Here is a 54,183-nt window from a genome sequence, read left to right as displayed (position 1 = left end):
TGATCAGATTGATGCATAATAAAATCAATAAATGAATTTTAAACAGTCTCTAAATATAAAATTGAACCCATTGATTAAAGATGAAAAAATAAGAGTTCTGATAGTTGACGACCATGATATAGTTATCATAGGATTGAAGGCGCTTTTATCAAGAAACCACGATATTGAAATCGTTGCCGTTACCAATGATGGATATGAAACCCTTGAAAAAGTTCATGAACTGAAACCTAATGTAGTTGTTCTTGATATTGATATTCCTAAAGTTTCAGGTATTGAAGTTACCGAACATATTACCAGGAATTATCCTGAAGTTAAGGTATTGCTTCATACATCTTTTTCAGATGAAGAACATATTGTTAAAGGTTTTGAAGCGGGAGCCTCGGGTTATGTTCCCAAAACATTTAAAGCCGATCAGTTGCTTGACGCTATTCGTACTGTAGCCAGGGGTGAACGATATATCAAAGGCAATATCTCCGAAACATTTATTGCCAGCTATTTTAAAACAAAGAAAGCTGATGAAATTGCCGAGAAAACAAAACTTATTCTTACATCAAGAGAACTGGAAATACTGAAACTGATAACTGACGGATCATCGAATCAATATATCGCCGATAATTTAAATATCAGTGTAAGAACAGTTGAAGCCCACAAACATAACATTATGAAAAAGCTGGGAATTTATAATACTGCTGAGCTGGTTAAATACGCACTAAAAAATAAAATAATCACTCTGTAATTATTTTATTTTCTTTTTTCCTTAAATTATTTCTTTTTAAAATAATCTTTATATTTTTTTGCTTCCAGAATAAAACGTTCTGCAATATGCACTGATAGTGGGTTTGATGTATCGAGTTTTTCGGGATGAAACTGCACCGCCAGCATAAAAGGTTTATTCTTTGGTTTTTTCCATTCATATGCTTCAATAATACCGTCGTTGCTGCGTGCCACAACTTTAAATTTATTTGAAAGTTTATTTACAGCCTGGTGATGGTATGAATTTACAGTGTCCTTCAGGGTTTTTCCTATATCATATAATATGGTTCCGGGAATAATATTTATTTCATGATAACATGGAGAATCGTCATTGCTTCGATGCTTTACAATAGTATCATAGTCTTGCGGAATATCAACAATAAGAGAACCTCCATATGCAACATTTAAAATTTGCTCACCTCGACAAACGGCAAGTATAGGCAGTTTCATTTTCATCGCTTTTTTTATCAGGGCGAATTCAACGGAGTCGCGGTGCAAATCAATATCACAACGCGAAGTATCTTTTTCTTTTCCATAACAACCCGGGTAAACATCTAAACCGCCGGTTAATAAAAGTGCCGAACATTTTTCCAATGCTTTTTCAGCATCTTCGGGCATTTTATCAATCATGTCAACAATCACAAGTGTTGAATCAACACTTTTTAAAAGATGAACATATTTTAAATAACCTTCGTTGCCATGAGCTTTGGAAACACCTATGAATAAAGTATCGGAGACCTTACGGAAATAATTTGCATTAACTTCAAATGATGCAAATGGAATATTAATTCCTGTCTCAAAAATTACATTATATCCTTTATCTATTCCCGTATAAGCTGGATTTAGAAGAGCGTTATTAAAAAATGAAAGACATGAATAATCAGATTTTGTTTTTAAAGAATCCGTATTTGTAGCGTAAATACAGGAACTTGAGCAAATGATAAAAATTAGTATGAGTTGCTTATATAAATTCAATTTCATTTTTTTGGGTTTAATGAAATGTTAGTGAATACAAACTTAGTAAATTTAAAATTAATCTTTCACACTAATAAAGACGACAGAAAGTTGTTGGATATTGGATTTTTTTGAATAAACAATGAAAGAGCTGTTAACGCGTTTATTTTTTTCTTGACCTGAATTTTTTTTCTTTTCCCTGTCTTGATTTATAAGGATTGTATATGGGACCTTCACCGATATGTTCGGGTAGTTTTATTTTATAAATAGATTTTTCCAAAAGTTTTTCAATTGATGCAAAATGACTTTGTTCTTTTTCATCAACAAACGTTATCGCCACGCCATCGGTTTCGGCACGTGCAGTGCGACCTATGCGATGTATATAGTCTTCATAATCGTTGGGCACGTCAAAATTAATTACCAGGTCGATATCTTCAATGTCGATACCACGCGAAAGAATATCTGTCGCAACAAGCACTTGTAACTTCCTGCTTTTAAAATTCAATAATGCATTTTCTCTTCTTTGCTGGTCAAGGTCAGAGTGAATGTCTTCTACAGATATTCCTAATTTTTTTAACTCACTGCTAAGTTGTTTCGTTTTTAATTTTGTTGAACAAAATATCAGCACACTCCGAAGTTGTTTGTTAAGTAATAGCTCTTTAATAAGAGGAATTTTTTGTTTATCATAAACGATGTAAGCTGCCTGTAATATTCGTTCTGCTGGTTTTGAAACGGCAATGTTTATTTCAGCCGGATTGATCAAAACTTTTTTTGCAAGGTTGCGCATTTCTTCAGGCATAGTGGCGGCAAAAAGAAGGTTCTGTCTTTTTGCAGGAAGGAATGAAATAATTTTCATGATGTCATCATAAAAACCCATATCCAGCATACGATCTGCTTCATCGAGAATTAAAAATTTTACTTCTGAAAATTTTACATAACCACCATTCAGATGAGATATCATGCGTCCGGGTGTACATATAACCACATCTGCTCCTTCTGAAAGCGCCTGTTGTTCCTGAGAGTATGAGATGCCATCGGTGCCACCATATACGGCAATTGATTTAACCGGCGTGAAGTAGGAAAAACCTTGAAAATACTGATCTATCTGTATAGCCAGTTCACGCGTTGGAACAATTACAAGAGCGTGCACATTATTGTCTTGTTCTGAAGAGATGATTTTATTAATCACAGGAAGCAGGAATGCAGCTGTTTTTCCTGTACCTGTCTGAGCTGAAGCAATTAAATCTTTTCCTTCGAGAATAACAGGAATAGCTTGCTCCTGTATAGGTGTTGCTGTTTCAAAACCCAATGCTTCAATTCCTTCGAGAAGCTGTGGGTTGAATCCGAATTCTTTAAAATTCATTTTATACCTGGTAAATGCTTAATGTTGTAAAGTTAATCAAAATTGGAATTAAAAAATAATATAGAAATCCTTTGTCAGTTCTATATATTCCGATGTATAGTTTTTCCCTTCTTTATCAAGAATAGGAATTTTATTTTTTATGCAGGGCATTTTTTCTCGTTGCATTTCCAATAGCACCCGAACAGGAGTGGCTTCGGCTTTTGGTTCGGCTTCCGTAATCTTTACGGTATGAAAACCTTCAATAAGTGCAATATCACTGAATAATTTAAAACTATCAAAAGGAATGATAGTGCAAAATTTTCCTTCTGGTTTTAGCAATCGTAATGCACCTGAAATTAATTCTTCAAAAGAGAGTGAATCGGTATGACGGGCTAATCTTCTTTTTTTATCGGGAGCTTTTAGCGAATTCAGAAAGTATGGAGGGCAGCTTACGATCAAATCATATTTTTTTGTACATGATTTTACGTATTCCTGGATAGAGGAATGAATAACATTCGTTCTGTTTTTCCATGGGCTTTCAGAAATATTTTTTAATGCTTGTTGGTATGCATCATTATCAATTTCAACAGCATCAATCGTTGCATTGCTTCGCTGTGCAAGCATCAGGGCTATAACTCCACTTCCTGTACCAATATCAAGAATTGAAGTGGTATTCTCGATGTTTGCCCATGCTCCAAGCAGGCAGCCATCCGTGCCTATTTTCATAGCACACCCGCTATCGTCGATACTGAATTGTTTGAATTGAAAAGGCAAGGGCAGAAATTTTTACTTTTTAGTTTCGAAATTCATTTCTATCAATCCTTCGGGAGCGTTGATATAAATGGTTTTGTTCTTTTTGTCGACCTTGCAGATAAATTCTTCGGCAACAGGAATTAAAATTTCTTTGCCATGATAATCGATCTGTAACAGTTGCTGTTGTGGCATTTCGATAATATTCAGCAGGATCCCTATTTCACCTTTTATTTTATCAATGATCTTGAATCCTGCAAAATCGAATAGCTCGCGTTGCTTTTTTATTTTTTCTGGGAGCAGTTCATTTGCCAGCCATATATTGCTTTGGCATAAGCGACGGGATTTGTCATCGTTATCGATACCTTCAAACTTAATAGTAAAGGAATTATTCCCGGAATAGTTATATGATTCAATAAAAAAAGGAACCAGTAATCCTTCAATTTCAATGAATACTGATTCCGTTTTTTCAAGTATACCCGGAATGTCAATTAAAACAGATACTGTCAGTTCTCCTTTAAATCCGTGGGTTTTAATAATTTTACCGTAATGAAAACAATCTTCCTTTTTCATGGAAGCGTTGTTTATGCTTCGGTTTTAGGTTCTTCTTCAGCTGGTGCTTCAGTAACTTCTTCTTTCTTTTCAGCTTCTTTTTCGGCAAGTTTAGCACGTTTTGCAGCCAATTCTGTTTCTCTTTGTTCTTTTATTTTTGCTTCAGCTTCAAGTCTTTTCTTTAACTCAGTTTTGCTTTCCTGTGCTTTCTGGTTGATTTTGCTTGAAATTTTAGCTTGTTTTTCTTCAATCCATTTCTGGAATTTAGCTTCTGCTACTTCTGCTGTTAATGCACCTTTTGCTACACCTTTTAATAAGTGGTTTTTGTACATTACACCTTTATATGAAAGAATTGCTTTAGCCGTGTCAGTAGGAGTAGCTCCATTTTGAATCCATTTCAAAGCCTTTTCAAAATTAAGGTCAATGGTTGCAGGAACAGTTAAGGGATTGTATACCCCGATTTTTTCAATGAATTTTCCATCGCGTGGTGCACGACCATCCGCAATTACAATATGGTAAAAAGGTTGACCTTTTTTTCCAAAACGCTGTAATCTTATTTTCGTTGCCATAATTTAATAAATAATAATGTTATGATTTTTAAATTGGAGTGCAAATGTCTGAATTATTTTCAAATAAACAAAATAATTAATTAAAATAATGGTATAATTGAATTTCAATTTATTCTGAAATTTTACATATCTTTACAATTAAAATATAAGTTTTTATGAAAAAACATACACTTCCTTTCATTTTATTGATATCCTTCTTTCTTTTAAATAAAGTTAATTCACAGGATACCCGGGCGTACGACCCTGTAATACAGACGATAGTTGACAAGGTTAATGGCGATACAATATGGAATGATATGACCGTTCTGTCAGCGAAACAGCGATACACAACTAATTCAAATTCGGTTCAGGCGGCAAATTATTTGAAAAATTATTTTCTTGCTATAGGATTTGATACGGCATATTTTCAAACATATACTATATCGGGGGTTTCATATGTGGCACCTAATGTAATTGCTGTGAAATACGGACTTACTTATCCCGATTCGGTTATAGTTGTTGGCGCTCATTATGATGTGTATGCTTCAAATGCTCCCGGCGCTGATGATAATGGAAGCGGTACTGCCGCTGTTATGGAAACAGGAAGGGCAATAATTGGACACGATTACAAACGTACCATAAAATTAGTTTGTTTTTCGGGAGAAGAACAAGGCTTATATGGTAGTAAGGCATATGCAAATAATGCTTATACTTCAGGCGAAAAAATTTCGGCGGCTATAACCATGGATATGATTGCGTATGTAAAATCGGGTGATGCTGTAAATTCAGATGTTTATTATAATACCAATTCAACCGGGTTGAAAAACAATTATGCCACAATAACTTCTTTATATATTTCAGGGTTTACTGTTGCCAATGCAACTTATCCGTCCAGCGCAGGCTCTGATGTGGATTCATTCTGGAATAAAGGATATAAAGCTATTTTCCCATGCGAAGGGCAATATTCATCGCTGCCTTCAAGCGATCATTGTTCTCCGTATATGCATTCATCAAGTGATGTGGTTGGTGCAACAGGAAACTCAAAACCCCAGGCACAAAAAATCACACAAAGCGTAGTTGCTACTGTTGTAACCATTGCGGAACTGGAAACATTTACGGATTTGAATTATACGAATTCATTAAATGAAAATTTTTATCTGAATATTAGTCCTAATCCTGTTTCAACAAATGCTGTTGTGAAATATTTCATTCCAGAAAATTCAACTGTGAAAATTTCTGTTTATGATATATATGGAAAACTTTATAAAACATTAAAATGCTTTCATGAGCACAGTATAGGAAGCCCTTCCGAAATAATTTTACTGGTTGATGATTTGTCTTCTGGAATTTATTTTCTGAAATTAGAATCCACATGCGGTTCTGTAACAAAAAAATTCCTGGTGAATAAGTAAAAATTTTCATTTAATATTTTGTAAAAAAATATTATCTTAGCCCTAACATATATTCTTTTTTACAATATTTACCGATTTATTATTACAATTGGTTGAATATTTAATAACCAGATATGGCAATTAAAAATATTCGTTATATTATTTTGGGATTTTCAATTCTTTCATGCATTATTGGATATGTATTCCATTTTTTTGATCATAAAAAAACAGATATTAATACGGATGACACAATCTTTTTAATTTCAATAATCAGCTTAGCTCTTTATGGAATATCTTACATTGGCAGACTTAAGCAGAAGCCTGTAATAATTGCATATGCTTTTGAAATGGTTATAGCTGTATGGTTTATTTCTTTAACAGCGCTAAATAATTTTCCGGAAGATTTTTCTTATCTGCTGATTTTGTTTATTCTGATGTTGGGAATAATTTATACTGATACAAAAGGTTTTTTGATCTTTCATCTTTCTATATTGGTTGTGCTTATAATTTTAGCGTTTCTGGCTGTAAATCCTATAACACATCTTGTAACATTTATACTGCTTTATGTTGCTTCCGGAATTTTAATGTACTTTATATTAAAGACAAAAGAAAAAACCCAGTCAAAATTAGAAAAAGCAAAGGCAAATGCATTATCAATACTTCAAAGTTCTGTGGGTTTTTTCTTTTTTCTGGATAAGGATTTTAAAATAATTTCATTTAACAAATTTGCGAAAGAGATATACAGCAAAGAAATGCATATGGAGCTGGAAGAAGGGAAATCGATTTTACAATATATGCCTCCTGATTCACATGAGTCGTTGCTGAAAACACTGAATGAGTGTAAGAATGGTAAAATAATAAAGAATGAGAAAAAAGCAAATTTTCCGGGAGGTCCTTCGGTGTGGGTTGAAAATACTTTTACTCCTGTGTATGATAATAAAAATATTTTCCTTGGAATATCTTTTCAAACAGTAAACATTGATGAACGAAAAGCAATTGAGGAAGCTTTGATAGAAAGTGAGAAAAAGTTTTTGCAAATGGCCGAAAATATTAATGATGGATTATGGATAGGAACACAGAGTGAACTCATTTTTATAAATACAGCTTTTGAAAAAATATGGGGCGTTAAAAAAGAAGATGTGATAAAAAACCCACAATTAATTCAAAAAGCAATGCATCCTGAAGATTTTGAAGTTTTATCAAAAAAATATCCAAACAGGAGAAATGAATTTAATCCATCTGATGAGCAATACCGCATAATAAGGGCTGATGGCGAAATCCGTTGGGTGTGGGCAAGAAGATTCCCCGTGTTTGATGAAGTAAAAAATCTTTATAGGACAGTAGGTATTGTTACAGATATTACTGATAAAAAGAATACAGAAGCAAAAATATTGCAACAAAACGAATTCTTACAAACCCTGATCAATACCATTCCGAATCCTGTTTTCTACAAAGATGAGAAAGGTCGGTATTTAGGATGCAACAAAGCATTTGAAAATAACATAGGAGGAAAGAAGGAAAATCTTATTGGTAAAAACGTTTATGACCTTTCGCCTAAAGAACTTGCTGATATTTATTTTGAAAAAGATAATGAATTATTTAAAAATCCGGATCTGCAAATTTATGAATCGAAAGTAAAATATACCGATGGCAGTATTCATGATGTGATTTTTCATAAAGCAACATTTGAAAAAAATGATGGAAGCATAGGTGGGCTGGTAGGAGTTATCCTTGATATCACTGAACGTAAAAAATTCGAAGATGCTCTTTATCTCAGCGAAAAACGATTCAAGGAAATGTCCGATACATTGCCATTACTGGTGTATGAAACGGATGAAAAGGGCAACATTACATATTTTAATAAAGCCGGTTTCAGTTACACAGGATACACACTTGAGGATTTTGAAAAGGGACTGACGCTGCCCATGATGTTTCCTCCCGGCGAAATGGAACGCGCGATGCGAAATGCGAACCGAACAATGAAAGGTACAATTGTAGGTGCAAAAGAATATATGCTTAAAAGAAAGGATGGTTCGCTCTATCCTGCAATTATAAATACGGTACCTATTGTGAAAGACAATAATGTTATAGGAAGACGTGGAGTGGTTACGGATATTACCGAATTGAAAAAGGTAGAAGAAAAAGTAAAAGCATCATTAAAAGAAAAAGAAATTTTACTTAAAGAAATTCATCACAGGGTAAAAAATAACATGCAGATTATTTCATCTATCTTAAGGTTGCAATCAAGCAGTATAGACAATCCTGTAATTCACGAAGTCTTCCTTGATGCTCAGCAGCGGATAAATACTATGGCATTGGTGCATGAAAAATTATACCAGGCAAAAAATTTTGCTAATATTGATGTGAAGGAATATATAAATGATCTGGTAAGTTCTATCTCCTCTTTATTAAATTCAAATCCTAATAAAATCAAGGTGGTGATGGATGTTGAACCTATTTCAATAAACCTCGATACTATGATTCCTGTGGGATTAATTTTGAATGAACTGATTACAAACAGTATGAAATATGCTTTTTCTGATGGCAGAAATGGAATCATAAGTATAAAACTGAAAAAAGAAAAAGATAACCGGTTTAGGTTAACACATTCCGATAATGGTATCGGGTTTCCTGAAAATTATGATATTGAGAATTCGCAATCGCTTGGATTGAGATTGGTTTATACATTGAGCGAACAGTTAAACGGGCAAGTCACATTTACAAACAAGAATGGCAGTACATTTATAATTGAATTTTCTGAACTGGTAAGAAAAATATAAAATAGTTTTCACCATCCTGAAAAATTGTAAAACAAGAATTTCGGCACTTTTAAATTTTTTATTAACACACGAAAAACTTCCTGCCTTTTTCATTAATTTTACCAATCAAAATCATCATTACATTTTATAAAGGAAGAAGCTGCTGATATGCCTGATTTTACTCATTTACACGTACACACTCAATATTCTATTCTTGATGGCGCATCGGACATAAAGGTACTGATGAACAAAGTTCGCGAATACGGAATGAAATCTATTGCCATTACCGACCATGGCAATATGTTCGGAGTACTCGAATTTCTTAAAGCATCAAAAGAAATAAAAGAAAAATACGATTATTATATAAAGCCGATTATTGGTTGCGAGATGTATGTAGCTGATGGAAGTCGGTTCGAGAAAAAAGGAAAAGAAGACCGCAGCGGATTTCACCTGATATTACTGGCAAAGAATTATGAAGGATATAAAAATCTTTCAAGGTTGTGTTCGTTTGCATTTAAAAAAGAAGCTTTTTATTACACCCCCAGGATTGATAAAGAATTGCTCGCAGAGTATCACGAAGGGCTTATTGCCAGCTCAGCATGTCTTGGTGGCGAAATAGCTCAATATATTTTACAGAATAATGAGGAAAAAGCTGAACAATCCTTAAAAGAATATTACAATATTTTTGGTGAGGATTTTTACCTGGAGCTGATGGATCATGGGTTACGCGAACAGAAGGAAGTAAATAAAAAATTGATAGAGTTTGCTTCACGATATAATATAAAATGTATAGCCACTAATGATTCGCATTTTGTAAATGCTGAAGATGCAAAAGCGCACGACATCCTCGTATGCCTGAATACCGGAAGGGATTATGATGACCCCAACCGTATGCGGTATACAGGAAATGAATACCTGCGTTCACCGGAAGAAATGGAAAAATTGTTTGCATATTATCCTGAAGCCATTGCAAACACAAATGAGATTGTTGAAAAAATTGAACAATACGAATTGAAACACGAGGTCATCCTTCCTTCTTTTCCGCTGCCTGTGGGATATACAGACGAAGATGAGTATTTGCGCTATTTAACATATAAAGGAGCGGAAATTTTATATCCTGATATGTCCGACGATATTCGTAACAGGATAGATTATGAATTGTTGGTAATAAAAGAAAAAGGTTTTGCCGGTTATTTTCTAATTGTTTCAGATTATATAAATGCTGCAAAAGAAATGAATGTAGCGGTAGGGCCGGGGCGTGGTTCTGCAGCCGGTTCTGCTGTGGCTTTTTGTATAGGCATCACTGCTGTTGATCCAATAAAATATAATCTTCTTTTTGAACGTTTTCTTAATCCTGAACGTCCGTCAATGCCCGATATCGATGTGGATTTTGATGATGACGGTCGTGAAAAAGTAAAAAATTATGTAGTACAAAAATATGGTGTAGATAAAGTAGCTTCTATTGTTACTTTTGGTACCATGGCTGCACGTTCGGCAATACGCGATGTAGCAAGGGTTTTAAAACTTCCATTATCCGAAGCCGACAGGTTAGCGAAAATGATCCCGGGCAACGACCCTAAAATGACTTTAAAAAAAGCCTATGCTGAAGTTCCTGAATTGCGCGAGGCTAAAGAGAAAGGTTCACCACTTGTTCAGGATACGCTCATATTTGCTGAAAAACTGGAAGGCTCAATACGACATACCGGTGTGCATGCCTGTGGAATTATTATCGGAAGAAATAATTTAATGGAACATTTACCATTAAGTACAGCTAAGGATACCGACCTGATGGTTACGCAATACGAAGGGGAGCAGGTTGAATATGTGGGCATGCTTAAAATGGATTTCCTAGGTTTAAAAACGCTTTCCATTATAAGTGATACCATACAGAATATTGAATTACGTCATAATATAAAAGTAGATATAGAAAAAATTCCTCTCGATGATGAACTAACCTTCAGCTTATTTCAGAAAGGTGATACAGTAAGTATTTTCCAGTTTGAGTCCGAAGGTATGCGCTCTCATCTTCGTGAATTGAAACCTACAAATATTGAAGACCTGATAGCGATGAACGCTTTGTATCGCCCGGGCCCTATGGATTACATTCCTTTATTCATCAACAGGAAAAAAGGAAAAGAGCAAATTGAATACCCGCATCCATGGCTTGAAGGCATACTTAAAGCAACATATGGAATCATGGTCTACCAGGAACAGATCATGCAGGCAGCACAGGTTATGGCGGGTTACTCACTTGGTCAGGCCGATTTACTCAGGCGTGCTATGGGTAAGAAGAAGGCTGAAGTGATGGAACAACAGAAAAGCGTGTTTGTTCAGGGTGCTGTGAAAAAAGGTGTAGATAAAGAAAAAGCAGAAGAAGTTTTCCATGTAATGGAAAAATTTGCCAACTATGGATTCAACAGGTCGCATGCTGCAGCGTATTCTGTAATTGCATATCAGACCGCTTACCTTAAAGCACATTATCCTGCCGAATTCATGGCTGCTGTTCTTACACGTAACCTTAATGATATAAAGAAAATTACTTTCTTAATGGACGAATGCAAACGAATGGGAATTGAAGTTTTAGGTCCTGATGTTAATGAAAGTGAAATGAGATTCATCGTAACAAAAAAAGGAATAATACGATTCGGGTTAGGCGCTGTTAAAGGTGTTGGTGAATCGGCAGTTGATGCTATTGTTGCTGAACGCAGAGAAAACGGTAATTATAAAAATATTTTTGATGTTGCCAAACGTGTGAACCTGAGGGCATGTAATAAACGATGCTTTGAAGCATTAGCAATGGCAGGCGCCTTCGATAGTTTCCCTGATGTGCATCGCGCACAGTTCTTTTACCAGGAATCGAACGAAGAATCCAATACGATAGATAAAATTATAAAACACGGTAGCATTATACAAAGTAAAAAATCACAATCGCAACATTCATTATTCGGAGAAACAGAAGAAACGGATATTCCAGACCCGAAGTTGCCCGATTGCGAGCCGCTGTCGAAATTGGACCTGCTTAATAAAGAAAGAGAAGTTACAGGGATTTATATTTCAGGGCATCCGTTGGAAGATTATAAAGTTGAAATTGAAAATTTTTGTAATGTTTCATTGATAGAACTGGAAGATTTAAAGAAATTTAAAAATCGTGAATTAGTTTTTGCAGGCATCATAACATCGGTTGCACATAAAACTACTAAAACCGGAAAGCCTTTTGGCACCTTTGTTTTGGAAGATTATGAAGGTTCAATACAAATTTCATTATTCTCGGAAGATTACGTAAAGTTCAGGCAATACCTTACCAAAGATTATTCTCTTTTTATAAGAGCCAGAGTTGCCCAGCGATATAACCAGCCTGATCAGCTGGAATTAAAAATAAATACGATTAGTTTGCTTTCGGAAGTACTTAAAAAATTTGTAACTCAAATTACAGTACACATTCCGCTGGCTGAGCTTACCGAGGATTTGATAAAAAAAATAGCAGTACACCTGAAGAAGAATTCAGGAAGTTCTTCAATATGTTTTTCCGTTCATGATAATGTGGGGAAACTCTCAGTTGAGCTGCCATCGAGGAAAATAAAAGTCGATTCTTCAGAATTCCTGAAAGCAATTTCTAAAATTCCCGAAATAAAATATAAACTGAATTAATAAAAAACAGCAGATAATATTATTGAAGTGTTATTTTTTATATATCTAAAAAAATATATATTTGTAAAAATAAAATAAACTTATTATGGCATTAGAATTTACTGACGCAAATTTTGAAGAAGTGGTTATCAAATCAGATAAACCTGTTCTTGTTGATTTCTGGGCTGAATGGTGTGGTCCATGCAGAATGATTGCTCCATTGGTTGCTGAACTTTCAACGGAATACGAAGGCAAAGCATTAATCGGGAAGGTAGATGTGGATAGCAATCCCGGTATTGCTACAAAATATGGAATCCGCAATATACCTACAATCCTTTTTATTAAAGGAGGCCAGGTAGTTGATAAGCAGGTTGGCGCTGTTCCCAAACAAAAGCTTGTTGAAAAACTGGAAGCGCTTTTATAATAAAATTTTCATAATTTTATTCTTTCTGTCAGTCTGAGTTTATCGAAGACTGACAGTGCTATTTTACAATAAAAATAAAATTCCATCATTGGCTCAATCATTAAATAATAATGAAATCCAGCAATTCGGAAACCTTGAGCTGATTGCGAAGCAGGTTGTTGAAGGTTTTATTACGGGGCTTCATAAAAGTCCGTTTCATGGTTTTTCCGTTGAATTTGCCGAACATCGTCTTTATAACAAAGGCGAATCCACACGTCATATCGATTGGAAATTATACGGTCGTACAGAAAAACTTTTTGTAAAACGATTTGAAGAAGAAACCAATCTCCGCTGCCAGATAATTATTGATAATTCATCATCGATGTATTATCCCGAAGAAAGCAATCCGGCAAAAGGTGTTTTTAATAAAATTTCTTTTTCAGTATATTGTGCTGCTGCTTTAATTTATTTGTTGCGCCGACAGCGCGATGCTGTTGGCATCAGTTTGTTTTCGGATAATGTGGAATTGCACACCCAATCGAAATCAAGCGCTGTACATCATAAACATTTGTATGCCGAATTGGAAAAACTTCTTGTTCGTATTACAGATGAAAAACCTAAAAGAACGAATGCTGCCGATGCACTTCATTATCTTGCCGACAACATTCATAAACGTTCGCTGGTGGTGATCTTCAGCGATATGATGGATAATTCCGAAAAATCAAAAGAATTATTATCGGCATTACAGCATATGCGACATAACAAGCATGAAGTAATTTTATTTCATGTAGTGGATAAATCTAAAGAAATAAATTTCGATTTTGAAAATCGTCCGTGTAAATTCATCGACCTCGAAACAAATGAAGAAGTAAAACTTCATCCCAACGAAATCAAAGACCATTACCGCAAAGCGATGGCAGAATACAAAGATTTAATAAAACTGAAATGCGGACAAAATTATATCGACTTTGTAGAAGCTGATGTGGATGAAGGTTTCCGGAATATTTTACTTCCTTATCTTTTGAAAAGAGAAAAACTTTTTTGAAAGTTTTTTAGAGATAACATGTTTTTACTTTTTTTATCAGTATATTTTGTTAATCTTTAATACATCTCACTGAAAAACCAACTTTACCTTTATAAGCATAACATTTTTCAATATAAGCATTATGTGTATCAATATGTCTATTCCATGCAAGAGTAGCACAAGAATCAGAAGTAGACCACCAAAATGTAGAATATCCGATACTGCTTAATTCGCCTCCGTCAGGTCGACTACCACTGGGTAGTCCCATGAATCCGCTATAGTTATCTGCGCCTGTATTAGGAAAAACCCAATGAGCTGTAGATGCTTCTTTCAACCTACCTCCAGCAATATTACTACCTCCTAAATATTCTACTAAAATGTTCCATTCTGCATCACTTGGCACATGCCATCCAAGAGGAGCAATACAACGACTATCTGTAACAGCATACCAGTTATATAATTTACCATATATCATTGCATCGTTGATACTGTTGTTTTTATTACAGTATGCGCCAGTTGTAAGATTATCCCAAAGGTCGTTTTTATCAATTACTAAAGGTATTGAATTCCCATTTCTATATTTCGTAGTTTTAAGATTCTCTATCATCCATTCCTGTGTGCCAATAATTATTGTATAATAAATATTGCCATCAACATCAGATATGGAATCGTTACAAGTCTTAACAAATAATTGGTTTGAATATCCTGTACCTATATTGTTAGTGGCATATGCTCGCATGAAGTAGAAGGTATTTGGTGATAATCCTGAAATAAGATTTGTAAAACTTCCACTTAATGTTCCATTTGTTGTTTTGTAATCATTTATAGTTGGTGAATCATTTATATCCCAGCAAATGCCGCTTGTTATGATAGGGGCACCTCCATCTGAAATTATTTTTCCACTCACATTTACTGTTGAAAGTTTAATAGAGCTAACATTAGTAGTAGTTAGTGTAGGTACTGTTGGAGCTATATTTGAAGAAAAATTATTTAAATCATTATCATTATTATTTTTTTTACATGATAATGTAAGCATTAAAATCATTCCGATGATTGACGATAAACTATGTTTTGTCATATACCTAAATACTATACTCTGTTATTTATTTTATTATTTTTATTTCAAAGTGATTAGAGTTATTTTTTAATGAAAGAATATAATTTCCTGCTTTTATGGATTCATCAAAGTTCAGTGTTTCCTTGTGTTTTCCTTTGTTCCGGGTTTCATTTGATATAAAAGTTTTTATCAACTTTCCATTCATATCGAATAAATCAACAGATAATATTTCGTCGTTTAATAATTCGTATTCTATAACTGTTTCACTATTTACAGGGTTGGGATAAATGAAAACAGAATTTGCATCTGTAGTAAAATCAATTATTCCAATATTGAGACCAGAAATATATCGAGCAATAGCAACAATATTAAAGAAATTTAAATCAGATTTACCACCAAGCAAGATTCTTCCATCAGGCTGAATAGCCATACAGGTTGAATAATCGACATTAGTTCCAAAATCTGTTAATACAATTCCATCTGTTCCGAAAGTACTGTCAATACTACCGTTTATATTAAGTCTTACCAAAGTAAAGTCGCTATTATTTGAATCATCTAATGAGTAACCCGAAATCAGTATTTTACCATCTTCTTGTAATTCAACAGAATTACAAATACTAGATTTTCGGATAGGCATTAATACTTTTCCACTTTGATTAAAACTAAGGTCAATAGAGCCATTGCTATTATATTTTATCAAAGCAAAAGAATTAGTAGGGTTTGTGTTTGATGTTCCTGCAAGAAATATTTTTCCGTCGGGTGCAAGGCACATATCATTACAGTAATCATGATCAGGGCCAAAAGAAGTAAACAATTTTCCATCGTAACTAAAAGTGCTATCAAGAGTACCATTTGAATTATACCTAAGAAGTCCAAAATCATATTTAGTGGAGAAGCCTCCAACCTGAGCTGCAGCCAATATTTTCCCGTCAGATTGAATAGCAATTTTAACAATAGTTTCATCGGGACTCATATCTGTTGTTACATATCCATTTGTGCCAAAAGTATTATCTATACTGCCATCAGATAGTAATTTAAAAAGAAGCAGATCTGTATCACATGAACCGCCACAAAATATTTTTCCATCGGGAGCAAGCATTATAGAGCTTACGTAAGTAAATTTTCCATCGATCTGGGAAAAAAGTTTCCCGTTATTACCAAAGCTATTGTCAAGGCTGCCATTGGCATTATATCTAACAACAAAATAAAAACTTTTACCTGACAGATATGAACTGCCTGCAATCAGAATTTTTTCATCAGGCTGAATAATAACGGAATGAGGCCTATCCATTGCGTCCGAGAAACCCAGCGTATCAAACCCATTCGTTGCAAATGTTTGATCAATATTTCCATCAGGGGTATAACGGGTTATAAGAAGATTGTCAAGAGTTATCGGTTCTATAGTTGTACCAGCGATTATTATTTTACCATCCGTTTGAACGGCAATTGAACTAGCCGCATCGTTATCTGTTCCAAAATCAGTAATTATTTTTCCATCGGAATTAAAATCACAGTCAAGGATGCCCGGTTGAGAAAAACTATTTACTGAGAAGAGTATTAAAAAAAGTGTGATAAATGGAAAATGTGTTTTCATATTTTATTCCTTTATAATTTTGAGACTTATTTTTTGTGAATTATTTTTTATAGTAAGCAAATAATTTCCTGCTTTAATTGATTCATCAAAGTTAAGCGTTTCCTTATGTTTTCCTTTGTTCCGGCTTTCATTTGTGATAAAAGTTTTTATTAGCTTTCCATTCATGTCAGATAAATCAATGGATAATATTTCGTTATTTAGAAGTTCGTATTCAATAGTGGTTTCTTTCTTCACGGGATTAGGGAATATTAAAGCTGCATTTTCGTTTTTTGAGAAATCAATAATTCCAAAATCAGGATCGGAAATAAATCTTGCTACGGCAAAATCTTCTGTTGTGTTAATTATAACGTCGCCAACTGCAACAATACGACCATCACTTTGAATTGCCATCGACATAATCCTGTCGTTTCTAAGATTAAAATCAGCGTATGCTATACCATTAGTGCCAAATGTGCTGTCAATACTACCTTGTGTATTAACTCGCACAATTGTAAAATCATCTTCAGTAACTGTAATGGAATTTCCTCCAAGTAATATTTTCCCATCGTTTTGCAAAGCAATAGCCCATAGCTCAGGCGAATTCCCCGCATTTACAAAAACTTTTCCACTTGAATTAAAAGAAAGATCGAGGGAGCCATCTATGTTATACCTGGCTAAACCAAAATGACTGATATTTTCATGAACAACTTTTCCTCCGACAAGAATTTTTCCATCAGGCTGAAGTACCATGTCACGAGCATAATCATGTGATGTACCAATTGCTGTAGTTAATAATCCATCAATACTAAAAGTAGTATCAAGTGTTCCATCATTATTATATCTGGCAAGAGCGAAATCATTATCAGTTGTATTATTATCACTAATGCCACTGGCAATTATTTTTCCATCATTTTGAAGTGCAATTTTCTGTATTATGTCATAAGATACATTAAAATCAGTAATAGCAAAACCATTGATACCAAAAGTACTGTCGATTGCTCCATCTGGTTTATATCTGATTATTATGAAATCTCCATTGCAACTTCCGCCTGCCAAGATTTTTCCATCAGGTTGAATGATTACTGAATTTATTGAATTAATGGAAAGGCTATAATTATCATTAATTTTTCCATTATTTCCGAAACTTGGATCTAATGAACCATCATACTTCAATCGCACAATGGATATGTATGTTTCAAATGAAGTATTATATGAATATCCGGCTACAATTATTTTTCCGTCAGGTTGAATGGCAAGTGACATTGCATCGTCCATCAAACCTCCAAAATCTATTGTATCAATGCCATTGTTTCCAAAGGTGTTGTCGTAATTGCCATCAGTTGTATAACGTATAACAAGGAAATCTTCATTTGAACCATTATATGTTAATCCTGCAGCAATTATTTTTCCGTCATCTTGTATGGCTACGTCGTATGCATAATCGAAGTGAGTGCTAATATCTGTAGTTATTTTTCCATCGGCATTAAAATCACAATCAAGAATACCGGGTTGAGATTGACTGTAATTTGAAATACAAAATATAAATACTAAAACTAAAAGGTATATTTTTGTCATAGCTTGATTATTATATATAGCTAACAAATTTAATAAAAATATATTTTATCATTCAGATTAGACTGAAAGCACAGATGAAGATAAAATAAAGATTATGTAATTACTCCGTTTCAATTGGATTTACATGTATTGGAAATACAATTTTAAATGTTGTACCTCTTTTTTCTTCTGAAGTAAAGCTGGCAGTGCCTTTCAGATAACGTTCTGTGAGTAACTTTACACTGTATGTTCCAAGTCCGCGTGTTTTGCTTTTTGTAGAAAATGAACGCTGGAAGATCTGGTATTGTATTTCCTCAGGAATTTTTCCTGTATTATGAACTTCAAAAGTAATTTTATCATCAGCCTTCGAACAGCCTATTGTAACAGTTTCGCCATCAGATGAGGCTTCCAGTGCATTTTTTATGAGGTTAATTAATATTCTTTTCAATAAAGCATTATCTGTAGTGAAAGAAATATTTGTTGAATTATTTGAAACGGCAATTTTTTTATTTCTTGCAACTGATGCATTTTCTATGATGGCAATTGCTTCATTGATTACTTCAAGCGAACCTGCTTTTTCGTAGTTTAATTGCAGGTCACCTTTTTCGGCGGCATTTAGTGAACGTTGTGAAAGTATTTCGTCAATCAGGTTTTTTGTAGCAACACCGGCCATTTGCAAATATTTCTTTTGCTTACTCTTATCGTCATTCATTTTCATTAACTCGATAACACCATTTATACTTCCGGCAATGTTAATGATATCATGATAGAAAATACTTTCTAACCACTCTTTTCTTTTGGTATCGCTTATATCAGTTAAAGTCATGATTAAGTACTCAGATGATTTAATTTTTAACGGAGTAACAGTAACAATGAAATTATAAGCGGTAAGTTTTTCCTGGTTTTTAGTGATAATCCTGCATTCTTTCTGTGATGTGATTTTTTTCTCAATGCATTCTTTTATTGCATTAGCAGCACCGCAAACTGTGCATTCGTCAGTAGTTCCACATCCGCATGAATTTATGTCCGAATATTTGCAGCCCAGCATTTCTCCCGGACGGCAGCCCAATATCTGATTGATATTTTCAAACCCTAATGTTTCCTGTATCTTCGTATTAGCGAAAATGATCTGCCGTTCTTTATTTAAAATAACAGTAAGCGATGAGATAGCATTAAGAACTTCATTGATATTTTCTAAAGATAAAATCTCTTTGTACGATTTTTCAATAAGCTTCTGGGTAAGCCTTTCAGCAGGGAGAAAGCGAGTATATAATTTGGGGTTGAGCATACAAATGGTTTTTCACAAAGATAAAAGAAATTTTCCACTGTTTGTTTTTTCTTAAATTTGCAAAAAAATGAATTTGAAGTGATGGAAATTGCAACAAAGTACGACCCTTCAAGGGTAGAGGATAAGTGGTATAAATACTGGAATGAAAATAAATTTTTTCGTTCCGTTCCTGATGAACGTGAACCTTATTGTATAGTAATCCCGCCGCCCAATGTTACCGGTGTTTTGCACATGGGACATATGTTGAATAATACCATCCAGGATATTTTTGTTCGTCGAGCCCGCATGCAGGGAAAGAATGCATTGTGGCTTCCCGGGACCGACCATGCATCAATCGCTACAGAAGCAAGAGTAGTGAATAAACTGAAAGATGAAGGAATAAGCAAAAAAGATATTTCACGCGAAAAATTCCTTGAACATGCATGGGAATGGACTCACAAGCATGGAGGAATTATTATTGAGCAACTGAAAAAAATGGGCGCATCCTGCGATTGGGAGCGTACCCGTTTTACTATGGATGAAACTTTATCGGAATCGGTAGTGCGCGTATTCATCGATTTGTTTGATAAAGGACTTATCTATCGCGGCGTTCGTATGGTTAACTGGGACCCGAAAGCATTGACAGCTGTTTCCGATGAAGAAGTAAATTACAAAGAAGTAAATTCAAAATTATTTTATGTTCGTTATTTAATTGAAGGAACAAAAGATGAATGGATAACTATTGCAACCACGCGTCCCGAAACAATCCTGGGTGATACAGCAATTTGCGTTCACCCGGAAGATGAACGTTATAAAAGTTTCAAAGGCAAGCATGCATTGGTTCCTTTGATTAGCCGCAGTATTCCTATTATCTACGATGAATATGTTGAACGCGATTTTGGAACCGGTGCGCTGAAAGTTACGCCGGCACACGATATCAACGATTACAATCTTGGAATAAAACATAAATTACCAAGCATCGATATTTTCAATGATAATGGAACATTGAATGAAAATGCTGAAATACTTGTTGGCATTGACCGTTTTAAAGCAAGAAAGAAAATAGTTGAATTGCTTTCAGAGAAAGAACAGCTGGTAAAGACAGAAGACATTAAAAATAATGTTGGTTATTCCGAAAGGACTAACGAAGTCATTGAACCTAAACTTTCCATGCAATGGTTTCTGAAAATGGGCGAAATGGCGAAACCTGCACTGGATGTGGTAATGGACGATACCATAAAATTTCATCCTGCAAAATTCAAAAACACTTACAAGCATTGGATGGAAAATGTAAAGGATTGGTGTATATCCCGACAGTTGTGGTGGGGGCATCGCATTCCTGCATTCTATCTGCCTAATGGAGAAATTGTTGCTGCGCTTTCTTTAGAAGAAGCAAAGCAAAAAGCAAAAGAAAAATTCAATATCGATTATAAACCTGATGAAATAAAACAGGATGAAGATGTGCTCGACACATGGTTTTCATCATGGCTGTGGCCTATTTCTGTTTTTGATGGAATCAGTAAACCTGATAATGCGGATATAAAATATTATTACCCGACCAATGTTTTGATCACTGCCCCTGATATTCTTTTCTTTTGGGTAGCGCGAATGATAATGGCTGGATTGGAATACCGAAAAGATATTCCTTTTAAAAATGTTTACCTCACCGGAATGGTTCGCGACAAGCAGGGACGAAAAATGTCGAAATCACTAGGTAATTCACCTGACCCCATGGATTTGATGGAACGGTATAGTGCCGATGGCGTTCGTACAGGAATGTTATTTTGTTCACCTGCGGGAAATGACTTGTTATTCGATGAAAGTTTGTGCGAGCAGGGTAGGAATTTCTGTAATAAAATATGGAATGCATTTCGTTTAATTAAAGGCTGGGATGTTGATGAAAAGCTCGAACAGCCCGATTCTTCAAAGGTTGCAATAAAATGGTTCGAAGCAAAACTGAATGAGGAAATAGAAGCCATCAACGATCACTTCGATAAATACAGGGTTTCTGAAGCTTTGATGAGCGTATACAAATTAGTTTGGGACGACTTTTGTTCATGGTATCTTGAGATGATTAAACCCGACTACCAGAAGCCAATAGATAAAACTACATTAAATTCAACAATAGAAATTTTTGAAAAATTATTGAAGCTATTGCATCCTTTCATGCCTTTCATTACAGAAGAGTTATGGCACCTGGTTGGAGAAAGGGAAGATAGCGATTGCATTTTTAATGCATTGCTTCCATTAGCTGGAAAAATCAATAATGAAATAATAAGAAAATTTGATGTTGCCCGCGATGTTATTATGGAAGTAAGGAATATAAGGGCACAGAAGAATATTCCGAATAAAGAAAAAATAAAACTTTCCATAAAGAAAAATTACAGCGAACAACCCGATTTAACTTTCGATACATTGGTTTGCAAATTATGTAATCTTGAAATGCTTGATTATGTTGATGAAAAGGTTGAAGGCGCTTTTACTTTCGTTGTAAGGAATACCGAATTTTATATTCCGGTAAGCAGCAATTTCAATGTGGAAGAAGAAATAAAAAAACTTACAGAAGAATTGAATTACACTAAAGGATTTTTACAAAGTGTAATGAAAAAACTCAGTAATGTAAATTTTGTAAACAACGCAGCAAGCCATGTTGTAGACGCAGAGCGCAAAAAACAATCCGATGCTGAAGCAAAGATTAAAGTTTTGGAAGAGCAGATTGAAGGATTGAAAAAATAAATAAATATCCCTGAAAGGGATTAATATAAATAACCGCAGGCGCAACCTGCGGTAAAAAACACTAAGAAATATACAACTCTGAAGTAGTTGAATAATATTTAAGCCCTTCAGGCTTATTGTGAAAATAAGAATTTAAGTTTTAAGTAAAGAAAGAAAAATTGTTAGAAATATTTTCATCAGAATTTTTCTTTGCGTTTTAATTATGCTTTGCGCACTTTGCGGTTAAATTTCTTTTTCAATAAATTCTTTTAGGATTCTTGCATTTTCACAATGGTCAGTATTCTTCAGCTTTATGGTATGAACCATCTTTGGATTTCTGTGTAATAAAACTTCCTTATAAGATTTGTCATAATAGTTGAGCGCAAGAAGAGCAACTTCGTAAAAATTTTCTTTCTCAAGCCAATCAAGGGCTTTGTGTGTATTCATATCACCCAATCTTTTTGAAATTTTCTGAATGGCAGCAGCCAGTGCAGTTTTATTACAACCTGCATATTCTTTCACCAGGAATTTTGCACGTTCTTCTTTGGGAATTTCAAGAAAAACAACAGGTTCTTCAATTAACATTTTATATATTTCAAAAGGAATGGTTACAGAACCAATGCTCTTACTTTCATCTTCAAAGCAAATTGGTTTTAAGAAATCCATTTTATTCCATTCCATGAATAGATTATTTTCAAATTGTTCGGTTGTGGGTTGAGTGCCTTTGTCAATACCTCCAAAAACAGAGCCTTTGTGGTTTGCCAGCTTTTCCAAATCGATTACCTGCATTCCATCTTCTTTTAATAATTTTAAAATTTCTGTTTTACCGCTGCCTGTAAAACCTCCAATAACGCACAACCTGGCGTTTCTTTTAAAAGAATCGAGAACATATTTTCGAAAAGCTTTATAACCGCCTTTTAATACATATACTTCTGAAAAGCCATTCTTTTCGAGGTGTTCAGCAAAGGTCATGCTTCTCATTCCGCCACGCCAGCAATGAACAATTGCTTTATTTTGTGGAGCAACTTCTCGAGATTTGGAAATAAAATATTCTAATTTCGGATTAACATATTCATAGCCTAACTTTATGGCTTTCTCTTTCGATTGTTTGATAAACACTGTTCCTACATGTGCTCTTTCTTCATCCGAAAACAAAGGAATACTGTTAGCATTTTGAATATGACCTTTTAAAAATTCCGATGGCGAACGCACATCGATTAGAGGTATTTCAGCAAATGACTTTAAATAATCTTCAATATTGATTTCTGATATCATTAATATGAAATAAAATTATTTCCCCGGTTTCTTTTCTTTCAGGTTTTTAATAACGCTGAATGCTTTTTCCACATCAGCATCTTTTACAATAATTGTAAATTCATTGGAGGTAGAGATCATGTTGATGATGTTTATTCCTTCCCATGCTATACCTTGCAAAATGTAGTAGTACAGACCTTGTGTCTGAACATTTATTTTTGGCAACCTTACTGTTATTGATGAAAGTTCGGTTTCATATGCAACCTGACTTTCGTTTTTAAAAGCATCGCGGAAAATTTTGCTTAATGAATTACTGATAACATAATTTGTTTCAAAAACCCCATGAACAAAGGTGAAGAAGACATCATTGCCTAAAGATATCTTTTTTACAAATGAAACATAACGGTTAAATAAATCATCTGAATTTTTATAAGTAAATTCTGATAATCCAGAACGTACAAAAACATCGCTGATATTGTTAAGGCATGATTTCAGTTTATTTGATATTACAATTTCCTTTTCCTGCGAATAACGCTGAAGCGCCATAACCACTGCTCCCGGCTGAACTTTCTTTTTTAATTGTTCTTCAATTTCAGGAATAATGTTTCGTGCCAGCGATGATATATTGATCAACCCTTTCTGTAAAGCCTCTGCAACAAAGGGCTTTCGGGTTATGATCCTGTTTACACATTCGGATATCGTTTGCATATGATATTGTTAAATATTTAACACAAAGTTAAAAATAAGTTTAATATGTATAATTATTTTTTGGAATCATTTTCTAAAAATATTTTTGCATAAAAATTTATAATATGATTTTAAATTCAGAAAATGAATACCGGTTAGGTAGTTTCCCGGTATCGGAATTATGCGAAAGATATGGTCTTCCATTGTATGTTTACGATGGAGATATAATGCTTACGCAATTAAAAAAATTAAGAAACGCCTTTCAGATCGAGCGTTTAAAAATTTGCTATGCATGCAAAGCGTTATCGAACATTAATGTTCTCCGTCTTTTCATGATGGCAGGAACCGGTTTGGATACTGTGTCGATACAGGAAGTTTGGGCTGGATTAAAAGCAGGATTTGAACCCAAAGATATAATTTATACACCGAATTGCGTTTCGATGGAAGAAATCAAAATGGCTATTGATGCTGGGGTTAGAATAAATATTGATAATCTATCGGTGCTTGAACAATTTGGTCATGAGTTCCCGAATGTACCGGTATGCCTGCGAATTAATCCGCATATCATGGCAGGCGGAAACAAAAAAATATCGGTAGGTCATGTCGATTCAAAATTTGGAATTTCCATTTACCAGATTCCTCATGCAAAAAGAATTATTGAAACAACAGGTCTTCGTGTTGAAGGGCTTCATATGCATACCGGCTCTGATATTCTCGACATTGAAGTGTTTGCACAAGGTGTGGATATTATTTTAGATGTGGCTAAAAAATTTGAAGCACTTGATTACATTGATTTGGGTAGCGGTTTCAAAGTTCCTTACAAACCAAGCGATCTATACACAGAAATTGAATTACTGGGAAATATGATTTCCGAAAAATTCAATGCATTTTGTAACGAGTACGGAAGAAATTTAGAATTAGTTTTTGAACCCGGAAAATTCCTGGTTAGTGAAGCAGGTTATTTTTTTGCAAGAGTAAATGTAATTAAACAAACTACTTCGACCGTGTTTGCCGGAATTGATACAGGTTTCAATCATTTGATACGCCCAATGTTTTATAATTCCTATCACGATATTATTAACATTTCAAATCCTATAGGAAAACAAAGAATTTACACAGTGGTAGGTTATATCTGCGAAACCGATACCTTTGGATGGAACCGGAAAATAAATGAAATAGCGGAAGGCGATATTCTTGCTATGCGAAATGCAGGTGCTTACTGCTTTTCAATGGCTTCGAATTATAATTCGCGTTTTCGTCCTGCAGAAGTATTGATTTTTCAGGGCAAAGAATATTTAATTCGTAAAAGAGAAACGATGGAAGATATTTACAGGAACCAGGTTGAAATTGAGTTTTAAAAAATCATAGAAAAATTTCACTAAAAGATATTTGTGATTAAAAAAATATGTATTTTTGCAGTGCATTTCAAATATTCCTTTCTACGAAGAAATGTTTGATTTATAAAGAAGAGTGGAGAGATCAGGCTCAATGATACTCTAGCAACCTCCGGAAAGTCCGAAAGGTGCTAATACCTGACCCGAAAGGGAATTATAATTTAAACATAAATAATGAAAAATATAAAAACCATAATTTAATAAAACTGAAACTGGAAATCATTTTCCTTTTTTGGTAACCTGCGTATTTCAATCGGAAAATAATATCCGGATGGTGAAAGAATATGCAGATGAAAAAGAAAAAAATATAAAAATTTTAGTTTTTAAAATTTTAATAAAAAGTAACAAATGAAAAAAATTGTAGTAAAATTTGGTGGCTCAAACCTTAAAGAAACAGGCGACATTCAAAAACTTCTGGATGTAATAAAATTTTACAACCGTCCGCTGGCAATAGTAGTTTCAGCGTTTTACGGAATTACAAACAAACTTATTGAGATAATAAATAAAGCAAAGGATGATGAAAAAAATATTCTTCTTTTTACCGATTTTCTTGCCGAGATGAAAGAAAATATCATCAATCATTATATCAAAGAGGAAAAAAATAAAACCGAAGTGCTTGAACAACTTGATATCAGGCTGAATGAACTGAGACGACAATTACTTGGAATAAATTATTTAGGTGAAATACCTGAATTTATTGAAGATGCAGTATTGAGTTATGGTGAAAAATTAAGCGCTCTTATCATAACGGCAATTATTCGTAATGAAGGATTGCAGTGTGAAGAGGTATTGCCTGAAGATCTGCAACTCATTACCGATGGGGAATATGGTAATGCTTCTGTTGATTTTAATGCATCACGAAAAATAGTAGGAGAAAGGCTTTCGGCTGATAAAGTTTTTATTATTCCCGGTTTTTACGGAATATCAAAAGAAGGAAGAAAAACAATTTTCGGTCGTGGAGGAAGCGATTATTCGGCTGCTGCAATTGCTGCATGTATTGATGCTGAATCGTTAGATATATGGAAAGATGTTGATGGTTTTCAAAGTGCCGACCCAAAACTTGTAGCTGATGCAGTTACAATTCCGCGCTTATTCTATGGCGAAGCTGCTGAGTTGGCTTATTTCGGTGCAAAAATTCTTCACCCCAGAACTGTTGAGCCTTTGCTTGATAAAAATATTCCGATTCGTATTTTCAACATTAATAAAATTGATACGAAAATTACTCCGCTTACTATTATTGGAGAAAGAGAAGATGTGAGCGATGAAGTAATAAAAAGTGTAACATACAGCGACGACTTTTGCGTAATTCGTTTCAGTGGTCCGGGAGTTGGAATCAAAGCGGGTTTGATGGCTATCATTACAAGAAAACTGGAAGCAGAAAAAATTAATATCAAACTTGTTTTTAATACGCATACTCATATCAATCTTTTCTTTGCCGCATCAGACGTGGAAAGAGCATATAGCATCATAAAAGATTTACCATTAAGTGGAGTAAACTCTTCAATTATGAAAAAAGGACTTTCTACGATTGCTGTAGTAGGTTGTGGTATGATGGAAAAGCTTGGTATTGCTGCACGTTTGTTCAGCGCTGTTGCTAAAGCAGGAATAAATATTGAAACAATAAATTTCGGGGCATCGGATGTTGTAACTTATTTTATTGTTGAACAAAACGACAGAGATAAGGCTATAAAAGCGATTCACAAGGAATTTTTCAACAATAGAAAATTGAACCTTAAAAAAAATATACTAATGTTTAGTTAAGCTTAATATGTTACAGAATGTCATATTGAGTTTATCGAAATGTGAATATTCTGTAAGCAAGTCATCCTTCGATGAACTCAGGATGACTACCGTTTCAAAATTAACTTAATACTAGTAGTTGCCTGTTTAAGATAAATAAAACTGCCATGAAAAATAAATATCATTTCGATACTTTGCAAATACATGCGGGGCAAGATGTAGAACAAACTACATTATCAAGGTCGGTGCCTATATATCAAACAACATCTTATCTGTTCAGGGATGCTGAACACGGTGCAAATTTATTTGCATTGAAAGAACCGGGAAATATTTATACCCGCATCATGAATCCAACAACCGATGTTTTTGAAAAACGCATGGCTGCTCTCGAAGGTGGAGTTGGTGCGTTAGCAGTTGCATCGGGACATGCAGCGCAGTTCATCGCTTTAAATAATATTTTACAAACTAGTGATAATTTTGTTTCTACTCCTTATTTGTATGGCGGAACATATAATCAGTTTAAAGTATCTTTTAAAAGATTAGGAATAGAAGCAAGATTTGCAAAGAATGATAATACCGAAGAATTTGAAAAACTTATTGATAAAAATACAAAAGCAATTTACCTCGAAACCATTAGTAACCCGGTTTTAGGCATTCCCGATTTCGATGCATTCAAAAAGTTAGCTGAAAAATACGATTTGCCATTGATTGTGGATAATACTTTTGCCGGTGGCGGTTATTTATGCCGACCTATTGAGCAAGGCGCAAACATTGTTGTAGAATCGGCAACAAAATGGATTGGTGGTCATGGCAACAGTATTGGCGGTGTAATTGTGGATGGCGGAAATTATAATTGGGGCAATGGAAAATTCCTGCAATTTTCAGAACCTTCAGAAGGTTATCACGGAATTGTTTTTTCGAAAGAATTCGGAATCGGAAGTCCTTCGGGAAATATTGCATTCATTCTACGCGCACGGTTAGAAGGCTTGCGTGATTTCGGTCCGGCTTTAAGTCCATTCAATTCATTTCTTCTGTTACAAGGATTGGAAACGCTTTCATTCCGCATGAAACGTCATTGTGAAAATGCGTTGAAACTTGCAGGGTGGCTGCAAAGTAATCCTTTGGTTGAGAAAGTAAATTATCCCGGCTTACTAAATAGTTCATCGCACGAAAGAGCAATAAAATATCTGAATAACGGATTTGGCGGGGTATTGACGTTTGTCATCAAAGGAGATAAAAATAACGCAGTGAAGTTTGTGAATAGTTTAAAGCTTGTTAGTCACCTTGCCAATGTAGGCGATGCGAAAACATTAATTATTCTTCCTGCAGCTACAACACATCAGCAGTTATCGGATGAAGAGTTAAATGCTTCCGGAATTTCACCAACGCTTTTGCGCGTTTCAGTTGGCCTTGAGCATATTAATGATATTATTGCAGATTTTGAAAACGCTTTTAAAAGTATATAAGTTATGCCAATAAATATTCCCGACAGGTTACCTGCTAAAGATATTTTACAAAATGAAAATATTTTTGTAATAGGCAGGAGGAAGGCGTCACATCAGGATATCCGACCGCTTAACATTGCGATTGTAAATTTAATGCCGTTGAAGATCGATACGGAAACACAACTGATGCGCTTGTTGTCAAACACTCCATTACAGGTTGAAATCGATTTGCTGATGACCGGAACTTACAAACCGAAGAATACAGCCGAATCGCATCTGAAAAATTTTTACAATACATTTTCAAATGTAAAAAATAAAAAATATGATGGAATGATTGTAACCGGTGCGCCTGTTGAACAGGAAGCATTTGAAAATGTTTTATACTGGAAAGAAATTACTGAAATTTTTGAATGGGCAAAAACAAATGTTACCAGTACTTTCTATATTTGCTGGGCTGCACAGGCTGCGCTTTATTATTATTACGGAATAGAAAAATGCTTGTTGCCGAAAAAGGTTTTTGGGGTTTTTGAACATAAATTATTAAATAATAAACCTCCTATTGTTAGAGGATTTGATGATGTTTTCACTGCCCCACACAGCAGGCATACAACAGTAAAAAAAGAAGATATTTTAAAAGTAAAAGATTTACAATTGCTTGCTGAGTCGCCTGAAGCCGGCGTATATTTAGCAACAGCAGTAAATAGAAGAAGAATATTTGTTACCGGTCATTCGGAATACGACGCGCTGACTTTAAAGGCCGAATATTTACGCGATAAAAATAAAGGATTGAAAATTGAAAAACCATTAAATTATTTTCCGGGTAATAATGAAAATAATTATCCGATAGTAAACTGGCGTAGTCATGCTAACTTACTTTTTTCAAACTGGTTGAACTATTATGTTTACCAGGAAACACCATATGATATTCACGAAATAAAATAAATAAATTATGAAAGTAGCAGTAGTAGGAGCAACAGGATTAGTTGGCTCTGTGATGATAAAAGTTCTGGAAGAAAAAAAATTTCCGGTTGATGTGTTAATTCCCGCAGCATCTGAAAAATCAGCAGGGAAAGAAATTTATTATAATAATAAAAAAGTTAAGGTATGTTCAATTCAACAAGCACTCGATGAAAAACCACATATTGTTTTGTTTTCTGCAGGTAGCGATGTGTCGTTGAATTGGGCTGAAAAGTTTGCAGCAGCAGGTTGTTATGTAATTGATAATTCTTCGGCATGGCGTATGAATCCTGTTATTCCGCTTATCGTGCCTGAAGTGAATATCGATTCATTAAAAAAAGAAAACAGAATTATTGCCAATCCGAATTGCTCTACAATACAGATGCTTGTTGCCTTAGCGCCATTATATAGAAATTTTGGAATTAAAAAAATTATTGTTTCAACTTACCAATCAGTTACTGGAAGCGGGATTAAAGGTATTACTCAACTTGAAAAAGAAAGAGTTGGAGATGATAGTAGTAAATTTTATGCCCGTCAGATTGATTTGAATTGCATTCCGCAATGCGATGTATTTACCGATAACGATTACACAAAAGAAGAAATGAAATTGGTAAATGAAACAAGAAAAATATTTAATGATAATAATATTTCCGTAAGTGCCACTGCTGCCCGTGTTGCAGTTAGAGGCGGTCATTCTGAATCTGTTTATGTGGAGTTAGAAAAAAAGGTAAGTAAAGAAAAAATTATTGCAGCATTAAAGGATGCAGCAGGATTGATTCTTAAAACCAATAATGAAGAATATACCACTGCACTTGAAGCTCAGGAAAAAGATGAAGTTTTTGTAAGCCGAATCAGAAAAGATCTATTCAATGATTATGCATGGAATATGTGGGTAGTAGCCGATAACCTTCGGAAAGGCGCGGCTACCAACGCTGTTCAGATTGCAGAATATGTAAAAGAAAAATTTATGTCCTGAGGTAAGACGCACCGTTGATATCAACGATACATCCTGTCATGAATTCAGGAGCTTCGCCCGCAAAGAATAAAACTATCTTTGCTATTTCTCCAGGAAGAGCAACTCTGCCAAATGGGCTCTGGTTGCGGATTTCATCACCCTGAGGGCTGTTAAGAATTTTTTGGGACATCTCAGTTGAAACAAATCCGGGTGCAATAGTGAACACGAATATTTTTTGTGGTGCTAATGCTTTTGCCATTGATTGACCAAGTGAATTCAATCCGGCTTTGCTAGCTCCATAAGCCCATGATTCAGGTTCGCCGCGGAATGCGCCGCGAGATGAAATGTTTATGATTCTTCCGCCACTATTTTTCAACATTAATTTGGAGGCAAGGTATGATAAGCAAGCTGTGCCGTTGAGGTTTGATGCTATTGTGCCTTTCCAGTCGGTAAACCATGTGTCAAAATTATTTTCCAATGGTTTCATATTGGAATGCCAGGCTGCATTGTTAACCAGCACATCAATTTTTCCTGTTTTACTTTCAATTAATTTGACCATCGCAATTATTTCATCTTCTTTGCTTAAGTCTGCTTTAACTGTATACAATCCATTTTCGCCTAATTGCTTCAATGTTTCTTCAGCAGCAACAGCGTTTTTTGAATAGTGAACAATGATTTTTGCTCCTGCTTGTGCAAGTATCATTGCTATCGCTTTGCCTATTCCACGGGAAGAACCCGTAACAAGTATAATTTTTTCGTTGAGATTATTTTTCATATCAGAAATGTTTCTTAATGATTCTTAGTGTACTCAGTGTCTAAGTGGTAAAAAAAGAATATCAATTATTCAACTAAGACACTTAAAGCACAAAGATACACTTAGATATTTAGGTGTAAAATATTTTTAAAGAAAAAAATAATTAAGATTCAGATTATTTTTAAATTTCGTGAACGCCTGTGTTACTGGTAAAAGAACAAATTGTTTTTACGTAATGTGGATTAGGTGAAAAACTTTTTTCAAATATTTCTGCAATTTCTTTTTGTTTTTCTAAACTGCAAAAAGCAATTATTGATGAACCACCTCCACTTATTGTACAACCAAATGCACCGGCTTCCAAAGCTTTTTTCTTTGCATCTAAATATTCGGGAATAGCAGCACCACGAACGGGTTCGGCAATATGGTCAACATTAATTGCACTACCAAATTCGGCAATGTCTTTTGTGTGAAGTGCATGAATCACGCGCGAACAGCGGGCCATCTGCTCTTTTAACTTTTCCTGTCCGATCTCATAAGTAATGAATCCTCGGGTTGTACGCTGACTTTTACGAATAGCTGCAAGAACAATAGGAAACTCAGGAATATCAAGTTTTAGGACATCAATCGGATGGTAACTTTTTACCAGCACAAATCCTCCCATAATTGAAGCGGCAACATTATCGGCATGTGGCGAACCACCTGATGCAACTTCGCCCATACGCGCTATATCAATCAGTTCGTTGAATGAAAGGTTAAGGTTAAGAAGTTTGTTAAGTCCTACAATTGCTGCTGATGCCGAAGCTCCTGTAGTTCCAAGACCGCCACCACTTGGCATTTTTTTATTTATTTCAATGGTAACTCCCTGCTGTATTTTTTTTCTCTTGAAAAGCTCCAGAGTTGCAAGCCCTGCGGTATTATCTTCTACATTTGTAGGAATATTGCCATGCTCTCCGCTAATGCAGATTTCAATTTTCCCTGAATCATTTAACGAGATGGTTATTTCATCATAAGGTTCTTTTAATGCCATTGCAAAAATATCATAGCCTGGTCCGACATTGGCACTAGTTGCAGGTGAACGTAAAGTAATTTTATTCATAATATATATTTATTAAACACACAGTTCAATAGATTTAAAAATTAAACATCAAACTTTGAATTTTAAACTATTTTATTCTTTTATCAAACCTTTTTGTATCATCAGCGATTTTAAAATTTTTGTTTTTCCTTCGCTGAGAGGTGTAAGTGGCGAGCGATGACCGCCGGCAGGAAGCCCCATAAGGTTCAGCGCCATTTTTGCAGCCATTGGGTTCGATTCAAAACGGAATGCTTCAAATAATTCGTAATATTCAAAATGCATTTGTTCTGCTTTCTTCATGTTACCTGAAAGAGCTGCCTCTGTTAATTCTTTCATTACTTTTGGAATTGCATTTCCGGCAACAGTAAAAGTTCCGGCTCCACCAAACGAAATCAGTGGATAAGCGGTTGTATCTTTTCCTGTAAATACATCAAAATCCTGGTCTTTTGTGAGGTATAAAATTTTTGCAAGATGGTCGAGCTTTTTATTGCCATCTTTAATGCCACTAATATTGGGGTGTTTAGAAAGATGTCCTGTGGTTTCTGGTAATAGATCTACACCGGTACGTTCGGGCGCATTATGAAGAACAATGGGAACTTTAGAAAAATCGGCAAGTTTTTCGTAAAAGTCGATCAATCCTTCTTGTTTAGGTAAAACAAAATAAGGTGTAAATACCGAAATATAATCAGCTCCCAAATCAATGAACCGTTGTACACGTTCCTTCGCTTCCCAAAGACTGGTGCTGCATGCATCGGGAACTATTTTTGCTTTTCCTTTTGCATGTTTAGCAATTATTTCAACAACTTTATAAATTTCGTTATCTGTCATCATCGTATTTTCACCGGTAACTCCTAATGGAGCTATTCCGTGAATGCCTGATTCCACTTGCATTTCAACAAGTCTTTTCAATCCTTCTTCATCTAATGAAAGATCTTTTTTGAATGGAGTGATGAGTAATGTATACGCGCCTTTTAACATATAAAATGATATTTAGATATTAAGATATTGTTTGAGTTTTCAGTTTTTTTATTTTGATATGAATCTTTTTGCAACAAAAGTATAATTGAAAAATTTACTATTAAAAATTTTGTCTTTATTCAACATTATTTATTATTTCTGTTAAATATTGAACAGGAATCAATATTGATGTAAAATTACTAATATTTAAGTTTTAATGAGATTAAAAAAGTATATTTTTGCTTAGAATATTTTATACCGATACGGAAAAGATTTGCATTTTTCTTATTTTGTTCCTATCGACATAACTTGTTCTAATCAAATTTGTTTTCGCATTCTTGATAAGAACGAGTATAATATGATATGAAATATCCATGCGAACGAAAACATGCACCAATCATGATAAATAAATTCAAAAAGGATTTCAATATAGGGTTTACTTTAGGATTGATATTCACGAGCAAGCAAGTGTTGCGTAACAATGGATATCATGGATGGGAACTGGTAACAAAAAAGTTATTACTGATAATATTCAGATTTTATAAAAATTATAATTTTTTACTGATGAAAAAAATATTTTTTGTTTCTCTATTCATTTCGGCTCTATTTTTTAAGACAGCTTTTTCAGGTATTCCGCCTAAGTACATTTTTGTTTTTATTGGTGATGGCATGGGATTGAACCAGGTTTTTCTAACAGAAAAATATTTAGAATATTTTAAAGATGAAAAATTAATATTTTTAGATAATTCATGGAAATTTGGATTAACAAAAACCGATTGTCTTGATACCTTCAGAATAACAGATTCGGGTGCTGCCGGTACTGCAATTGCCTGTGGTGAAAAAACAAATTACGGGATGATTGGAATGTCGAAATATAAATCGTTTGAAAGTATTGCAGAATATTTAAAGAAACAAAAATTTAAAATAGGAATTCTCACAAGCGTTCCTCTAAATCATGCTACTCCTGCAGCATTTTTTGGGCATGAACCTACTCGGAAAAATTATGATAACCTCACAAATGAATTAATTAAAAGTCATTTTGATTTTTTTGCTGGTGGTGGTTTTATGCTGGGAAATGCCGATACTTCAAAAAGAATTTATAAAAACTTTGAACAGGTTTTGTTGAAACTAAAAGAAAATAAATATAACCTCTTACTGAACACTTCGTTGCTTGATAAAAATAAAAATACTGTGTTGCCAGTGATCATTATAGATACACTGATAAGAAATAAACAAATAAATTTAAAGAATGTATATAGCGATGAAAAAAATGCATTGCCTAACGTGATTGATTTTCCCGGATATGAAGATAAACTCTCGGTTTACACTGAAACAGCCATCAATAGTTTAAAAAATGATACCGGTTTTTTTATCATGGTTGAAGGCGGTAAAATTGACTGGGCATGTCATGATAATGATGCTGCTACAGCTGTTGGTGAAGTTATTGCTTTTAACGATGCTGTTAAAAAAGCATACGGGTTTTATTTGAAAAATCCTGAAAATACTTTAATCATTGTTACTGCTGATCATGAAACCGGTGGTCTTACATTAGGTCGTGGATTTGATGATTCGAATAGTTCTTCAATAAATAGTTATCGATGTTACCCGAATAAACTTACATTGCAGAAAAAATCCTTAATATTTTCAGACAGCGTTACTGTTGCAAAATATAATTATGATGCACAGATAGGATGGACCACTAATGAACACTCAGGGCTACCCGTAGGGATTTGGACAATAGGGCAGGGATGTGAAAACTTTACAGGTATTTTTGAAAATTCAGATATTAAATCTAAAATACTTAATTTGATTAATATTCAAAAGAGATAATATGTTTCTTATAATCAATCACCGATTTATATTTCATAAGCAGATCGCTGCCTAAAACCCCATCAATAGGTTTCATTTTTAGCATTTCATAAGATTGATTTACATGAGTCATGTCAAGCAAAATTGCTTTAAAATCAACAAAAGCCAATTTCTTAATATTAAATTTTTTAAAATTGGTAAAATGGCTTTCCATTGAGTTGGTGCCTAAGCCGGTTGTTGTTTTTTCAAAAGATTCAAATTTTTTTTTCCGTTTGTTTATAAAATTTGAAATTCTGTTCAAATCAAAAACTGTTTTTGATGCACCTGTGTCAACAAGCATATTTGCTGGCTTTCCATTAATATGACCTTCAATAAAAAGGTGAAAACTTTCAGGTTCAAGCTCAATAATTTCGATAGGAATTTTAAGTTTCATTTTTGTTATTATAATTAGAAATAAAAAAAGCCCTTTGCAGGGCTTTGGTTATAATAGTAATATTTTTTATTCGCCTGTAATAACTTTTGCATCAGAAACAGGTATGCGTGCACCATCTTTAAATGCTATAACAAATGCACTTAAATTTGTTTTAGCTCTAATCGAATTGGCATGTTGTCTTGCTGCAGCATAAGAATTGAACGAACCAACAGAATATTTATATGCGCCTTGATATGTTTCAACATTAATAGCTTCTGTAATGTTATAATTTGTCTCAAAGAATGGTTTTAAATCAGAACTTGAAGATGACCCAATTTGAACTTTGTATGTTACACCACCAATTTGATTAGGTTTATCTTTAACATTTACAACTACATTTGTATTGTAAGTAGGATTATTTCCATTATTGCTTTGATAATTCTTTTTAATTTGGAAATTTACACTGTTATCTGCTATTCTGGCTTGTGGTGATAGAAGAACTTGATAGATGCTATCACTAATATCCGATTTTGTTAAAGTGGAATCTCTGTCATAAACCAAAGCTCCTGACATTATTAGTGAATCTGTTACATATTTATCTTCAAAAGTTTTTGCTAAAACAGTTACGCCTTCTTCATCAACAATTACTCCTAATGGAGTATTTGATTCTTTGTCCAAATAATTTGGAACCCCGTCTTTATCATCATCAAAAGGACAGCCATGAATATCAACTTTAACACCTGTAGGAGTATCAGGGCATTCATCATCGTAATCTTTAACTTTATCATTATCGGAATCAGTCTTATCAATTTTTTTAAAATCAATTCCTTTATAATATTTATTACCGCCATTGGATACTGATTTTCCGCCTAAATTATATTGAAGAGAAACAAAAGTATATAGGTACCCATCATTGGTAGAAGAGAGAAATTTGAATTTATCGGAATTGGTTTTATAATCAATAGCGTCAGTATTGGTGAAATAATAAATTGAAGAAATATTTGCTTCAAGTCGATCAGAGAATTTAAAATTGATTCCACCGCCTAATGAAAGAGTAATTGCTTTATCAGAATATTTATTTGCTGTGTCGAGTTTTGTTTCAAAATCATAATCGCGGTATAGTGTATCTCCATTTTGAGGATATTGCCAGTCGAAAGCCTGATCTCTTATTGTGCCATCATCCCAGTAATAATATAAGTTGTTATTTTTGTCGCGAAAATCGCCATAAGGTTCAAATTTTATCATGCCAATGCCACCGGTAAAGAAACATGAAAACCTTGAGCGTTTGCTAATAATAAAATCATTGTCGATGTGAAGAGTCGCATTTAATCCGCCTTGCAGAACGTCGGTGTAAAAATTTAAATGCCTGTTCGGCCTGTTATCTGTTTCAGATAGTGTTCCTTTTAAAGCATTGAGTGAAATTCCGAAAAATTTATTGATGCGTTGTTCCGCAGAAAGATAAAAAGCTTTATTGAACCTTCCTACATGAGTAATGTCGTCATTAAAAGAACTGATATCACCATAATATGTCATGATACCAACTCCCGCATTTATTGATGGAATTCGATATTTATTATAAGAAGTATCCTGAAAATCTGCAGTAGCAGTTGTTTGCCCAAATGTTGTTAACCCTGCCAGGATTACAGCAAATAAAAAAAGTAAACATTTTTTCTGCATAAATTATTATTATGAGATAAAAACTTTCTTCGATTAAACGAGTAAAGTTACAAACTTTTTCACAATTGACAAAATATTTTAAAAATTAGGAGTAAGAGAATATTTTTTGTAAAAATCATCAATATGTTTGACTGCCTCATCAGCAGTGTCAACCAATATGAAAAGGTCGAGGTCTTTTTGACTGATGCATCCTTCTTCCAATACTTTTTTATTTATCCATTCAATCATTCCTTTCCAATAATCTGTACCAACCATAACTATTGGAAACCGTGCAATTTTTTTTGTTTGTATCAAAGTGATGGCTTCAAATCCTTCATCAAAAGTTCCGAATCCTCCGGGTAATATAATAAAACCCTGTGAATATTTCATGAACATTACTTTGCGAACAAAAAAGTAATAAAATGTAAGTATTTTATCATGATCAATATATTGGTTGGGTTCCTGTTCAAAAGGTAAATTTATATTTAAACCTACTGATTTTCCGCCGGCCATTTTAGCGCCTTTATTTGCTGCTTCCATAACTCCGGGACCACCTCCAGTAATTATTCCATAACCTGATTTGGAAATTTTATATGCAATTTCCTGTGCAAGTTTATAATATTTATTATCAATTTTTGTTCGTGCTGATCCGAAGATTGAAACACAGGGGCCAATAATAGCAAGCTTTTCATAACCTTCTACAAACTCAGCCATTATTTTAAATATTTGCCATGAATCGGATGATTTTAATTCTGCCCAATCTTTCTGATGTAATGCTTCCCTTATTTTATTCTCTTCACTGAATTCGGGATCCTTCATTTTGTAGTCTGTCATAAGTTTTTATTTGTTAGATATAAGCTGTAAATATACAAAAGTATTTGTCGGTTGTCAATATCAATAAGTAAGTACATCCTTTAAAAATTGACCAGTAAAACTATTTTTATTTTTTGAAATTTCTTCAGGTGTTCCTGTTGCAACAATAGTTCCACCTCTTTCGCCGCCTTCAGGACCAAGGTCAATGATATGATCGGCAACTTTTATAACTTCCATATTATGCTCAATTACAATTACAGTATTTCCTTTATCGACCAACTTATTCAGAACATCTAGCAGTACGCGTACATCTTCAAAATGCAATCCTGTTGTTGGTTCATCGAGAATATATAATGTTTTTCCTGTGTCTTTTCTTGAAAGCTCAGCAGCAAGTTTTACGCGTTGAGCTTCACCTCCTGATAGTGTTGTAGAAGGTTGCCCAAAAGTGATATACCCCAATCCCACATCTTTTATCGCTTTTATTTTCTGTACTATTGAAGGAATATTTTCAAAAAATTCCAGTGCCTGGCTGATATCCATATTAAGCACATCATTAATTGATTTCCCTTTGTAACGTATTTCAAGCGTTTCCCTGTTGTATCGTTTTCCATTACACTTATCGCATTCAACATATACATCGGGAAGGAAATTCATTTCTATGGTTTTTAATCCTGCTCCCTGGCATTCTTCACATCGCCCACCCTTTACATTAAATGAAAAACGTCCGGGCTGGTAACCTCTGATTTTCGACTCGGGTATTTGTGCAAATAATTTTCGAATTTCATCAAAAACACCAATGTATGTTGCAGGATTGGAGCGTGGTGTACGACCAATGGGCGACTGGTCGATCTCAATTACTTTATCAATATTTTTTAGACCATCAATAGTTTCAAATGATAAAGGGCGAATGGATGATTTATAAAAATAATTACTTAAAACAGGATAGAGTGTTTCATTAATAAGCGATGATTTCCCACTCCCTGAAACTCCTGTTATACAAATAAATTTTCCGAGAGGGATTTCAAGAGTTACACTTTTTAAATTATTACCTTTTGCACCTTTCAGAATAAGTGTTTTTCCCGTGTCTTTTCTCCTGGTTTGAGGAATATGTATTTCTTTTTTACCGGAAAGGTACATACAGGTAAGTGAACTGCAATTCTTGAGTTCTTCGGGACTTCCTTGTGCAACAATTTTTCCACCGTTAATACCTGCACCTGGTCCTATATCTATTACATGGTCGGCCGAAAGTATAGTTTCTTTATCGTGTTCTACAACTATTACAGAATTACCAATATCGCGAAGTTCTTTCAGTGCATTTATTAAACGTATGTTGTCACGCTGATGAAGACCTATACTGGGTTCATCAAGAATATAAAGTACTCCGACAAGTTGTGAACCGATTTGAGTAGCCAGTCGGATGCGTTGCGATTCGCCACCCGACAATGATTTAGAAGATCTGTTCAGAGAAAGGTAATCAAGACCCACATTGAGTAAAAAATCGGTACGTTTTGAAATTTCATGTAATAGTTCAAAAGCGATTTTCAATTTTCTTTTATCAAGAAATTGATCAGCGCTATTTATCCACTTTTTAAAATGAACAATATCCATTGCTGCAAGTTCAGCAATATTTTTATCCCCAATCCTGTAATGCAACGATTCTCTCTTTAACCTGTTGCCATTGCATAATGGGCATTTCGCTTCTTCCATGAATCCGTATGCCCATTTTTTTATTGAAGATCCATTAGTATCCTGATACTGGCTGAAAATAAAATTTGCTATACCTTCAAAATTTAGCGAATATGTAGCTTCTACACCATAATTATCTGACTTTACTTTAAACACTTCATCAGAACCGTATAGAATAATATCAAGAGCGTTGTCAGGAATATCTTCAATAGGAGAGTCGAGCGTGAAATCGTATTTATGTCCTATTGCTTCCAGTTGATGAACAATCCATTTATTTTTAATTTCTTTTATAGGTATAATTCCGCCTTGTTTTATAGATTTCTTGCGGTCAGGAATAATTTTATTAATATCCAGTTCGGTAATACTTCCCAATCCGCTGCATTTAGGACAAGCGCCATAAGGAGAATTAAAAGAAAATGTGTTGGGTTCAGGCTCATCATATGAAATACCTGTTGTTGGACACATCAGAAATTTACTGAACTGATATACATTGTCATCAGAAATATTTTGAATCATCAGCATCCCTTTTCCATGTCGCATGGCTAATTGAAGCGATTCGGCTAAACGGAACTTGTTATCGGAAGTAATCTTGATTTTATCAATTACAATTTCGATATTATGTATTTTGTATCGGTCTACCTGTAACCCGAATGAAATTTCTTTGATTACATTATCAATTCGCACTCTTAAAAATCCCTGTTTCCTTATTTGTTCAAAAAGTTCGCGATAATGTCCTTTTCTTCCTTTTACAACCGGAGCAAGTATTATTATTTCCTTATCATTGAATTTATTTAAGATAATTTCAATAATTTGTGACTCGGTATAACGAACCATTTTTTCGCCGGTTTCATATGAATATGCATCAGCTACACGAGCGAATAAAAGTCGTAAATAATCATATATCTCAGTAATGGTACCAACAGTAGAACGCGGATTCTTTGAAGTTGATTTTTGCTCAATAGAAATAACCGGGCTTAATCCTGTTATTTTATCAACATCTGGTCGTTCTATGTTTCCTATAAAATGACGGGCGTATGCTGAATAGGTTTCCAGGTAACGTCTTTGCCCTTCAGCATATATCGTATCGAAAGCCAGTGAAGATTTTCCGCTACCACTTAGTCCTGTTATTACTACTAGCTTATTACGGGGAATGATTACATCAACATTATCCAGGTTATGAACTCTTGCGCCCAGAACTGATATGAATTCAGGTTCGCCGGATGATTCGGATTGTTTTAACAGTACATCAGTGTTATAAGAAGTATTCATCTTCGTAATTCATAATGCGTCTGTATGTTATTCGTTCAGACTATCGGGTGATAAAAATGGTTCATCACTCATATTCGCCTGCAGAGAATCATATGTTATAAAGCCTTCTTTTGGTAAAGTAAAATAATATGTTTTTCCTGAGATATTTTCGAGTGACGATTTTCTAAGCCATAAATTAAAATCCTTAAGAATTTTATAGTTTAAATTGAAATTTTTTGCAAAGCTGACAAGATCTTTAATTGATGAATCCACTTTTACAGTACGTGTTGGTATTGGAGGATAAAGGTCTTTAAGCCTCAGAAAGAAACCATAATCTTTAGGATTACCTAAAATAAGTTTTAACGCAATAATTCGATAAACGTATCTGGCCGTTTCCGAGTTCAAATAGAGGTCGTAATAATTATTTGTTTTTTGAAATTCAATTGATTTTGAAATAGAACCAATTCCAACATTATAAGATGCGGCAGCCATTGTCCAGCTTTTATAAATGGCATAAGCTTCTTTAATATATTTGCAAGCAGCAAGTGTTGATTTCTCAACATTATAACGTTCATCAATATAGTCATTAACTTCAAGTCCATATTTGATAGCACTTTCTTTAATGAATTGCCACATACCTGTAGCGCCAGCAGAAGATATCATATTATTTGTAAGTCCGCTTTCTGCAACAGCAAGATATTTAAAATCTTCAGGAATTCCGTTTTTCTTCAAAATAGGCTCTATAATTGGAAACCATCGGAATGCTTTTTTTATAAGCATTAATGTTTGTGATTGCCAGTATGTATTTACCAGGAGTTCACGATCAATTCCTTCTCTGACATCATAACGATTGGTTTCAACTTTTTCGCCTGCAAAATCAATAGAGTCGGGAATTTCAACAGAAAAAATCTTATAGTTTTTATAAAATGCTTTTTGATAATCTGTATCGCTGTCAGGTTTATTTGTAGAAAAATTAAAACATACCATAAATAATGCTATGGTTGCTAAAAATAAAATGAATAAAAAAATTTTTTTAAAAATCATAAACTATAAATATTTATTTGATATTACGATTTGCAATAACAAAAAGTATAACAAATAAAATTATAAAATACAGAGAATAAATAGCGATATGAAAATAACTCCAGTTGTTGATGTAATTTACTGCAATAACTGTTATGGTCATTGATAATATTGAAATTGCCGAATAAATATATGCTACCTGTTTATCGGAAAAGCCAAGATATGAAATATGATGAGTTGTGTGGTCTTTTCCTCCTACAAATGGCGATTTCCCTTTGGAAAGACGTTTAATTACCACTGTTGTTGTATCAATTATTGGGATACTGAAAATTATTACTGCGGTAAGAATTTGTTTTGACCAAATGTGTACTCCATTACCATCAGGATGATTCCAGAAATAAATTATACCAATTGCTGCCAGGAATGCACCAAGAAATTGACTTCCTGTATCACCCATATATATAGTAGAAGGATGCCAGTTGAATTTTAGGAATCCTATTAAAGCAGCTAAAATCCCTAATATTATAAAAATATCAGGGTTTCTGAAATCATTTAATAAAAATAGATTTATAATAATTGTTATTAAAATAAATATTGATATTACAGATGTTATGGCATCCATATTATCTAGCATATTGATAGAGTTCATCATGCCTACTACCCAGAAAATGGTGATGGTATAATTCAGCCACTGGATATCAAAAATATCAATATATATATTTGTGGATATTAAAATTATTCCACAGGAAATTTGTGTGAAAAGTTTAATAAGTGGTTTTGTATTATATGCATCGTCGAACATGCCCATAAGAAAACCCAGTGTAGATGCGAAAAGAACTCCAATGAATTGAAGGTTTAAAAAATATTGACTGCGATCAACAAAAAACGAATAGGCAATTATTGAAAGCAGGAAGATTATATAAAATGAAATACCTCCAATAGCAGGTTTTGATTGAGTACTCCACCTGATAACTGTTTCTTCCTTATTGCGAATGCCTAATGTCCTGATAAATTTAATAAAAAGGGAGTTTATCAGAATAGAGAATGCTAAACAAGTAACAAAGAAAATAACATATTCAAAAATTTGAATTTTAGTCATCGACTAATTTTAAGAGTTTGCAAAAGTACGAATAATTTTTATTAAAAAGGTGTATTCAATGTTTTGAATAATGGTGCATTATTGTCCTTTTCAGAAATAACAGGATTTTTAATATCCCAGTTTATATTAACATCGGGGTCATTCCACAATATTGCTCCTTCAGAGTCCTTATTATAAACTTGCGTGCATTTATATGAAAAAATGGTATTGTCCTCAAGCGTAAGAAATCCATGGGCGAACCCTGGAGGTACCCAGAGCATGGTTTTATTTTGCTCAGTTAACTCAATGCTAAAATATTTTCCATAAAATTTTGAATTTTTTCGGATATCAACTACAATATCTCTTACTGCTCCTTTTATCACAGTTACCAATTTTCCCTGTTCAAAAGGAGGTCGTTGGAAATGCATTCCTCTTAATGTTCCTTTTGAAGACATGGATTGATTATCCTGGATAAAGTCAGCTTTAAATCCTGATTCTGAAAGTTTGATTTTATTATAGGATTCAAAAAAGTAACCTCTGGCATCATAAAAAATTTTAGGTTGGATAATAAGTAATCCCGGGATTTCGGTGCATTTAATTTCCATCTTGGTGTTTAATTTCTACGAAGGATTTTTTTCCAGATAAAATCAGAGATTCTATCCAGGATAAATTTTTTCTTAATAGGATGTAAATGGTCGTCATCATAATAGCCATAGCCATAACCATAAGCATAACCGTAGCCGTAGCCATAGCCTGCTCCATATCCCGGTCCGTATGAATTTCCTTTTCCGTAATTGTACCCTGAATATTGAGGTTCAACAGCATTTAAAACAATTGCAAGACGCTTTATCCCGCTCTCGTTGATAAGGCGATCAACATTTTGAACAAACATTCTTTTTGAATGGGTTGCTTTAAATACATATATGGGGTAATCGGCTATCAACATATTCCGCATACCATCTGTAACCAATCCGATTGGAGGGTTATCGATAATAACATAGTCGTAATTATTTTTCAGTAAGTCGATCATTTGTTCCATCCTTTTGGTAAGCATTAACTCAGATGGATTAGGTGGAACCGGACCAGCTGTAAGGAAATCTAAATTAGGAACAGTACTATGTTGAATACATTCTTTTTCCGAATCCATGTTCATTAATATTGTACTTACACCTTTTCTGTTTTCTACTCCAAACCCTTTGTGTATTTTTGGTTTGCGAAGATCGAGGTCAATTACAATTACTTTTTTATCAGAAAAAGCGATGATACCGGCAAGATTAATCGAAACAAATGTTTTTCCTTCACCTGATATAGTTGAGGTAATTGCAATAACTTTCGGGCCGGGATCATTATTTACAAATTGTAAATTTGTTCGAATTGATCTTAATGATTCAGCTATTAATGATTTAGGTTTTTTATCAACGATAAGTTGAGAAACAGGTATTTCTCTTCTGTACTTTGGTATGATTCCTAAAATAGGCGCATCAGTATATTTAATGATATCATTAATATTGGTAATCTCATTATAGAATAAATATCTGATAAGTATAAGTCCGATACTTATGAAAATTGCAAAAAGCAAACTCCCGAAAAATATTAATCTGCGTCTTGGGGAAATCGGGTCATTGGGAACTGTGCTTTTGTCGAGAACTACAATCTGGGAAACATAACCGGCTTTTGCAATCTGGTATTCTGCCTTTTTTTCAATGAGCTTATTATAAAATTGCTCGTTGATGTTATACATCCTTTGCAGACGGCTTAACTCAAGAGCATTGTAATTTTCTTTTGATGAAAAAGCAGTGTTTTTATAAGAGTCAAGATATTTGTTTATAGTAGCTTTTCGAGATGTCAGGTTTGCTTTTAATGTAGTAATGCATTCGGCTAATAATTTTTTTTGTATTTCTATTTGATAATTTATTTCTTCAATCTGTCCACTGTTTTTTGTAACCTGGTATAAAAGTTTTTCTTTTTTTAAGAGCAGTTCCTGTAACGATTCCAGGAAATTTGAAACAGACCCTTCAAATTCACTCCCGGCAACAGTAGCAATCATTTTATAAATATCAAGATCTTTTTCTTTAATACTGTTTTGAACCTGAGTTAGTAAATTTTCCTGAAGTTCCAGTTCAATCAGCTGGTCATCAAAATCATTAACTCTTGAGTAAATACTTGGTAATGGTTCCATCTGGGTTGAATCAAGCCGGTTTTCTTTTTTAAAACTTTCAAGATCCATTTCAGATTTGAATAAAGTATCGTAAACCTGTTGCAATTGTTTATCAATAAATTCAAGAACACTGTTAGTGCTTTCTGCTTTTTTCTCTACTCCGTATGTCCTGTATGTGTCAACAATTGCATTTACTAAATCAGAGGCTTTTATCGCGTTTTGGTCTTTTATTGAAATTTGTATTGTTTTAGCAGCTTCGCTTATAGTGGTTATTGTTAGTTCCGAAGCATAATTATATACAATACCATTTGGATTATTAATAATGAAAAAATATGAATTCTGATTCAGGATGCCATTTTTGAAATCAATTTTATTGGAATTTGTGATTTTTAGTTTTATGTCTGCTTCAGGAATAGATGCTTTTCCCGATATTGCAAAATCTTTTGTATATTTCTGTGAACCTCCATGGGTATATGATAATTCATATCGGTCTTTTGAAATAAAATTAACATATATAGGAATGCCATAGATAGAAGGTACTTTTACATCAGCAGTTATTTCGAAAGGAGCTGTTTTATATTGTTCTGACGACATGATCGTACCTTCCTGGTAATAGCTGATGGCTAGAGGTAATGAAGAAAATGCACGTTCAAGAAAAACAGGAGAACTTATAAGCTCTCTTGCTTTTTCAATATCGTTTTGCTGCTCCAGCCCCATACTTTCTGTTTCCAGGATTTTATTAACGTTTTCTTCATTTGAGCTGATTTGTACTGTAGCACTGGTTTGGTAAATAGGACGTGCATACCGGAGATAAAGAAATTGCCCTATCAATGCAATAGCAAGAAAAATGGCTATATATAAAAAACTTCGTTTAGCAATATATAGAAATAACTTAATGTCAATTTCGTCGTTAATATTCGATATTTTTTTTGTCGTTGCCATTAATGTTATTTGATAGTATTTGCGATTAGTAAAATAAATGAAGCAAGCGATAAATAGGGAGTAATTGCCGTCATTAATTTTTCAGGATACCTGTTCCTTGGTTCTATATATATTATATCGTTTGCCTGCAAAATTAAATTAGCTTTTTTTACTCCATCAAGAGTAGATAGGTCAACCAGGTAAATCTGTGGACTTTTTAAATCACCGCGGATTAGTTTAATTTTAAATGCTTTTCCATCAGTAATGCCTCCTGTTTGCGCAATGGCTTCAAATAAAGTTGTATTGGTGCTGGTGAGAGTAATAACTGATGATTTGCCACCCTCGCCACCATTGAATATTATTACTTTGTTATTTGTAACTTTCAATTGAACAAAAGGTTCATTAAAATATTTAGAGTAAATACTTTCAAGGAATTTTTCTGCTTCTCGTAAAGTCATTCCGCTAATTTTTACTCTTCCTAAAATTGGAAGTTTTATCATTCCGTCATATTCAACGGTATATTCAGAATTTGAATTTCCTGATGCTACTGTTGAAGTTCCACTAATAGGATTAATAATATTTTCACCATTGTTAGTAGTTATAGAAAATGAAACTTTATCATTAGGAGCAATATGATAGTGTTGTGTATCTTGTGCGGCAGTGAATTCGGAATATTTATAGTTCTTTCCTGTGCGCAACATTTGGCTAGGGGAAAATATTTTGCACGAAGACAAAAATAACATCAAAACAATAATAAAAAGAAAATATTTTTTCACTTTATTTTCAATCATTTAGATTAGATATCTGCAAAAGTATAAATATTATAGTTAAACGAAACAAAAAGATTATTGTTTCAGAAGTTGGTAATATAGTTTTTTTGTATCACTAATTAACCGGGAAAAATGAAATTTCTCTTTCACGTTCTGCCAGCCTTTTTGTGATAATTTTTGACGCAAATTGTCTGATCCAATAACCTTTAAAATATTTTCAGCAAATGCTTTTTGGTTATTGTTCGGTGAAAGCAAAGCCGTTTCATTTGGAATAACTACATTTTCTATTCCACCTACATTGGTGCTTACAATTGGCTTGTTTCCTGCCTGGGCTTCAATAAGGCTTACAGGCGTACCTTCATTCAAAGAGGTTAATGCAACGATATCAATTCCGGCAATAACGGTATCAATTTCTTTGATCCACGAAGTGAAGGTGATGAGATTATTTTTTGATTCGGATTTATTTTCTGTAAACGATAGATTTAATTCCTTTGTTTTTTTCAGAATATCCATTTTACTTTCACCATCACCTACAATAAATACCCTGATTTTCTTTTTTGTTTTTTCTGAAATATCTTTTATTGATTGAAGAAACAATTCGTGATTTTTTATTGGAACTAATCTCCCAATTATAGCAATGGCTATTTCATCATCTGCAATTTGAAAATCATTTCTGAATTTTTTTCTTTTTAATTCAATATTTTCCTGGAATTTATCCAAATCAAATCCTAGCGATATAATTTCTATTTTTTCAGCGGGACAAATTTTAAATTTATTTACCAAATCATTTTTTTGAATTTCCGACAGCGCAATAATTTTGGTGCTTTTTTTAGCAAGATAACGTTCAATATTTATATAAAATTTTGAAGTGAGACGGCTGAAATAATTATCAAAAACATGACCGTGAAAAGTATGAATAATAACCGGAACGCCTAAGTTATATGCCGCTAAACGCCCCAGTGCGCCTGCTTTTGAGGCGTGTGTGTGAACAATATCCGGTTTAAATTCGGAAATTATTTTTTTAATTTTTTTATATGCTTGATAATCAAGAGCAGGATTAAGTGACCTACGCATTTCAGGAATAGTAAGGGGTTCAATACCTAAGTTTCGAACAATGAATTTTGCATCGCCTTCAGTTTCATCAATAGCTCCGCTATAAAGCAAAGTTTCAAATTCCGGCGCCAAATGTTTTGAAAGTAGCGCTGCATTATATGTAGGCCCGCCTAGATTAAACCGGTTTATAATACGTAAAACTTTTGGCATTGCTTTTCAAATCGGAAAGCGAAGGTACTTATAAATAACAAATTTAATGACCAAAATTCAAATAAAATTCAATTGATGAAAAAGTAGAGAGGTATAAGTGTTTAAGTAAATCAGGTTTTGTCATGTTCTGTTATATCATATACCAATATTTTATATTAGGATTTTATACAAAATATTTCTTCCACCAATACTGGAATACGGCCAGCGCCCATATTCTTGCAGCAGCATCGCCGGGATTATTGGAAAGTAATTTATTTTTCAGCAAAGAAATTTCAGTTGGATTGAAAATATTTTGCTGTGTGATAAATTTTTCTTCAAGCAATTCATCAAAGATTAAAGACTTCAATTCATTGCGGAACCACTTTAATAGAGGCACTTCAAAGCCATGTTTATTGCGGTGATAAATTTCTTCTGGTAAAATATTTCTGAAAGTATCTTGCAAAATTTTCTTTCCAAAACTTTTATCAACTTTAAATTCTGAAGGAAGAGAAAAGACATAATTCACTAAATTGAAATCAAGGAAAGGTGTTCGTACTTCTAGTGAATTCTCCATCGACATCATATCCACTTTTACCAGCATGTCGTTTTGTAAAACCAAATGCATATCGGTATACAATACATCATTCAATCCTTTAGTTTGCGAAATATATTTTAAAATGTTTTTCTTTCTTTCAGAATAATTTTCTTTTTGGTTCAATAAAAATAATTTATCAATTTCCTTTTCCGAAGCAAATCCGCACCAATTCCAGTAACGCTCACTATCACTTAAATTCATCCCCTTTGCAAATCGGTCGAGTTGCCTGATTGTATTGGTGAATTTCGAATTTCTTGATTGAGGAAAAAGTTGGTACGAAGGTTCTGAAAATTTTATGAAGTTTTCTGTAATTCCAGCATTTCTGATTCTATATTCAGCGCAGTGTTTGTTGTAACCGCCAAAAAGTTCATCAGCGCCATCGCCCGACAATGCTACAGTTACATGCTTGCGTGTTTGTTTGCTTAAAATATTCAAGGCAAGTGCTGATGAGTCGGCAAAAGGTTCATCGGTATAATCAAGTACATTAAATAGTACAGAAAATAAATCATCATTCGTTAAAATAAATTCGGTATGCTCGGTTTTTAGTTTATTGGCAACAAGCCTTGCATAGCGGGTTTCATCAAATAAAGGTTCATCTTTATACCCGATTGAAAAAGTTTTAAGTTTATCAGTGTATCTTGATGCAAGGGCTGTTACAATTGATGAATCAATTCCTCCACTTAAAAATGCACCAAGCGGAACATCAGAGATCATTCTTAATTTTACTGAATTATCAAGCAATTCATGAATTTTATTTTTTGCATCATCATAATTGATGTTGAATTTTTTTATTTCTGTTTCAGAATGAATCGGGATTTTATAATATTCTTTTTGCTCTATGTTGCCACCTTTTATTTTAAGAAAATTTCCCGGTTTAAGTTTGCAAACATTTTTAAAAATAGAATTTGGAGCAGGAATATAATTCAATTGCAAATATTGATACAACGATGTTTCATCAAGTTCCTTATTAATTCCGTATTCCAGTAAGGCTTTTATCTCGGAAGCAAAAATAAATTGTTCATCATCTTTATAATAAACTAAAGGTTTAACTCCAAAACGATCACGGGCAACAAATAACGTTTCTTCTTCTTTATCATAAATTGCAAATGCAAAAAACCCATTTATCTTTTCGAGGAATGACGCACCTTCGGTGATGTACAGGTAAAGTAAAACTTCAGTATCGCTTTGTGATTTTAACTGAATTCCTTTTTTTAATAATTCTTCACGATGCTCTTTGAAATTAAAAAATTCACCATTAAAAATTATGGTATATCTTCCTGAATTATCATTAAAAGGTTGTGATGCTGCATTAGTAACATCAATAATAGCAAGCCTTGTATGACCCAAAGCAACATGATTGTGGAAGTATGTTCCTGAATTTTCAGGTCCGCGATTATGAAGTTTGGCAACAGCATTTTCTACTTTCGTTTTAAATGAAAGAGCTTCATTTTGAAAAGAAAAAATTCCTGTAATGCCGCACATTTTAGAAGTTTTGAGTTTAGAGTTTGAAGTTTGAAATTATTAATTCTGATTTCATAATTCTGCACTCTGTATATTGAATCATTAATAATTTAAAATTTAACATTAAAAATTTAAATGTGTATTACCTCGCCGTATGCAGCGGCAACAGCTTCCATCACTGCTTCCGACATAGTTGGATGGGGATGCACTGCATCCAGAATTTCGCGATGAGTCGTTTTTAATTTTCTTGCTACTACAATTTCTGCAATCATTTCGGTAACATTATCGCCAATCATATGAGTGCCGAGAAGTTCATTTGTTTTTGCATCGAAAATAACTTTTATAAAACCGTCTTTATTGCCTGCTGCGCTTGCTTTGCCCGAAGCAGTGAAAGGAAACTTCCCGACTTTTATTTCATGACCTGCATCTTTAGCTTGTTTCTCGGTCATCCCAACTGATGAAATTTCAGGAGTGGTGTAAGTACATCCTGGAATATTATTGTAATCAACCGGAGAAGGATGGTGGCCTGCAATTTTTTCAACACAAACAATTCCTTCGTGCGATGCAACATGCGCCAATGCTGGTCCGTGAACAATGTCACCTATTGCATAATAACCTTCTACATTGGTTTTATAAAAATCGTCAACAATTACTTTTCCTCTTTCGGTTTTTATTCCGGTTTCTTCCAAACCAATACCTTCAATGTTTGTAGCAATTCCAACTGCCGAGAAAACAATTTCTGCATCTATAATTTCTTCGCCTTTTTTTGTTTTCACTTTTACTTTGCATACATCACCGGTTGTATCAACGCTTTCAACAGACGCATCAGTCATGACTTTCATTCCTGATTTTTTGAACGAACGTTCCAGTTGTTTTGAAACTTCTTCGTCTTCTAAAGGAACGATGTTAGGCAATAATTCAATCAATGTAACTTTTGTTCCCATTGAATTATAAAATTGTGCGAACTCGGAACCAATTGCTCCAGAGCCAACAACTACCATCGATTCGGGAAGTTTAGGTAATGTCATAGCTTCACGATACCCGATAATTTTTTTACCGTCTTGTGGTAGATTAGGCAATTGGCGCGACCTTGCACCGGTTGCAATAATAATATGGTTTGCTGAAAATTCTGTTTTATTTCCTGAAGCATCAGTAACTTCAACTATTTTACCGGGTTTCACTTTTCCAAGACCGGTAATAACTTCAATTTTATTTTTCTTAAAAAGGAATTGAATTCCTTTACTCATGTTTTCGGCAACAGTACGGCTGCGTTTTACAATAGCTTCAAAATCGGGTTTTACAGCGCCTTCAACCTGAATTCCGTAATCGGCAGAATGCTTCATGTAATTGTACACCTGGGCGCTTTTTAATAATGCTTTAGTTGGAATACATCCCCAATTGAGGCAAATACCACCAAGTTCAGCTTTTTCAACAACTGCAACTTTTAATCCCAATTGCGATGCACGTATTGCAGCAACATATCCACCGGGACCACTACCGATAACTATTAAATCGTAATTCATATATTAAAATATTTTTTGCGAATGTAGTGAAAATGTCAAAACATAAAATCTTAAAATTAGATTTTATAATTTTAAAATACAATCTGCATAATCATTGTAAAATTTAAATATCCTTTAGGCTGTTTTAAATTATACTTCAGCTATTAGAGTTTGCAAAAAAGGCAACATCGAACGTTTAGTATAATAAAATATTTGGTATTATATCAAAACTTACAAATTGAAAGTTAATTGATATAAGATTTATAAAAATATTACATAAAATTATTTTAATTGCTAAATAGCTTATGAAAAATAATTAATATATATATAATGATTACATAATGTAGTTTATTATTGTAATTATATTAATAATTGTAATTTTGCACTTAAAATCTTAAAGAATATGACTAAAATGAAAAACGATCCTGCTTCCAGGATTCAAGACTTACAACAGTTTGGGGAATTTGGAGACGTAAACCCCTCCATTACTGATTCAGCCACATACACATTTATGCAGGCTAAAAGCATGACAGAAACTTTCGACGGGACTCTTGAAGGTTGCTTTTTATATTCGCGCCATTGGAATCCAAGTAATAAATATTTGGCTGATGCTATGGCTGCAATGGAAGGCACCGAATCAGCATGGGTTACCGGTTCAGGCATGAGTGCAATAACAGGAACTATTTTACAATTGTGCAACTATGGCGATCATATTGTTTCAAGCCAGACAACTTATGGAGGAACATTTGCATTCTTGCAGAATTATCTTCCCAAATTTAATATCAGCGTAACTTTTGTTGATATTACTGATTTAAAAGCTGTAGAAAAAGCTATCAAGCCAAATACAAAATTGATTTATACGGAAACAATGACTAACCCAATGTTGCAGATTTCCGATATTCCTGGGCTTGCTGCTATTGCACAAAAAAATAATGTAAAATTAGTTGTTGATAATACTTTCACTCCTATGCTTGTATCGCCTTGCATTTTGGGCGCTGATATTGTTGTGTATAGCATGACCAAATTCATTAATGGTAAAAATGATTGTGTTGCCGGTGCTATTTGTGGAAGTAAAGAATTTATTGATTCATTATGTAATGTGAATAATGGTACAGCAATGCTTCTGGGCCCGGTACTTGATCCTCTCCGTTCTTCAAGTATTTTAAAAAATTTACACACCCTTCATATTCGTATGGTACAGCATGGTAAAAATGCATTATATCTTGCAGAACAATTTAAGAAAAAAGGTATTTCTGTTTCATACCCCGGATTACCTGAACACAGCGGACATGAGACTCTGAAAAAAATGTTGAACTCAGGATATGGATATGGTGGCATACTTGCAATTGATATGGAGACAACTGAAAGATCAAATGATTTCATGGAAATGATGGAAAAAAAAGGTGTTGGTTATTTAGCTGTTAGCCTTGGATATTTCAAAACTCTTTTTAGTAATTCAGGGAAAAGCACTTCGTCTGAAGTTCCTGAAGATATACAAAAAAACATGGGAATGTCATCTGGTTTGGTACGTTTCTCAGTAGGACTGGACAATGATATTAAAAGAACATGGACAATTATAGAGGAATGCCTTTCGGCATTGTAAATTAATAATCATATCAAAATTTATATGCCCCATTCAAGATCAAGAGTGGGGCTTAATTTTTAAATTTTTATTTTATTCTGTTGCTACTTGCCTTTCAAAACCTTCCTGTAACGAAATAAAAGTTTCAGTAGAAATCACTTCGGGAATGGATTGAATTTTTTCTATAATAATATCTTTTAAATCTTCATTACTCTTTGTGTAAATTTTAATAAGTAATGAATGTTTTCCGGAAACGTGGTGGCATTCCACAATCTCCGGCACTTTCATTATTTTATCGAAAGCTTCAATATGTGATTTTCGTGTTATCAGGTGAAGCTGAATACCAATAAAAGCGCAGGTATTATAACCCATAGCTCTTGGAGATATATTAAACTGGGAACTTTTAATTACACCGGCACTTATCATCTGCTGAACACGTTGATGAATGGCAGCGCCACTAACACCACAGGTACGGGCAACTTCAACAAAAGGAGTACGTGCATCTTTTGTTAATATGGATAGTATTTTTTTATCTAAACTATCAATATGAAAGTTTGCTGATGAATTTTTCATATAAAAATTACATTTAATACAAAATTAAACTTTTTTACTTTTAAATTTTATTTATTATAGTATTTTCATTTAGATTATTTTATACGATGTTTATTATAGTTAATAATAATTTATCATTGATGTCCGAGAAAAAATAGGCAAGCATACCCAAAGTTATTGATATACTT

41 protein-coding genes and 1 riboswitch are annotated in these 54,183 nt (G+C 33.8%); of the genes, 14 read left to right on the top strand and 27 right to left on the bottom strand.

What is annotated here, in order from left to right; genetic code table 11:
* Nucleotides 1–31 precede the first annotated feature (31 nt).
* On the top strand, nucleotides 32–736 hold the full coding sequence (locus tag PKK00_07740; GenBank protein HNW98284.1) for a response regulator transcription factor: 705 nt from the start codon (nucleotides 32–34) through the stop codon (nucleotides 734–736).
* Between the two features lie 26 nt (nucleotides 737–762).
* Here PKK00_07740 and PKK00_07735 read toward each other — a convergent pair whose 3' ends face one another.
* The 5 genes from PKK00_07735 to PKK00_07715 all read right to left on the bottom strand — a co-directional run bounded on the left by PKK00_07735 (nucleotide 763) and on the right by PKK00_07715 (nucleotide 4,920).
* Complete coding sequence (locus PKK00_07735) at nucleotides 763–1,734, bottom strand: gamma-glutamyl-gamma-aminobutyrate hydrolase family protein (protein ID HNW98283.1); 972 nt, start codon at nucleotides 1,732–1,734, stop codon at nucleotides 763–765.
* A gap of 136 nt (nucleotides 1,735–1,870) precedes the next feature.
* The gene (locus PKK00_07730; protein HNW98282.1) at nucleotides 1,871–3,070 is read right to left on the bottom strand and encodes a DEAD/DEAH box helicase; all 1,200 of its coding nucleotides are present in this window, start codon (nucleotides 3,068–3,070) and stop codon (nucleotides 1,871–1,873) included.
* 48 nt (nucleotides 3,071–3,118) lie between these two features.
* A complete protein-coding gene (locus PKK00_07725) occupies nucleotides 3,119–3,823 on the bottom strand; it encodes a methyltransferase (protein HNW98281.1) in 705 nt (234 codons plus the stop codon).
* Between the two features lie 12 nt (nucleotides 3,824–3,835).
* Complete coding sequence (rimM, locus tag PKK00_07720; GenBank protein HNW98280.1) at nucleotides 3,836–4,372, bottom strand: ribosome maturation factor RimM; 537 nt, start codon at nucleotides 4,370–4,372, stop codon at nucleotides 3,836–3,838.
* Between the two features lie 11 nt (nucleotides 4,373–4,383).
* Nucleotides 4,384–4,920 carry a 30S ribosomal protein S16 gene (locus PKK00_07715; protein HNW98279.1) on the bottom strand — a complete coding sequence of 179 codons (537 nt, stop codon included), beginning with the start codon at nucleotides 4,918–4,920 and terminating at the stop codon, nucleotides 4,384–4,386.
* Between the two features lie 155 nt (nucleotides 4,921–5,075).
* Between PKK00_07715 and PKK00_07710 the strand changes: the two genes are divergently transcribed.
* From PKK00_07710 to PKK00_07690, 5 genes are all read left to right on the top strand, one after another.
* Nucleotides 5,076–6,311, top strand: coding sequence for a M28 family peptidase (locus tag PKK00_07710; protein HNW98278.1), 1,236 nt, complete (start codon nucleotides 5,076–5,078; stop codon nucleotides 6,309–6,311).
* Nucleotides 6,312–6,424: 113 nt separating this feature from the next.
* Nucleotides 6,425–9,070 carry a PAS domain S-box protein gene (locus PKK00_07705; GenBank protein ID HNW98277.1) on the top strand — a complete coding sequence of 882 codons (2,646 nt, stop codon included), beginning with the start codon at nucleotides 6,425–6,427 and terminating at the stop codon, nucleotides 9,068–9,070.
* 147 nt (nucleotides 9,071–9,217) lie between these two features.
* Nucleotides 9,218–12,697, top strand: a complete 3,480-nt coding sequence (dnaE, locus tag PKK00_07700; protein ID HNW98276.1) for a DNA polymerase III subunit alpha — start codon at nucleotides 9,218–9,220, stop codon at nucleotides 12,695–12,697.
* Between the two features lie 85 nt (nucleotides 12,698–12,782).
* Complete coding sequence (trxA, locus tag PKK00_07695) at nucleotides 12,783–13,100, top strand: thioredoxin (protein HNW98275.1); 318 nt, start codon at nucleotides 12,783–12,785, stop codon at nucleotides 13,098–13,100.
* 88 nt (nucleotides 13,101–13,188) lie between these two features.
* The gene (locus tag PKK00_07690; GenBank protein ID HNW98274.1) at nucleotides 13,189–14,124 is read left to right on the top strand and encodes a DUF58 domain-containing protein; all 936 of its coding nucleotides are present in this window, start codon (nucleotides 13,189–13,191) and stop codon (nucleotides 14,122–14,124) included.
* A 49-nt stretch (nucleotides 14,125–14,173) separates the two neighbouring features.
* Here the strand turns inward: PKK00_07690 and PKK00_07685 are convergent, their stop codons facing one another.
* The 4 genes from PKK00_07685 to PKK00_07670 all read right to left on the bottom strand — a co-directional run bounded on the left by PKK00_07685 (nucleotide 14,174) and on the right by PKK00_07670 (nucleotide 19,575).
* On the bottom strand, nucleotides 14,174–15,181 hold the full coding sequence (locus PKK00_07685) for a fibrobacter succinogenes major paralogous domain-containing protein (protein ID HNW98273.1): 1,008 nt from the start codon (nucleotides 15,179–15,181) through the stop codon (nucleotides 14,174–14,176).
* Nucleotides 15,182–15,206: 25 nt separating this feature from the next.
* Nucleotides 15,207–16,754: a T9SS type A sorting domain-containing protein gene (locus PKK00_07680; protein HNW98272.1), complete on the bottom strand. Its 1,548-nt coding sequence runs from the start codon at nucleotides 16,752–16,754 to the stop codon at nucleotides 15,207–15,209.
* A 3-nt stretch (nucleotides 16,755–16,757) separates the two neighbouring features.
* Nucleotides 16,758–18,308 carry a T9SS type A sorting domain-containing protein gene (locus tag PKK00_07675; protein HNW98271.1) on the bottom strand — a complete coding sequence of 517 codons (1,551 nt, stop codon included), beginning with the start codon at nucleotides 18,306–18,308 and terminating at the stop codon, nucleotides 16,758–16,760.
* A 100-nt stretch (nucleotides 18,309–18,408) separates the two neighbouring features.
* Nucleotides 18,409–19,575, bottom strand: a complete 1,167-nt coding sequence (locus tag PKK00_07670; protein ID HNW98270.1) for a HAMP domain-containing sensor histidine kinase — start codon at nucleotides 19,573–19,575, stop codon at nucleotides 18,409–18,411.
* A gap of 81 nt (nucleotides 19,576–19,656) precedes the next feature.
* On the opposite strand from PKK00_07670, the gene PKK00_07665 reads away from it, so the two are divergent.
* A complete protein-coding gene (locus PKK00_07665) occupies nucleotides 19,657–22,290 on the top strand; it encodes a valine--tRNA ligase (protein HNW98269.1) in 2,634 nt (877 codons plus the stop codon).
* A gap of 222 nt (nucleotides 22,291–22,512) precedes the next feature.
* On the opposite strand, the gene mnmH is transcribed toward PKK00_07665, so the two are convergent.
* Both mnmH and PKK00_07655 read right to left on the bottom strand, forming a co-directional pair.
* Nucleotides 22,513–23,544: a tRNA 2-selenouridine(34) synthase MnmH gene (gene mnmH / locus PKK00_07660; GenBank protein HNW98268.1), complete on the bottom strand. Its 1,032-nt coding sequence runs from the start codon at nucleotides 23,542–23,544 to the stop codon at nucleotides 22,513–22,515.
* 15 nt (nucleotides 23,545–23,559) lie between these two features.
* Nucleotides 23,560–24,231: an aspartate kinase gene (locus PKK00_07655; protein HNW98267.1), complete on the bottom strand. Its 672-nt coding sequence runs from the start codon at nucleotides 24,229–24,231 to the stop codon at nucleotides 23,560–23,562.
* A 104-nt stretch (nucleotides 24,232–24,335) separates the two neighbouring features.
* Between PKK00_07655 and lysA the strand changes: the two genes are divergently transcribed.
* The 5 genes from lysA to PKK00_07630 all read left to right on the top strand — a co-directional run bounded on the left by lysA (nucleotide 24,336) and on the right by PKK00_07630 (nucleotide 30,722).
* Nucleotides 24,336–25,568, top strand: coding sequence for a diaminopimelate decarboxylase (lysA, locus tag PKK00_07650; GenBank protein ID HNW98266.1), 1,233 nt, complete (start codon nucleotides 24,336–24,338; stop codon nucleotides 25,566–25,568).
* Between the two features lie 97 nt (nucleotides 25,569–25,665).
* Nucleotides 25,666–25,767: riboswitch (SAM riboswitch) on the top strand.
* Nucleotides 25,768–25,952: 185 nt separating this feature from the next.
* Nucleotides 25,953–27,365, top strand: a complete 1,413-nt coding sequence (locus PKK00_07645) for an aspartate kinase (GenBank protein HNW98265.1) — start codon at nucleotides 25,953–25,955, stop codon at nucleotides 27,363–27,365.
* 146 nt (nucleotides 27,366–27,511) lie between these two features.
* Nucleotides 27,512–28,810 (top strand): O-acetylhomoserine aminocarboxypropyltransferase/cysteine synthase, encoded by a 1,299-nt coding sequence (locus tag PKK00_07640; GenBank protein HNW98264.1) that lies wholly within the window; start codon nucleotides 27,512–27,514, stop codon nucleotides 28,808–28,810.
* Between the two features lie 3 nt (nucleotides 28,811–28,813).
* Nucleotides 28,814–29,731, top strand: a complete 918-nt coding sequence (metA, locus tag PKK00_07635) for a homoserine O-succinyltransferase (protein HNW98263.1) — start codon at nucleotides 28,814–28,816, stop codon at nucleotides 29,729–29,731.
* A gap of 7 nt (nucleotides 29,732–29,738) precedes the next feature.
* The gene (locus PKK00_07630; protein HNW98262.1) at nucleotides 29,739–30,722 is read left to right on the top strand and encodes an aspartate-semialdehyde dehydrogenase; all 984 of its coding nucleotides are present in this window, start codon (nucleotides 29,739–29,741) and stop codon (nucleotides 30,720–30,722) included.
* Here PKK00_07630 and PKK00_07625 read toward each other — a convergent pair.
* From PKK00_07625 to dapA, 3 genes are all read right to left on the bottom strand, one after another.
* A complete protein-coding gene (locus tag PKK00_07625) occupies nucleotides 30,712–31,476 on the bottom strand; it encodes an SDR family oxidoreductase (GenBank protein HNW98261.1) in 765 nt (254 codons plus the stop codon). The genes PKK00_07630 and PKK00_07625 overlap by 11 nt on opposite strands.
* A gap of 160 nt (nucleotides 31,477–31,636) precedes the next feature.
* Nucleotides 31,637–32,551 carry a homoserine kinase gene (locus PKK00_07620; GenBank protein ID HNW98260.1) on the bottom strand — a complete coding sequence of 305 codons (915 nt, stop codon included), beginning with the start codon at nucleotides 32,549–32,551 and terminating at the stop codon, nucleotides 31,637–31,639.
* Between the two features lie 72 nt (nucleotides 32,552–32,623).
* Nucleotides 32,624–33,508: a 4-hydroxy-tetrahydrodipicolinate synthase gene (gene dapA / locus PKK00_07615; GenBank protein ID HNW98259.1), complete on the bottom strand. Its 885-nt coding sequence runs from the start codon at nucleotides 33,506–33,508 to the stop codon at nucleotides 32,624–32,626.
* 342 nt (nucleotides 33,509–33,850) lie between these two features.
* Between dapA and PKK00_07610 the strand changes: the two genes are divergently transcribed.
* Nucleotides 33,851–35,317, top strand: a complete 1,467-nt coding sequence (locus PKK00_07610) for an alkaline phosphatase (protein ID HNW98258.1) — start codon at nucleotides 33,851–33,853, stop codon at nucleotides 35,315–35,317.
* Here PKK00_07610 and PKK00_07605 read toward each other — a convergent pair.
* From PKK00_07605 to lpdA, 12 genes are all read right to left on the bottom strand, one after another.
* Complete coding sequence (locus PKK00_07605; protein HNW98257.1) at nucleotides 35,298–35,729, bottom strand: aspartyl protease family protein; 432 nt, start codon at nucleotides 35,727–35,729, stop codon at nucleotides 35,298–35,300. The two genes, PKK00_07610 and PKK00_07605, sit on opposite strands and share 20 nt — an antisense overlap.
* A 66-nt stretch (nucleotides 35,730–35,795) precedes the next feature.
* Nucleotides 35,796–37,385, bottom strand: a complete 1,590-nt coding sequence (locus PKK00_07600; protein ID HNW98256.1) for an SPOR domain-containing protein — start codon at nucleotides 37,383–37,385, stop codon at nucleotides 35,796–35,798.
* 78 nt (nucleotides 37,386–37,463) lie between these two features.
* Nucleotides 37,464–38,198 carry a TIGR00730 family Rossman fold protein gene (locus PKK00_07595; protein HNW98255.1) on the bottom strand — a complete coding sequence of 245 codons (735 nt, stop codon included), beginning with the start codon at nucleotides 38,196–38,198 and terminating at the stop codon, nucleotides 37,464–37,466.
* A 60-nt stretch (nucleotides 38,199–38,258) separates the two neighbouring features.
* Entirely contained in the window at nucleotides 38,259–41,132 is a 2,874-nt protein-coding gene (gene uvrA / locus PKK00_07590) for an excinuclease ABC subunit UvrA (protein ID HNW98254.1), read from the bottom strand.
* A gap of 27 nt (nucleotides 41,133–41,159) precedes the next feature.
* Nucleotides 41,160–42,155, bottom strand: coding sequence for a lytic transglycosylase domain-containing protein (locus PKK00_07585; GenBank protein HNW98253.1), 996 nt, complete (start codon nucleotides 42,153–42,155; stop codon nucleotides 41,160–41,162).
* A 13-nt stretch (nucleotides 42,156–42,168) separates the two neighbouring features.
* The gene (locus PKK00_07580; GenBank protein ID HNW98252.1) at nucleotides 42,169–43,233 is read right to left on the bottom strand and encodes an MraY family glycosyltransferase; all 1,065 of its coding nucleotides are present in this window, start codon (nucleotides 43,231–43,233) and stop codon (nucleotides 42,169–42,171) included.
* 41 nt (nucleotides 43,234–43,274) lie between these two features.
* Nucleotides 43,275–43,817: a dTDP-4-dehydrorhamnose 3,5-epimerase gene (gene rfbC, locus PKK00_07575; protein HNW98251.1), complete on the bottom strand. Its 543-nt coding sequence runs from the start codon at nucleotides 43,815–43,817 to the stop codon at nucleotides 43,275–43,277.
* An 8-nt stretch (nucleotides 43,818–43,825) separates the two neighbouring features.
* Nucleotides 43,826–46,312, bottom strand: a complete 2,487-nt coding sequence (locus tag PKK00_07570) for a polysaccharide biosynthesis tyrosine autokinase (protein ID HNW98250.1) — start codon at nucleotides 46,310–46,312, stop codon at nucleotides 43,826–43,828.
* Nucleotides 46,313–46,317: 5 nt separating this feature from the next.
* Nucleotides 46,318–47,082, bottom strand: a complete 765-nt coding sequence (locus tag PKK00_07565; GenBank protein ID HNW98249.1) for a polysaccharide biosynthesis/export family protein — start codon at nucleotides 47,080–47,082, stop codon at nucleotides 46,318–46,320.
* A 54-nt stretch (nucleotides 47,083–47,136) separates the two neighbouring features.
* Entirely contained in the window at nucleotides 47,137–48,324 is a 1,188-nt protein-coding gene (locus PKK00_07560; GenBank protein HNW98248.1) for a glycosyltransferase, read from the bottom strand.
* A gap of 163 nt (nucleotides 48,325–48,487) precedes the next feature.
* The gene (gene asnB, locus PKK00_07555; GenBank protein ID HNW98247.1) at nucleotides 48,488–50,380 is read right to left on the bottom strand and encodes an asparagine synthase (glutamine-hydrolyzing); all 1,893 of its coding nucleotides are present in this window, start codon (nucleotides 50,378–50,380) and stop codon (nucleotides 48,488–48,490) included.
* Between the two features lie 110 nt (nucleotides 50,381–50,490).
* The gene (gene lpdA / locus PKK00_07550; GenBank protein HNW98246.1) at nucleotides 50,491–51,882 is read right to left on the bottom strand and encodes a dihydrolipoyl dehydrogenase; all 1,392 of its coding nucleotides are present in this window, start codon (nucleotides 51,880–51,882) and stop codon (nucleotides 50,491–50,493) included.
* Between the two features lie 391 nt (nucleotides 51,883–52,273).
* Between lpdA and PKK00_07545 the strand changes: the two genes are divergently transcribed.
* Entirely contained in the window at nucleotides 52,274–53,464 is a 1,191-nt protein-coding gene (locus tag PKK00_07545) for an aminotransferase class I/II-fold pyridoxal phosphate-dependent enzyme (GenBank protein ID HNW98245.1), read from the top strand.
* A gap of 72 nt (nucleotides 53,465–53,536) precedes the next feature.
* Here PKK00_07545 and PKK00_07540 read toward each other — a convergent pair whose 3' ends face one another.
* Entirely contained in the window at nucleotides 53,537–54,016 is a 480-nt protein-coding gene (locus PKK00_07540) for an Lrp/AsnC ligand binding domain-containing protein (protein ID HNW98244.1), read from the bottom strand.
* Nucleotides 54,017–54,183: the final 167 nt, after the last annotated feature.

It is taken from the genome of Bacteroidales bacterium, from assembly GCA_035353855.1.
In the GTDB taxonomy this organism is placed as follows: Bacteria; Bacteroidota; Bacteroidia; order Bacteroidales; family CG2-30-32-10; genus DAOQAK01.
This window is presented reverse-complemented; position numbering and strand designations above follow the sequence as displayed.

Coding starts and splice junctions, on each gene's coding strand:
- PKK00_07655 (HNW98267.1), bottom strand. CDS start 24,231: ATGCAAACGATATCCGAATGTGTAAACAGGATCATAACCCGAAAGCCC.
- PKK00_07585 (HNW98253.1), bottom strand. CDS start 42,155: ATGATTTTTAAAAAAATTTTTTTATTCATTTTATTTTTAGCAACCATA.
- PKK00_07610 (HNW98258.1), top strand. CDS start 33,851: ATGAAATATCCATGCGAACGAAAACATGCACCAATCATGATAAATAAA.
- PKK00_07675 (HNW98271.1), bottom strand. CDS start 18,308: ATGACAAAAATATACCTTTTAGTTTTAGTATTTATATTTTGTATTTCA.
- PKK00_07545 (HNW98245.1), top strand. CDS start 52,274: ATGAAAAACGATCCTGCTTCCAGGATTCAAGACTTACAACAGTTTGGG.
- PKK00_07565 (HNW98249.1), bottom strand. CDS start 47,082: ATGATTGAAAATAAAGTGAAAAAATATTTTCTTTTTATTATTGTTTTG.
- dnaE (HNW98276.1), top strand. CDS start 9,218: ATGCCTGATTTTACTCATTTACACGTACACACTCAATATTCTATTCTT.
- PKK00_07630 (HNW98262.1), top strand. CDS start 29,739: ATGAAAGTAGCAGTAGTAGGAGCAACAGGATTAGTTGGCTCTGTGATG.
- PKK00_07740 (HNW98284.1), top strand. CDS start 32: ATGAATTTTAAACAGTCTCTAAATATAAAATTGAACCCATTGATTAAA.
- lysA (HNW98266.1), top strand. CDS start 24,336: ATGATTTTAAATTCAGAAAATGAATACCGGTTAGGTAGTTTCCCGGTA.
- PKK00_07710 (HNW98278.1), top strand. CDS start 5,076: ATGAAAAAACATACACTTCCTTTCATTTTATTGATATCCTTCTTTCTT.
- rimM (HNW98280.1), bottom strand. CDS start 4,372: ATGAAAAAGGAAGATTGTTTTCATTACGGTAAAATTATTAAAACCCAC.
- asnB (HNW98247.1), bottom strand. CDS start 50,380: ATGTGCGGCATTACAGGAATTTTTTCTTTTCAAAATGAAGCTCTTTCA.
- PKK00_07580 (HNW98252.1), bottom strand. CDS start 43,233: ATGACTAAAATTCAAATTTTTGAATATGTTATTTTCTTTGTTACTTGT.
- PKK00_07645 (HNW98265.1), top strand. CDS start 25,953: ATGAAAAAAATTGTAGTAAAATTTGGTGGCTCAAACCTTAAAGAAACA.
- uvrA (HNW98254.1), bottom strand. CDS start 41,132: ATGAATACTTCTTATAACACTGATGTACTGTTAAAACAATCCGAATCA.
- lpdA (HNW98246.1), bottom strand. CDS start 51,882: ATGAATTACGATTTAATAGTTATCGGTAGTGGTCCCGGTGGATATGTT.
- PKK00_07705 (HNW98277.1), top strand. CDS start 6,425: ATGGCAATTAAAAATATTCGTTATATTATTTTGGGATTTTCAATTCTT.
- PKK00_07715 (HNW98279.1), bottom strand. CDS start 4,920: ATGGCAACGAAAATAAGATTACAGCGTTTTGGAAAAAAAGGTCAACCT.
- mnmH (HNW98268.1), bottom strand. CDS start 23,544: ATGATATCAGAAATCAATATTGAAGATTATTTAAAGTCATTTGCTGAA.
- rfbC (HNW98251.1), bottom strand. CDS start 43,817: ATGGAAATTAAATGCACCGAAATCCCGGGATTACTTATTATCCAACCT.
- PKK00_07735 (HNW98283.1), bottom strand. CDS start 1,734: ATGAAATTGAATTTATATAAGCAACTCATACTAATTTTTATCATTTGC.
- PKK00_07665 (HNW98269.1), top strand. CDS start 19,657: ATGGAAATTGCAACAAAGTACGACCCTTCAAGGGTAGAGGATAAGTGG.
- PKK00_07730 (HNW98282.1), bottom strand. CDS start 3,070: ATGAATTTTAAAGAATTCGGATTCAACCCACAGCTTCTCGAAGGAATT.
- PKK00_07670 (HNW98270.1), bottom strand. CDS start 19,575: ATGCTCAACCCCAAATTATATACTCGCTTTCTCCCTGCTGAAAGGCTT.
- PKK00_07685 (HNW98273.1), bottom strand. CDS start 15,181: ATGACAAAACATAGTTTATCGTCAATCATCGGAATGATTTTAATGCTT.
- PKK00_07540 (HNW98244.1), bottom strand. CDS start 54,016: ATGAAAAATTCATCAGCAAACTTTCATATTGATAGTTTAGATAAAAAA.
- PKK00_07605 (HNW98257.1), bottom strand. CDS start 35,729: ATGAAACTTAAAATTCCTATCGAAATTATTGAGCTTGAACCTGAAAGT.
- PKK00_07640 (HNW98264.1), top strand. CDS start 27,512: ATGAAAAATAAATATCATTTCGATACTTTGCAAATACATGCGGGGCAA.
- PKK00_07570 (HNW98250.1), bottom strand. CDS start 46,312: ATGGCAACGACAAAAAAAATATCGAATATTAACGACGAAATTGACATT.
- PKK00_07600 (HNW98256.1), bottom strand. CDS start 37,385: ATGCAGAAAAAATGTTTACTTTTTTTATTTGCTGTAATCCTGGCAGGG.
- PKK00_07560 (HNW98248.1), bottom strand. CDS start 48,324: ATGCCAAAAGTTTTACGTATTATAAACCGGTTTAATCTAGGCGGGCCT.
- dapA (HNW98259.1), bottom strand. CDS start 33,508: ATGTTAAAAGGCGCGTATACATTACTCATCACTCCATTCAAAAAAGAT.
- PKK00_07595 (HNW98255.1), bottom strand. CDS start 38,198: ATGACAGACTACAAAATGAAGGATCCCGAATTCAGTGAAGAGAATAAA.
- metA (HNW98263.1), top strand. CDS start 28,814: ATGCCAATAAATATTCCCGACAGGTTACCTGCTAAAGATATTTTACAA.
- PKK00_07620 (HNW98260.1), bottom strand. CDS start 32,551: ATGAATAAAATTACTTTACGTTCACCTGCAACTAGTGCCAATGTCGGA.
- PKK00_07625 (HNW98261.1), bottom strand. CDS start 31,476: ATGAAAAATAATCTCAACGAAAAAATTATACTTGTTACGGGTTCTTCC.
- trxA (HNW98275.1), top strand. CDS start 12,783: ATGGCATTAGAATTTACTGACGCAAATTTTGAAGAAGTGGTTATCAAA.
- PKK00_07680 (HNW98272.1), bottom strand. CDS start 16,754: ATGAAAACACATTTTCCATTTATCACACTTTTTTTAATACTCTTCTCA.